The organism is Nostoc sp. (assembly GCF_036917635.1).
Classification (GTDB): Bacteria; Cyanobacteriota; Cyanobacteriia; order Cyanobacteriales; family Nostocaceae; genus Nostoc.
In genome coordinates, this window is record NZ_JBALCW010000038.1 from 1 (window position 1) to 57,671 (window position 57,671).

The 57,671-nt window shown below is 40.7% G+C and carries 46 protein-coding genes and 3 pseudogenes (1 of these 49 running past the window's edge); 20 read left to right on the top strand and 29 right to left on the bottom strand.

The features are described 5' to 3' along the window. Positions 1 to 90 precede the first annotated feature (90 nt). From cas2 to V7K32_RS10355, 5 genes and pseudogenes are all read right to left on the bottom strand, one after another. A pseudogene (gene cas2, locus V7K32_RS10335) lies at positions 91 to 225 on the bottom strand (CRISPR-associated endonuclease Cas2); the annotation flags it as partial. 25 nt (positions 226 to 250) lie between these two features. Further along, positions 251 to 1,255 (bottom strand): type I-D CRISPR-associated endonuclease Cas1d, encoded by a 1,005-nt coding sequence (cas1d, locus tag V7K32_RS10340; protein WP_334992779.1) that lies wholly within the window; start codon positions 1,253 to 1,255, stop codon positions 251 to 253. A gap of 227 nt (positions 1,256 to 1,482) precedes the next feature. Then, positions 1,483 to 2,076, bottom strand: coding sequence for a CRISPR-associated protein Cas4 (gene cas4 / locus V7K32_RS10345; RefSeq protein WP_334992781.1), 594 nt, complete (start codon positions 2,074 to 2,076; stop codon positions 1,483 to 1,485). Between the two features lie 31 nt (positions 2,077 to 2,107). Next, on the bottom strand, positions 2,108 to 2,944 hold the full coding sequence (gene cas6, locus V7K32_RS10350; protein ID WP_334992783.1) for a CRISPR-associated endoribonuclease Cas6: 837 nt from the start codon (positions 2,942 to 2,944) through the stop codon (positions 2,108 to 2,110). Then, on the bottom strand, positions 2,934 to 3,554 hold the full coding sequence (locus V7K32_RS10355; protein WP_334992785.1) for a 2OG-Fe(II) oxygenase: 621 nt from the start codon (positions 3,552 to 3,554) through the stop codon (positions 2,934 to 2,936). Before V7K32_RS10355 ends, cas6 begins: the two co-directional genes overlap by 11 nt. A gap of 109 nt (positions 3,555 to 3,663) precedes the next feature. Here V7K32_RS10355 and V7K32_RS10360 point away from each other — a divergent pair, with 109 nt between their 5' ends. Further along, on the top strand, positions 3,664 to 4,074 hold the full coding sequence (locus V7K32_RS10360) for a hypothetical protein (RefSeq protein WP_334992787.1): 411 nt from the start codon (positions 3,664 to 3,666) through the stop codon (positions 4,072 to 4,074). On the opposite strand, the gene cas5d is transcribed toward V7K32_RS10360, so the two are convergent. The 9 genes from cas5d to V7K32_RS10405 form a co-directional block, all read right to left on the bottom strand. Further along, positions 4,075 to 4,782, bottom strand: coding sequence for a type I-D CRISPR-associated protein Cas5/Csc1 (gene cas5d, locus V7K32_RS10365; protein WP_334992789.1), 708 nt, complete (start codon positions 4,780 to 4,782; stop codon positions 4,075 to 4,077). Beyond that, positions 4,782 to 5,798, bottom strand: a complete 1,017-nt coding sequence (cas7d, locus tag V7K32_RS10370; RefSeq protein ID WP_334992791.1) for a type I-D CRISPR-associated protein Cas7/Csc2 — start codon at positions 5,796 to 5,798, stop codon at positions 4,782 to 4,784. Before cas7d ends, cas5d begins: the two co-directional genes overlap by 1 nt. A gap of 65 nt (positions 5,799 to 5,863) precedes the next feature. Further along, positions 5,864 to 9,331, bottom strand: a complete 3,468-nt coding sequence (cas10d, locus tag V7K32_RS10375; RefSeq protein ID WP_334992793.1) for a type I-D CRISPR-associated protein Cas10d/Csc3 — start codon at positions 9,329 to 9,331, stop codon at positions 5,864 to 5,866. Beyond that, a complete protein-coding gene (gene hepT / locus V7K32_RS10380) occupies positions 9,324 to 9,761 on the bottom strand; it encodes a type VII toxin-antitoxin system HepT family RNase toxin (protein WP_334992795.1) in 438 nt (145 codons plus the stop codon). Before hepT ends, cas10d begins: the two co-directional genes overlap by 8 nt. A 17-nt stretch (positions 9,762 to 9,778) precedes the next feature. Further along, complete coding sequence (locus V7K32_RS10385; RefSeq protein WP_334992797.1) at positions 9,779 to 10,798, bottom strand: PDDEXK nuclease domain-containing protein; 1,020 nt, start codon at positions 10,796 to 10,798, stop codon at positions 9,779 to 9,781. Between the two features lie 159 nt (positions 10,799 to 10,957). Beyond that, positions 10,958 to 11,278 carry a hypothetical protein gene (locus V7K32_RS10390; protein ID WP_334992799.1) on the bottom strand — a complete coding sequence of 107 codons (321 nt, stop codon included), beginning with the start codon at positions 11,276 to 11,278 and terminating at the stop codon, positions 10,958 to 10,960. A gap of 295 nt (positions 11,279 to 11,573) precedes the next feature. Further along, positions 11,574 to 13,790 carry a type I-D CRISPR-associated helicase Cas3' gene (gene cas3, locus V7K32_RS10395; RefSeq protein ID WP_334992801.1) on the bottom strand — a complete coding sequence of 739 codons (2,217 nt, stop codon included), beginning with the start codon at positions 13,788 to 13,790 and terminating at the stop codon, positions 11,574 to 11,576. Next, complete coding sequence (locus V7K32_RS10400; protein ID WP_334992803.1) at positions 13,787 to 14,173, bottom strand: DUF5615 family PIN-like protein; 387 nt, start codon at positions 14,171 to 14,173, stop codon at positions 13,787 to 13,789. The genes cas3 and V7K32_RS10400 overlap by 4 nt, the downstream gene beginning before the upstream one ends. Then, positions 14,170 to 14,430 (bottom strand): DUF433 domain-containing protein, encoded by a 261-nt coding sequence (locus V7K32_RS10405; RefSeq protein ID WP_334992805.1) that lies wholly within the window; start codon positions 14,428 to 14,430, stop codon positions 14,170 to 14,172. Before V7K32_RS10405 ends, V7K32_RS10400 begins: the two co-directional genes overlap by 4 nt. A 169-nt stretch (positions 14,431 to 14,599) precedes the next feature. Here V7K32_RS10405 and V7K32_RS10410 point away from each other — a divergent pair, with 169 nt between their 5' ends. From V7K32_RS10410 to V7K32_RS10420, 3 genes are all read left to right on the top strand, one after another. After that, positions 14,600 to 15,466 (top strand): WYL domain-containing protein, encoded by an 867-nt coding sequence (locus V7K32_RS10410; protein ID WP_334992807.1) that lies wholly within the window; start codon positions 14,600 to 14,602, stop codon positions 15,464 to 15,466. Between the two features lie 606 nt (positions 15,467 to 16,072). Continuing rightward, entirely contained in the window at positions 16,073 to 17,314 is a 1,242-nt protein-coding gene (locus tag V7K32_RS10415; RefSeq protein WP_334992809.1) for an aminoglycoside phosphotransferase family protein, read from the top strand. Positions 17,315 to 17,536: 222 nt separating this feature from the next. Next, positions 17,537 to 18,613: a T3SS effector HopA1 family protein gene (locus V7K32_RS10420; protein WP_334992811.1), complete on the top strand. Its 1,077-nt coding sequence runs from the start codon at positions 17,537 to 17,539 to the stop codon at positions 18,611 to 18,613. A gap of 258 nt (positions 18,614 to 18,871) precedes the next feature. On the opposite strand, the gene aroF is transcribed toward V7K32_RS10420, so the two are convergent. Then, positions 18,872 to 19,744 carry a 3-deoxy-7-phosphoheptulonate synthase gene (gene aroF / locus V7K32_RS10425; protein WP_334992813.1) on the bottom strand — a complete coding sequence of 291 codons (873 nt, stop codon included), beginning with the start codon at positions 19,742 to 19,744 and terminating at the stop codon, positions 18,872 to 18,874. Positions 19,745 to 20,481: 737 nt separating this feature from the next. Here aroF and V7K32_RS10430 point away from each other — a divergent pair. Further along, on the top strand, positions 20,482 to 20,976 hold the full coding sequence (locus V7K32_RS10430) for a hypothetical protein (protein WP_334876988.1): 495 nt from the start codon (positions 20,482 to 20,484) through the stop codon (positions 20,974 to 20,976). A 170-nt stretch (positions 20,977 to 21,146) separates the two neighbouring features. Then, the gene (locus V7K32_RS10435) at positions 21,147 to 21,794 is read left to right on the top strand and encodes a pentapeptide repeat-containing protein (protein WP_334992815.1); all 648 of its coding nucleotides are present in this window, start codon (positions 21,147 to 21,149) and stop codon (positions 21,792 to 21,794) included. An 894-nt stretch (positions 21,795 to 22,688) separates the two neighbouring features. Here the strand turns inward: V7K32_RS10435 and V7K32_RS10440 are convergent. Both V7K32_RS10440 and V7K32_RS10445 read right to left on the bottom strand, forming a co-directional pair. Further along, positions 22,689 to 23,981, bottom strand: a complete 1,293-nt coding sequence (locus V7K32_RS10440; RefSeq protein ID WP_334992817.1) for a hypothetical protein — start codon at positions 23,979 to 23,981, stop codon at positions 22,689 to 22,691. 346 nt (positions 23,982 to 24,327) lie between these two features. Then, positions 24,328 to 24,969, bottom strand: a complete 642-nt coding sequence (locus V7K32_RS10445) for a hypothetical protein (RefSeq protein ID WP_334992819.1) — start codon at positions 24,967 to 24,969, stop codon at positions 24,328 to 24,330. A gap of 1,197 nt (positions 24,970 to 26,166) precedes the next feature. Between V7K32_RS10445 and V7K32_RS28715 the strand changes: the two are divergent. From V7K32_RS28715 to V7K32_RS10465, 5 genes and pseudogenes are all read left to right on the top strand, one after another. Beyond that, positions 26,167 to 26,292 (top strand): annotated as a pseudogene (locus V7K32_RS28715) (SDR family NAD(P)-dependent oxidoreductase); the annotation flags it as partial. A gap of 17 nt (positions 26,293 to 26,309) precedes the next feature. Further along, positions 26,310 to 26,441, top strand: coding sequence for an SDR family oxidoreductase (locus V7K32_RS28720; RefSeq protein WP_442938721.1), 132 nt, complete (start codon positions 26,310 to 26,312; stop codon positions 26,439 to 26,441). A gap of 67 nt (positions 26,442 to 26,508) precedes the next feature. Continuing rightward, positions 26,509 to 27,915: a glycoside hydrolase 100 family protein gene (locus V7K32_RS10455; RefSeq protein ID WP_334992821.1), complete on the top strand. Its 1,407-nt coding sequence runs from the start codon at positions 26,509 to 26,511 to the stop codon at positions 27,913 to 27,915. 392 nt (positions 27,916 to 28,307) lie between these two features. Further along, positions 28,308 to 28,610 (top strand): hypothetical protein, encoded by a 303-nt coding sequence (locus V7K32_RS10460; protein WP_334992823.1) that lies wholly within the window; start codon positions 28,308 to 28,310, stop codon positions 28,608 to 28,610. Between the two features lie 108 nt (positions 28,611 to 28,718). After that, on the top strand, positions 28,719 to 29,192 hold the full coding sequence (locus V7K32_RS10465; RefSeq protein WP_334992825.1) for a hypothetical protein: 474 nt from the start codon (positions 28,719 to 28,721) through the stop codon (positions 29,190 to 29,192). A gap of 57 nt (positions 29,193 to 29,249) precedes the next feature. Here the strand turns inward: V7K32_RS10465 and V7K32_RS10470 are convergent, their stop codons facing one another. The 5 genes and pseudogenes from V7K32_RS10470 to V7K32_RS10490 all read right to left on the bottom strand — a co-directional run bounded on the left by V7K32_RS10470 (position 29,250) and on the right by V7K32_RS10490 (position 33,815). After that, positions 29,250 to 29,432 carry a hypothetical protein gene (locus tag V7K32_RS10470; RefSeq protein WP_190893081.1) on the bottom strand — a complete coding sequence of 61 codons (183 nt, stop codon included), beginning with the start codon at positions 29,430 to 29,432 and terminating at the stop codon, positions 29,250 to 29,252. A 287-nt stretch (positions 29,433 to 29,719) separates the two neighbouring features. Further along, positions 29,720 to 32,728: a UPF0182 family protein gene (locus tag V7K32_RS10475; protein ID WP_334992983.1), complete on the bottom strand. Its 3,009-nt coding sequence runs from the start codon at positions 32,726 to 32,728 to the stop codon at positions 29,720 to 29,722. A gap of 92 nt (positions 32,729 to 32,820) precedes the next feature. Then, positions 32,821 to 32,958 (bottom strand): annotated as a pseudogene (locus V7K32_RS10480) (DUF1902 domain-containing protein); the annotation flags it as partial. 281 nt (positions 32,959 to 33,239) lie between these two features. Further along, positions 33,240 to 33,584 (bottom strand): transposase, encoded by a 345-nt coding sequence (locus tag V7K32_RS10485; protein ID WP_442938719.1) that lies wholly within the window; start codon positions 33,582 to 33,584, stop codon positions 33,240 to 33,242. A 51-nt stretch (positions 33,585 to 33,635) separates the two neighbouring features. Continuing rightward, positions 33,636 to 33,815 carry a hypothetical protein gene (locus tag V7K32_RS10490; protein ID WP_334992827.1) on the bottom strand — a complete coding sequence of 60 codons (180 nt, stop codon included), beginning with the start codon at positions 33,813 to 33,815 and terminating at the stop codon, positions 33,636 to 33,638. Between the two features lie 167 nt (positions 33,816 to 33,982). Between V7K32_RS10490 and V7K32_RS10495 the strand changes: the two genes are divergently transcribed. Both V7K32_RS10495 and V7K32_RS10500 read left to right on the top strand, forming a co-directional pair. After that, on the top strand, positions 33,983 to 36,391 hold the full coding sequence (locus tag V7K32_RS10495) for a GH116 family glycosyl hydrolase (protein WP_334992828.1): 2,409 nt from the start codon (positions 33,983 to 33,985) through the stop codon (positions 36,389 to 36,391). A 2,690-nt stretch (positions 36,392 to 39,081) separates the two neighbouring features. Next, on the top strand, positions 39,082 to 39,495 hold the full coding sequence (locus V7K32_RS10500; RefSeq protein WP_334992987.1) for a HetP family heterocyst commitment protein: 414 nt from the start codon (positions 39,082 to 39,084) through the stop codon (positions 39,493 to 39,495). A gap of 786 nt (positions 39,496 to 40,281) precedes the next feature. Here the strand turns inward: V7K32_RS10500 and rpe are convergent. Then, the gene (gene rpe, locus V7K32_RS10505) at positions 40,282 to 40,989 is read right to left on the bottom strand and encodes a ribulose-phosphate 3-epimerase (protein ID WP_334992830.1); all 708 of its coding nucleotides are present in this window, start codon (positions 40,987 to 40,989) and stop codon (positions 40,282 to 40,284) included. A 212-nt stretch (positions 40,990 to 41,201) separates the two neighbouring features. Here rpe and V7K32_RS10510 point away from each other — a divergent pair, with 212 nt between their 5' ends. Then, a complete protein-coding gene (locus V7K32_RS10510) occupies positions 41,202 to 42,797 on the top strand; it encodes a S8 family serine peptidase (protein ID WP_334992989.1) in 1,596 nt (531 codons plus the stop codon). Between the two features lie 422 nt (positions 42,798 to 43,219). Then, positions 43,220 to 44,551, top strand: a complete 1,332-nt coding sequence (locus V7K32_RS10515) for a serpin family protein (RefSeq protein WP_334992832.1) — start codon at positions 43,220 to 43,222, stop codon at positions 44,549 to 44,551. A 46-nt stretch (positions 44,552 to 44,597) separates the two neighbouring features. On the opposite strand, the gene V7K32_RS10520 is transcribed toward V7K32_RS10515, so the two are convergent. Beyond that, entirely contained in the window at positions 44,598 to 45,770 is a 1,173-nt protein-coding gene (locus V7K32_RS10520; RefSeq protein ID WP_334992834.1) for an AI-2E family transporter, read from the bottom strand. 400 nt (positions 45,771 to 46,170) lie between these two features. Between V7K32_RS10520 and V7K32_RS10525 the strand changes: the two genes are divergently transcribed. The 3 genes from V7K32_RS10525 to V7K32_RS10535 all read left to right on the top strand — a co-directional run bounded on the left by V7K32_RS10525 (position 46,171) and on the right by V7K32_RS10535 (position 50,025). Continuing rightward, complete coding sequence (locus tag V7K32_RS10525) at positions 46,171 to 46,533, top strand: hypothetical protein (RefSeq protein WP_334992991.1); 363 nt, start codon at positions 46,171 to 46,173, stop codon at positions 46,531 to 46,533. Positions 46,534 to 46,819: 286 nt separating this feature from the next. After that, positions 46,820 to 48,238: an LCP family protein gene (locus tag V7K32_RS10530; protein ID WP_334992836.1), complete on the top strand. Its 1,419-nt coding sequence runs from the start codon at positions 46,820 to 46,822 to the stop codon at positions 48,236 to 48,238. 191 nt (positions 48,239 to 48,429) lie between these two features. Beyond that, positions 48,430 to 50,025, top strand: a complete 1,596-nt coding sequence (locus V7K32_RS10535; RefSeq protein ID WP_334992838.1) for an MHYT domain-containing protein — start codon at positions 48,430 to 48,432, stop codon at positions 50,023 to 50,025. A 54-nt stretch (positions 50,026 to 50,079) separates the two neighbouring features. Here the strand turns inward: V7K32_RS10535 and V7K32_RS10540 are convergent, their stop codons facing one another. From V7K32_RS10540 to V7K32_RS10560, 5 genes are all read right to left on the bottom strand, one after another. Continuing rightward, entirely contained in the window at positions 50,080 to 51,138 is a 1,059-nt protein-coding gene (locus V7K32_RS10540) for an anthranilate phosphoribosyltransferase family protein (protein ID WP_334992840.1), read from the bottom strand. Between the two features lie 81 nt (positions 51,139 to 51,219). Further along, positions 51,220 to 52,167, bottom strand: a complete 948-nt coding sequence (locus tag V7K32_RS10545; RefSeq protein WP_334992842.1) for a LysR family transcriptional regulator — start codon at positions 52,165 to 52,167, stop codon at positions 51,220 to 51,222. Positions 52,168 to 52,348: 181 nt separating this feature from the next. Continuing rightward, entirely contained in the window at positions 52,349 to 52,558 is a 210-nt protein-coding gene (locus tag V7K32_RS10550) for a type II toxin-antitoxin system HicB family antitoxin (RefSeq protein WP_334992844.1), read from the bottom strand. An 88-nt stretch (positions 52,559 to 52,646) separates the two neighbouring features. Next, on the bottom strand, positions 52,647 to 53,963 hold the full coding sequence (locus tag V7K32_RS10555; RefSeq protein WP_442938720.1) for a HEAT repeat domain-containing protein: 1,317 nt from the start codon (positions 53,961 to 53,963) through the stop codon (positions 52,647 to 52,649). 288 nt (positions 53,964 to 54,251) lie between these two features. Further along, positions 54,252 to 54,665, bottom strand: a complete 414-nt coding sequence (locus V7K32_RS10560) for a QcrA and Rieske domain-containing protein (RefSeq protein WP_334992846.1) — start codon at positions 54,663 to 54,665, stop codon at positions 54,252 to 54,254. A gap of 595 nt (positions 54,666 to 55,260) precedes the next feature. On the opposite strand from V7K32_RS10560, the gene V7K32_RS10565 reads away from it, so the two are divergent. Both V7K32_RS10565 and V7K32_RS10570 read left to right on the top strand, forming a co-directional pair. Continuing rightward, complete coding sequence (locus V7K32_RS10565; protein WP_334992848.1) at positions 55,261 to 56,865, top strand: ferredoxin--nitrite reductase; 1,605 nt, start codon at positions 55,261 to 55,263, stop codon at positions 56,863 to 56,865. A 119-nt stretch (positions 56,866 to 56,984) separates the two neighbouring features. Next, positions 56,985 to 57,671, top strand: partial view of a NarK family nitrate/nitrite MFS transporter gene (locus V7K32_RS10570; RefSeq protein ID WP_334992850.1) — the 5' end (the start) only. Its footprint extends 810 nt past the window's final position; only the first 687 of its 1,497 coding nucleotides appear in the window; the start codon lies at positions 56,985 to 56,987; the stop codon falls past the right edge of the window.

Here is a 57,671-nt window from a genome sequence, read left to right on the forward strand (position 1 = left end):
GGTCATACTTCAAACTGCTGGAATTCTTTTGCAATATACATTTTGGCAGTTTTTGACCCCTATTTCTTCAAGCTTTGTGAGAAATCCGGGTTTAGCATACTGAGTGGGAGTAATATCGCACTCAAACAGACTCAGTTGCATCCATTGTCCATAAGACTTGAGAACAGAATGGATTTTAGTCCGACGTTTATCTTCTGGAATGTCGTAGCTGACAACAATATACATGAGGGAGATGAGGGAGAATGACTAATTACTTGAGAATTAAAGGGGGATATTTATCGATTTGGTTCATGAGGTATTTACTTAATAACCTCGCCTGAATTTCAAAGGATTCTTGGTAGGTACATTTGTTTCCCATGACTGGATGTTTGAAATTCGATTGTTTCTTTTGTTCGTAGGCGCGAAGAAATGTATGCAGTCCTTCTTTGGTTAAAGACACAGCACCACTGAGCGGTTCGGTGGTAAAGTCAGTTAAGGTGAGCGATCGCTTGTTAATAAGTGACAACACTACAGCATCGACTATTAAAGGGCGAAATTCTTCCATTAAGTCCAAGGCTAGGGAAGGTCTACCATAACGCTCGACGTGTAAGTATCCTAAATAAGGGTCGAAACCAACAATATTTAAAGCACTTTGCACGTCATGGCGTAGTAAGGAATAGCCAAAACTCAGTAGAGCGTTAACTGGGTCAGTTGGTGGGCGGCGGCGTCTGGCTTCAAATTTAAATTCTGGGGTTTTGATTAGCTGTTGAAAACAACCGAAATAGGCTGCACTACCAGCACCTTCTAAGCCTCTGAGGGAATCAATATTGTTAGTTTTTTCAATTGGTGCGATCGCGTGTTCCAATCGAGTTATATTATTATTTAGATCAACATCAGGATGTTCTCGCTGAGTGCGAAGTAAGCTATGGCGGTAATTTTTCAATTTACCCCGCACAAATCCTTTAACTAAATGTATTGCTGGTTGTGATTCTCCCACAGCTTGCCATTGGGCTTTACGAACAAAGATATTTTTGGTAACTTCTGGTTCTAAACGCCCTAAATATCGTCCGTTTTGTGTGAGAAATGTTAAACAAATGTGACGTTCTAAAAGTTCACTAACGACGGCGGGAGAAATAGTCGCCCGTCCTAGTACTACAATTCCTTCTATTTTAATTAAAGGGATATCCAATATTGTTTTTTGTTCAGCTTTGACGGTGAGACGTTCGTCAATTTTGCCAATAAAAGCATCGGCTTGTGTTACGTAAACTGTTCCCATTTTTGATAATTCCTAGTAATAATTGGGGCTTGGGCGAATAGAATTCGTATCTACACAGACAAAATCCTTCTACACGGGTTTAAAACTTGTAAGTCCACGCAGGTGGACGAAAGTTCCACAAATAAAAATTGCATAAGCTGGGCGGGCAGGATGCCCACCCCACAAGAGTTATATTTTATTCGATTATGCAAATTAGATGTTTTTTAGCTTACGAATTACGAATTATTTTAATTGACTTCTTGATAACTTTTGACTTTATCGGTTGCTTTGGGTAAACATTGCGAATAAAGACTGCATCCTTGGCAACGTTTGCTGTAAACTGGTTTTGGCATTATTCCTGTTTCTAGGATATTTGTGACAGATTCAATAGTAGCGATCGCACTTTGCCGTAACTCTTGATTAATCTCTACTAATTGCCGTTGATGGGAGTGGGCATAATAGATATATCCAGTGTTAACAGGTTGTCCTGTCATTTCTTCTAAACATAAGGCTTGGGCGCAAACTTGCAACTCATCATTATCCCATTCGCCTTTGCGTCCTCGTTTGTATTCCACTGGATAAACTTGACCAGATTCGGCTTCAATTAAATCAGATTTTCCAATGAGTTTGTATTGCTCCGACTTTAACCAAATTGCTCGAATCTGCCAAGTTTCTCCTCGCTGTACATCGCTTGTAGTGTGGACGCGATCGTGTAAAGTTGTGCCTTCAATTGTATATTGATTATCGGTAAATTCCCCTGCACAAAACATCCGCCAACAACGATGCGGACAATAGGCATATTGATTCAATGCCGCAATGGAAATATATTCGGTTTGATTCATAACTTAGGTGGTTCTTAAATGATTATTGAAATTATGGAGAATATAGCCGCCGCATCATCCCCATACCCATAGTTGTTTTTCTGCCAACACCACTATACAAAGCAAAGTCAGCTAAAGCGTTAATTTGCTTAATTTGTATTGGTTCAACTGTCCCTAGAATCTTATAGGTAACTTCGCCAACAATACCAATAAATTTGCTACGAGAGTCAGCTAATATTTCTGTGTGAATATTGACAAATGAGGGAAATATTGACTCGATCGCAATGTAATTAAATTCTATGCCACTGTATTTATTCCACCGCGAAAGTAGAGAATTAAAAACAGATTCTCTAGTAGGAAGGGTAGTATCATACTGTCCTTGACGGAAGGCGGTAGGCGTGGAAAAGGTAAGATTAATGGAAGAATTGCCATCGCTAGCTTCTTCGTATAATTGAGCATAAGTACTGGCATTTGCCCAAGGTTGAATAGATTGGGGTGTGCCTTGAATGCTGGTAATATACAAGTTAGCCGGGCCAAGATGCCAAGGACGATTGGGATTAAGATTTAGCCAAAGTTGAGTAAGTTTGCCAAATAAAGTGTCATCTAATAAAGAGATGCGCCACCAACAAGGCGTCCCGGCGGGAATGGGTTGTTGATGTGAGTATTGCAATTTAGATCCCCCCTTACCACCCTTCAAAAGGGGGGAATTAATTTGTAAGGGAGAGAGGGTGAAGGCTTTATCGGCGGTGGAATCGTGCAAGCGATCGCCTAATATGGTATCTACAGAACTAACGAGGGTTAAAAATAGGGCGTGGAGATGTCTACCTGTTAAGAATTGTGGGGGAATGGGCGATTGAGGTAGCAAATTCAACACTAAACTATGAGGCATATTTTCTCTTTTTGGTTGTAGACTGAGTGATTCTTGACTCTACAGTAAATTCAGGGATTTCCTCGAGTTCAGTTTCACTCAAACTATACTGTTCACAAACTAAACTTAGACGATTCCCAGGGGTTTTGACAGCGTTAACCGAATGGGTTAAATCACCTTGAAAATAAACTAAAGTATTGAATTGGGGCTTAATTTGCCCAAGTTGGCGTTTGTGCGATCGCAATACCAGTTCTCCCCCTTCCAGATCCGCAGGGACTCGCACATAAAGCACACTCACAATCGCAGGTGGTTCAATGGTTTTGGAGTAAGAACGTAAGGAGCGATCGATATGCGGATCGACGCGGGAGCCTTCTTTTAGCTGTAAAGGATTGAGGTAAAAAGCGTTACAATTCGGCTGGAGAGCTAAATCTAGATAAGGTTTGAAGTAGGGGAACTGCTGCTCTACTTGTGGTAATCCAGAACGCTGAAATACTACAGAAAATCCTTTAGTGGCGACAAAATCGCGGTTGAGGTTGTTGATAGCAAAGTAAGGACAAGCTTGGATTTCTCCCCACAAGTTATTTAGATAATCGCTGGGGAAGGCGTTGGTTTGTTGTTGATAGTGTTTCACTGGGGATAGAGAAGCGATCGCTAAATGTGGTATCTAAAATTTTAAAGACTGTCGAGTGATGATAGTAGTATTCTTTTAAGTTAGAAAAACTACATAAGGAGAAAGACCAATGAGAATTGATGATTACAATGCAGCAAAGGCACTAACTGAAAAACTTAAAGAGAACTTACCCATTAAAGCACGAGCCGGGAAGCAGTTTTTGAAGACATTAAAACAAAAAGGAGTAAACGCCGATCCAGACAGAGAATTTGAAATTGATTTCGTTGGCTATTCAGGAGATGAAGGTGGGATTATGTGCGGACTAAAAGAGCCAAATAATCCCGAAACTGAAGAAAAATATGTTTCTTCTATTACTCACCTAAAAATTGATCCTAATCATCCTCTAGCTGCTGAAGTGCAAGCTTATCAACGCCAGCGAATTCGTAAGTTAATGTTGCAAGATTCCAGAGGTTTTAAAGCAGAGTTAATGACGATAGAGCCTCGAAACAAGAAAAATCCTAGCAAAGGTTTTGGGAAGTAATTAACCCCGAAAGCGATATTCTATCAGAACTGGAATTTTCAAGTTGTGAATGGCATCAAATTGATAGTATTGACCTTGCATTTGGACATTTTGAATTAAGCTAACTGGAGGCATATTCACAACATCGTAGCTAATCACTTGATTAGTGAACATAACATCTAAAGGATTTAATGGATGTGTACAAGTGAATATACCTTCACAAATTTTATGTTTCGGTAATTGTTCTACCGTAACTTCAGCCTTGCTCATCCATTTACCCAAGCGAATCCATTTAGGTAGTTGAAGTTGTTTTTGAGATATGATAAAAAACTCAAATCTACTCTCTGCTGCTATTTCTTTCGCTCTCCCAAAACTAGGGATATTTTTCTGTGTTTTCTCCATTTCAACGTGGTAGTTGTTGTTAGCATATTTCCAGGTGTTAAGGATAGAAGAATGATTAAGCGATCGCGCCGGAGTTACGTAAATTCCCTGTTGATTGAGTGGCGTTAGATGTTCCTCGTATTTTGGCACTTGTTCAGGACAAAAGTAGCGATAGGAATGTTCTTCCGCAACGGTAGTTGAGTAGATTTGGCTATCAACTAAACCCAGTGCATAACAGAGGGCGTAATTATGAATTAGGGCTTCTGTTTCATACAATCGCCCGATTTCACGAGTTGCAAAATAGAGACTATCGTGTAGTTCTATTTGACCACGGTAAATAAACACCATTACTCTTTCCCCGCTTTAGCAGCAGTTTTCTTCTTGCTGATATGCTTCTTGGCATAATTTTTAGCTTCTGCATCAGCTTTTTGCAAAATTGTCTGAATTCCTTTCTCGCTTCCTGTTAAAGTCTTGACTTCATTAATTAGGGATACAAAAGCATCACCAATAAAATCTGTATGAACAATAAACTCATCAGCCATTAACCCCTCAATCGCATTTTTAGCAGCAGTAATTACATCATCTTCATCTAGCGGTTCGGGAGCATTCAGAGTATTATTAGATTTCATTTGATCATATATTGCCTGAGTCCAACGCAGGTTACTAGTAATTTCTCCATCAGCAAAGATAACACCAATTAACTCATTTCTAACGCGACCTGTACGGGTTGTTTGCGCTCCATAATGACGAGTTCGCAGAATATTATTAAAAACGTAAAGGAAGCTAGCCTCAGTAGGATCTTTCAAGGTGACAATACTAGGAAAGAAAACTTGCGGTTTAATATGGTCTTGTTGATTAATTCGACTGGTAACTTCACCAGGTTTAGAACCATTTTCACCCTTAGAAGCCATCGTGCCATTTTCATAAGGAGCGTTAAGGGTGAATGTTTCGTGTGATTCATCAAAAGCTGTAATTGAAAATGCCGTATCTACCACAACTTTCGATTTCTCTGAGCCAGAGTCACCAATAGCAAAACCATAAATGATGCAATCAGGATTATCCATTGCAAAATTCACGTTGTATTCGCATTCGTCAGCCGTCATCAAGCCATAATTACGTAGCAATTCCCGACCGACTAAACGCTCTGGTGTAGACTGTTTGCGCTTGAACATTGACAAACGGCTAATTGTAGTTTTGTCTTTAACTCCTGCTCTTACCCGTGCTTTATTCAGTTCTGCATCTGTCTGGAATAGAGGATAAGATTCAGTAATCCGAATGGTTAAGAAATGAACATATTTCCCCATTGGTTTGTAAGGAATCTCAGTTTGAAAGAATTTAGGTTCAACAGTTTTTAAAAGTGGCATGATTGATCTCCAAAGAATTATTCACTACTTGTTTACGTTTCCAGCAAAAATAGTAAGGTAAATCCCTACTCATTGTCGTTATCTATTTCCGCAACTTTTTCATCTTTTACCGCATTTTCTTTATCATCTTCTAAGCGATAAAGAAATTCGCAAGTATCCCTAATTAAGTTGAGTTGACGACCTGCCAAACGAGCGCGATCGCCCGCAAATGAGTTATCAAATACCTCCACTACAAAATACTTGGCAAAATCTAGAACAGCTTGCCGTTCTTCCTCTCGTTTGCTCATAATCCAGCGTCCTTCAGCAGTAGAAGAATGAACGCGATCCATGAGTTTAAAAACTTCTGCTGCAACAGCCGCAACTAATGTTTCCCCCTGAAACACACTTGACTCAGCTTTGAGTATAGTTTCAGCCGCAATATCAACTGGTTTCAACACAGCATTAGACTTAGGATTATAACGTTTATTAGCTCGGTAAAATCTGCGATATAAATCTGTTAATTTCTTAGGATGATTCAGACTTGATACTTCTCCCACAATTAATTGCTCCATATTAGTGTCATATTTCACATAAGGATCAAAACAAGGATAAAAATGATAGGCATAAAGCCGGATTTTTTCAATTCGCGCTGTTTCCGATCCCTGGTTACGAACCCAGCGATTGAGATAAGAAAAGACGTACAAAGGACTGGTTTCAAAATCTTTAGCCAGTTCTGTAAATCTCCCCCAGTTGGCATCGTAACCAGACTTACCTTGTCGCGCATTCACATCTAAATGAATGGCATAAGCGGCGGTAAGCACATTTAAAGGTGCTGGGTATTGGATGCCGTTTTCGTTCCAACCTTCGAGGATGTAGTCAAGACGGAAGCGATCGCGCCCTACTAAAGCCCGAAAAGCATGAGGCGCACTATCAAGAAAAACGCTTTCCTCAAATTCAGCCCCATCATTAAAGGGTGGAATCGGTGACTCTGAAACCACAGTTTTAACATCTAAAATCATCGGGAAAGCAAACGCTAACCAAGTTGGCATTACCCAAGATTCTGTATCGGTGCTGTCTCTTCCTGGCGGCAGCGCCATGAAGTAAAATGTTAAAGGCTGGTCTTCAGGATAGGAAAGCTTAAAGGTGCGATCCTTGTCACGCTGGAGGTTTTCATCTATTAAGAAACTATCTACACTTTGATAGCGATCGCGCCCCAAATCCGCCTGTAAATCCTTACTGATAAAATGGTTACGAATGCTCGTATCAAAGCGAGTTTGAGCAATACCGTTGTAAGCTTTCTGCAAAAACTTGTTAGTCTCTGGAGTAAAGTAATAAGTAGGATAAAAGTAGAGATAACGATATTTCCCATCTTCAAATCGCTTCCCTACAGCTTGAGTTTGATTCATCAATATTTGTCTTAGCATCATCTCCACACCTGCAATACTGGAGATATTGCGTTTAGCGTTAGAACCTCCTAACATTTGCTTATTTGTATAAACTTGAGGTGTAAATAAAACTGCTGATTCCATTTGCTCAGTAACCGTGTAAGCAGAATGAGAAATTGAGCAGATTAATTGTTTCCCTCGCCCTGTTTTTTTCGCAGCATTGTAATTACCTAACTCATCTAGGAATGTTTGAACTTGAGTTTTAACAGATGACTCTTGATTAATGCCTGGTAGCATCACAACTCGTTTTACCCAGAGCCTTAAATCATCCCAACCATCAGGTAATTCATACTGAGAAATTATCGGAGAAATTAAGGTTGTCAAATAGTTAATGACTTGCTGACAAGTTTCGCGCACATCTTCAATTCCTGGATGATGTTCTAAATATTTAGCCGCCAGATAATACCATTCATAAGGTACTCCTCCAGTATTCCCCTTTAACTTGTTTTCTTTGAGACTTTCATTAATGCGTTGAATTTCTTTAATTTGGGGTAAACACTCTGCTAAATTCCAAAATTCTGCAACTTTGTGAGTTAAATCAAAATCGGGAACTGCTGGCAGCTTTTTATCTTTCTTCCGAGCAGAAGCAACGCGATTAACTGTCTCTTCCCAAATCTTACGGCTAACTAAATCACCAAATTCTGCTATTTGGTCAATACGGATATCGTCTTCAAATTTGAAGTTATAATCAGCAGATAAAACATTTTGTTGCTGAAACTTATTCAGATTTTCGCTGCGACTTTTAGCAACAGAGCCTTTATTAGGGTTTAAGATGCGTAATGTAGCATCTAAAGCTACTTTCATCAAGCCTATATCATCAAAAAATAAGTTGTAATATTCGGCATATTTCATGCCTTTACCATCTCTACCAAATCCTGTTTGTCTGAGGCGTAATTGTCCAGCACAAAGTGATTTAATACTGTTAACTACACGGTCTGTTAAATCTTCCGGCGAGATAGCTGGAGCATTGCGCGAAGCCAAGTAAATCACGCCTGTTGGCAGATATAACAAAGGTTTATAGTAGGTATTATCATCGGTATTCAAACTGATATGAGCGTCAACTAAAGCATTATTCACTACATTAGTTAAAACACCACGATTTTCAGCAATGCTGTGATAGGTAAATTTCAATTGTCCATCACTGAGGCTGTGGAGAATTCCATTTAATCCCTGGTGTTCTGCATCTTGAGGATGCTTGATAACTGAGGAAAGTAAATCAGCTAAACAAGTTAAATCAGCAAGACATATCAGGATATAATCATCAATTATTGGCTGTAAACCATACTCAGAAACATTGAGATTTGTATCATTTCGACGCTGGGCATTGTAGGCAATAAATAACAAATCATCTCGATATTCTTGCCATGCTGTTGGCTCATCAGGACTAACAAATTTATCAAGACCTAATTCACAAACTATAACATCTATAATTTCGCGGTGGGCATCTACAGATAACTTGCGAATGTCTTGTTCTTTATCTTGGCTAATTGCTTTATAATTGTCTGGCATTTTAGAAAATAGCCGATAATCAAACTTTTCAAAATCATGTAAAATAAATCCAGCAATTAATAACCGTCTTTCTTGTTCTTGAATTACCCTTTTTGCAGTGGTATCAAGGTTATTTAGACAACGTTCTATTAAATTAGCTGGTAGTAACCCATTGAGTAAATGAGTATTTAAAGATTGATCACCTGCATTTCTTCGATCAAGTTTTTTAGGCTCTTTTATTTTGTGACTTTTTCCTAAGTTATTTTTTTGAAAATTCTCTATCTCTTTTTCTCTCTTTTCATCGAAATAATCAAAAAATTTCCCACCTTTGGCTGTAACTCCAACCGCTACCCGTAAAAGATTGGGTAAAACGTAATCACTAAATTCCTGCATAATTAAATCATCGTCATTTTCTGATTTAATTGCATCTTGCAGTAATTTGAGGGTTAAGAGTTCTGCTGATTGTGTTTCGACTTTTAGATTAGATGTTTCTTGAAAGTCAGAATCATCTCCAGACATCCAATCATCATCTGATAGTTCAGAGATTGAATCATTTTCTGTTTCTCCTTCTAAGAGTGATAGTTGTTGATATTCATCTGACTTTTTACTTTTTTTAGCCATCTTCTTTATTAAATGAAATTAAATAAGAGTTGATTTGTCTGACGTAAAGTGGATATTGCTCTAAAGCAAAATTAATTTCTCTGAACACTTGATTTGGATCTATGTCATCATATTCATAAACGAGGTGTTTTATTAGTCCTTCTGATGGTGCTAACTTTTTTGCTAATTCTGGTGTGATTACTTCATGTTTAGCGAGTTTTATGAAAGATCCAAAATTAGTATTATAATTTCCAGGATTTAGTTTTGATAAGATATGATGATTGATATCTATTGCGGTTTGAGTTATTAGATGTAAAAGTCTTTCTGCAAGAAGCTGTTGACAATAATTAGCCAAGAAATCATCAAGGCTAATAGAACTAAACTTTTCTAGAGTTTGGTAATATTTGCTGATTAATTTTATCTTGGCTAAAGTTAGTTCATCTATATTCATTTTTGAATTCCAAATGTTTATTCAAATCCTTCTAGCAATTTAGCAACTTGTTCTGGATCTGGAAGTTGATTTTTTAGTTCTTGCGGTAGTTTAGAAACTATTTGGTAGGTTGCAACACCAATTGGTTTATTAGATTCCTTTAGTGCATATTCCACAATAGTTCTCTGTTTTGATTTACAAAGAATAATGCCAATAGAAGGATTTTCATCTGGTAGCTTTACCGTGTTATCTAAAACAGCTAAATAAAACTGCATTTTGCCAACATATTCAGGTAAAAACTTACCAATTTTTAATTCTATTGCCACCAAACACTTTAAACGACGATGATATAATAGGATATCTATAAAATATTCTTCATCATCAACTTCTAAACGGTATTGGCTACCAATAAAGGCAAATATTCCACCCATTTCTTGTAAGAACGGTTGAACTTTTGTTAAAATTGACTCTTCTAGCTGTCGTTCGCTGTGTTCATCTGCTAATTCTAAAAAATCAAAAGTATATTCATCTTTAACTGCTAGCTTTAATTGGTTACGTATCTCTGCTGAAATACTTTGATCAAAATTAGTTTGATTCAGCAGAGTTTTTTCATAAGTTTGATTTTCAATTTGGTGGATTAAAACGTTTTTTGTCCAGCCAAACTTCCGAGTCATTCTAATGTAAAACTCTCGTTCTAAGTCATCTTTGCATTTTTCTAAAATGACCAAATTGTGAGTCCATCCAATTTCTGCAACCAATGGTTGCAGTTTTTCCTTTTGGCTATATGTGACGTAAAAGTTCCGCATATTCCAGATATTTCGAGCAGAAAACCCACTAATACCAGGAAACTCTGCTTGTAAGTCTTTTGCTAGCTGTTCTACTACTGATTTACCCCAACTAGCATCCTGTTGTTTGATAACAATCATCTGCCCAATATCCCAATACAAGTTAATCATTTCCCGATTAACTGCCTTTAATGCTTCGTACTGGGCTGAACGAATCCGTTGTTGTACTTCCATAAGTAGATGTGTGTAATCATCAGAAATGTAATTACTCATAATGAAAATAATTTATTTCTTCATGGTTTAGGCATTTAGTTTTTTATTTCAGCGCGTTACGCTATCGCTAATGGACTTTCACTAGCTATAGTTCTTGTTCATTCATATTGAGTTTTTCTGAAATTGTAAAAATTAATACTAACCTTAGGCAAGTATTATTTACGAGTTACAGTTGGCATCTCCATTTGGAGAATAAGGGTTTTGAAGATGTTCTAAATCCTCTTTTCTAGAAAAACGATACTCCAACTCACGCACTTTTCTGACCAACCAATCAATTGATTCGGCATTTTCCAAATCTTGTATCTTTATTTCTTGATTTTGTTGTTCCACAGCACTAATACGGTAATGATGCTTAGAAATCTCGTTTAGTACAAGTGTATTTAATAAGTGCTGATTGTTGTTGATTAATTGCTGGATCTCGTTTATACCGGCAGTCGATCTCATATTGGTGAGGTAGGAGTCAGTATTCCGGTCTAGCATTTTACATTTTCCTTTATACATAGGGTTGCTCCCAGTATATCTTTTTTGTTTTTACTAGACTAGGGAATTTTTAACTTCATGCCAATTAATTGAATAGTCTAATGTCATAGTAGTGATTGTGTGACCATCGGTGTTTATGTTTGACAATTAGCCTCTATTATGATAATTTCGTATTCTCAGGGTAATTCACCCCCTATTAGGGATTGAAACACACAGTCACTTCTAGCTGATAGCTTGTTTTCTACCCTGTAGCTTAAATAATTTAAGCAATTTAAATAAATCCCTATTAGGGATCTCAACATTGCGCTATCCATATCTCATCCCCTTTACTCTTAAACCAATGTGTCAAAGTATCTAGCAATAGTGCAGACTGACCGAAGGCAATGCAGTATGGTGGTTTATTCTCTAAAACACTATATTGGTCACTAATTGGGTAAATCTGAAAGTGCATTGGCAATCTTCCTTGCTGACGTACTCTCTCTAAGGGAAAAGGCAGCAGATAACTAACTAATGCCTGTTTTTTCAATCCCTTGTTAATTTCACTAATCCAATAGTTTGCAGGTTGCCAAACCTGAATACCTAACAACACCTGTACATCCCAAGTATCAGCAAAGGGTTTCAAGTCCCCAGGATAAGTAAATTTCCAATCTAGTCTTTCTTCTCGATAGCGAAGTAATTTCATAAATCCTAAACAGTTTTTAAATCTGCCTTTGGGAATAGTTGTATCTGTGCGTTCTGCTGTCGCTTGTCGCAGTCGTTCAAATTCTGTTCCCTTCATCGGTTCAATTTCCAAGTTGCTAAGAATTCCTGGTAAATCGTAGGTTTTGAACTTATCCGCCTCATTTTGCTCTTTATCATCGTAAATTCCGCACAGTAAAGGACTCTTACCCCGAAAACTCACAGCCTCCTCTAAAATAGGATTTCCCTTATCTGTTCCTGAAAGTTCGTGCCATTTTTCTTCCCATTTTCTGCTACGGTCAAATACATCTTTAAGATTCACTGGTTTCTTGTCAGTACTAAAAACTATCTCACAATCTTTCTTTAGTGCTTCCTGACTACCTGCTGCATATTGCTGTTTAATATTAGGATGTCCCAACTGTCGAACCAGTCGCATAGATTGAACAACACCCCATTTATAGTAATAGCCTGTAAAATCATTAATTTTGCGGTATTTATCCCTAATTTGATCGTGAAAAAATGGACGTTCATAAACTTCGCCTGACTTCAATAGTGGTGCTTTATCCTTCTGATCTTTTTCAAAAAGCCTTTTCACCAAAAATTTAGGGACAAGTGCATAAGCAGTAAAGTTAGTAAAATCAATCTGCTGTCCGTCACGTTCATAACGATCATGTCGTCCCAATCTGCCTAAACGCTGGATAAAATTACCCGCGTCTGCTGATTCAAAAAACAAGAAATTGATTTTGAAATCAACACCCACATCAATAGTGCTAGTTCCTAAAACTAAATCAGCATCTAGGGATTCTTCTTTAGTTTTTTTCCCAGATAAACCAGTATTTTCTTCAACTGTGAAATTATACGGCTGGAGAAAAGGTGTAAAAAAATCCTTTAATCGTTTCACAGCAGCAATAGAATTAAGAATAATCGCGCCTTTGCTACCTGGATGCTTTTGTAAATGATCTAAAATCAACGCTGCATTATCTTTTAACCAAGTTTCAGAAGCTTTAGATGTAGATTCTAAACTGATAAACTGCAATGATATTTTCCCTACAACTTTTCGCCAATATTGGGTTTTTAGATGTTCAGATTCAGTAAGAGTTTCAGGAAATTGATATTTATTCTCTTCAAGTGGGTTAATTTCATGACAGCGAAAACCTGCTAGTTTAAGTCTCTCAATTAATTGGCTATTTGGGGTAGCAGAAAGAAATAAAAATTTTTTACGCCTGTTAGTGCGACGAATCAAAAGCATTGTGTTAATTACGCTGGCAATTTGTGGCGCTTGAAACACATGAAATTCATCAAAAAGAATGACGTTAAAACGCTTATCTATTCTATTCCAGAGTTTATCAGGATTATCTTTATAAAGTAAATATGCCCCATAATGTAGATAGTGAAAAATATCAGGATTTGTAAGCAAAATTTCAGATTGCCCAGCGCGAGTTTCTAAAGCTACTCCTTTTTTCAACTTTTCTTCTTCAGCATAAATTTCTAACTCTTGTCCACTTAATCGATTAACACGCGGTTTATGTTCAGGCTGAAATTGCTCAATATATCCTTTAATTTGCTTTTCTTGATCTCTAGCGAGTTCGTTAGTGGGATATAGCCCTAAAACAGGGGAATGTTTTTGCAAAATATCCAGGTATCCAGCGAGACTTTTACCATCGCCAGTCATTGCAGTGTTGAACACGACATCAATATTTGGATCGCGCAACGCTTTTAAAGTTTCTGCTTGATGCCAAGAAAGCGACCAATCTTTAGGTAATTTCACTCCGTCAGGTGTGGGGACGGTTTGCGAGTAAACAGGCTTAAGAGTAATTTTGTATGCTTCCGTCATTTGTCTTTTCTATCTACCTCAATATCCTGATATTCTTGAATACTTCCTTGTCGAATTATCCATAATTTACCAGTCACATCTGCTGCTTCAATTCCAGCAATTAGAGTTTCTGCAACTATACGGTAATCTTCAAAAGTAGGACGGGGTGGTAAACGAATGACTATAATTCCTGTATAGTTAGAAGGCTGATATTTAAGACGATTACCAAATCCTCTATCTATCGTTACGAAACATCTATTTTCACTGCGACAAATATCAATTAATTCCTCATCATGAGTTGAAATTAAACCTTGTTCTCGGACAGTGGCAACATCATGTCCTGCAAGACGCAATAATATAGCTACTCGCAGACTACCAAGATTTTCATCAAGTTTAATATTCACTTTTTTGATTCCTTTTGCAATCCTAAAGGAATTTCCACATAACTATCTCTTGTCATTTCCGCAGCGTATGCAATACAGGCCAGGATATCTTCTTGTTCCAAACCTGGATATTCTTCCAAAATTGCCTCTATTTTTTCTCCACTTGCAAGAAGGTCGAGAATTAAAGTAACCCATATACGATGACCTTTAATGCAAGGTTTACCGAAACAAATATTTGGATCAATAGAAATTCTAGATAGTAAATCGTTCTTAGTCATTGAAGCTTCTCCAAATTTGTCGTAATTCTTCTCAATGAATCCTCTTATCCTAATTCTATATTCGGATATACACTTAAATAGTGTCCGTAACTGGTTGTTAAAAACTATATTGGCACGCAAAATAGAAGTTAGCAAGAGAGTATACATATAAAGTACACGGACGTTTTTAATGAGTCGAAAAGGTCAATCTATTACACTGTCGATATCAGAACGTGATAAAGCCGAGCTAGAAGCGATCGCTGGTGAATTCGGTATGATGTGGGGAGAGGAACCTAACATCTCGAAGTTAATTAAAGCGATCGCTCAACGTAAGTTACTCATCGGTAACAATAACGATTGGAAAGAACCACGCATCAAAGCATTACATAGATGTATCAATGCTTTGACAGACATCGGGCAAATTGAACAAGCCCAAATCATTGCACATTTACTTCTCGAACGCAGCGAACTATCATTACCGTTGCGAGGCGAAATCGAACGTTTTCTAGAGAATTTGCCCCCGGCTTGGCGCTTAGAAATAGACCGCTATATCTTGCGTGAACAGCCCTTTCAGCTTTCCTATCAAGATGCAGCAGAGCGTGTATTTAATTTTACCGTTCGCTATGCCAAAGTTACACCCCACGAAAAGCGGCAATATCTTGATTGCTGGTGCGAAGAGACAGAAGGAAACTTTGATATCCCAGAACTGCTTCACAACTGGAGTTTACGTTTAGACAGGATTACAGAAGCTGCTGTCATGCCAATTTCTGGTGAGTGGCGTACTAACTTGGATGAAATTGAAGTGGAAATGCATCTATTTGCTGGCTTGGCTTTTGCCTATCAAGCTAAACAAGAAGACAATATTAATGAGTGGCTACCAGATAAAGCGCGAGTCCGGCGAGTTGTCAGGCGAGTATCTAGTACATTTTGGTTTAGCCGCGAAGTGATGCAGTATGCGCCAGATTGTGTAGTTATATTACCTGAAAATGTGCGCGATCGCCTCAAACAAAAACTCCTCACCCTCTGCAATTTATACGATATCGAAACCAGGTCTTAACTCTTTCCCTCTCCGACTCGGAGAGGGACGGTTTTACGTGTAAAACCAGGGAGAGGTTTTTATAAAACTACATTTCCATAAGATGCACTCATGTAGCCGTTGTCTGCGATCGCCTATAGTAATCTACAATACGTAAGTAAGACAAATGACGCAATAACAAGCCTTACAGACATCAATTCGGAAAATTAAAGAAAAAAATAATTCCTAATTGCTTAAAAATTCCGGTTTATTTAGCTTTGGGGTGATAAATAAAAATAATAGCGTTGAATCCCATGCTTCCTACCACGAAGGATTACTGAAATTCTTCGCTGCTTTCAGGATGACTACTGAACATCAAACAACATCTGCCCCCTGCCTCTTATCAAAAGGCTCTACCACAAAACTTGCTCTAGATGTATCTAAGTAACTATGCCGATCAAGTGTAAAGATGCCACGCTATCTAGGAGCGAATTTTAAAGCAATTGTAAAAGACTTGGTGCCATTTTGGCAGGTTTTTCTCCCAAATATGGGATATTAGTAGATTGTACCAATCTCTATTGTTATTCACTATCTACCAACAACTGCTAAGTACAAGTTTAAGTAATTTAATGAAGTAGGAAATAATACATGGTATTATCACTGTCTTCTCATAACGTTATCCAGTATCTGCAAGAAGCGGGGCTGTGTAGCTCAGAAGATGACGCATCAGATAAATCTGAGTTGCCAGGAAGTAGTAAGAACAATTTCGATTTACTAGTGACTCTAGCAGATAATCGTAAACTGCTCGTTAAACAAGAACGTAACGTTAAAAACAATGACGGCGCTCCTCATGAATTGTTTCAGGAGTGGCTATTTCATCAGTTGCTCCAGCAGTTTCCTGTTCTTGGCAATATTTCGGCCATCGCACCATTGGTAGTTCATTTTGACGAAGAAAATTCTATCCTTGTCCGCAACTACTTAAGTGAATATCGGGAACTTGCGACATTCTACCACAACAATGAGATTTGTCCACAAGAAATTGCCACTGCGATCGGCACTACTTTAGCAGGACTCCATCGCGCAACCTATAACCGCCGAGAATATAAGGATTTTATGGCAACTGCTCCCCAAGGAGAGTTTCGCTATGGCTTTTACAATCCGGCGCAAGGGTTAGAGTCAATTGGGCCGGAGATTTTTGGAACGGTTCCCACGGATGCGCTGAAATTCTATCTACTATACCAGCAGTCAGAGAGTTTGGAATCAGCGATCGCAGATTTGGCATACGACTGGAATCCTTGCTGCTTGACTCACAACGACCTGAAATTGAACAACATTTTGGTTCATTCCAAATGGGATAAACTAGACAATTGCCTAGTACGACTAATTGATTGGGAAGCTTGTTCTTGGGGAGATCCCGCTTTTGATTTAGGTACTTTACTAGCAAGCTATTTAGGAATTTGGCTCAAGAGTCTCGTAGTAGATCCTACCATTGAGTTAGAAGAATCTCTACATCTAGCATTGACACCTTTGGAGAGTTTACAACCTTCAATTGTTGCCCTAATCAGGGCTTATCTAAATGCTTTCCCAATGATTTTGGAATACCGCAATGATTTTATTGTGCGAGTTATCCAGTTTGCGGGGCTAGCACTGATTCATCAAATTCAGGATATGATTACCTACCAAAAATCTTTTAATAATGCTGACATTTGTATGCTCCAAGTGGCTAAAAGTTTACTCACTATGCCGCAGCAAGCTATACTGACAATTTTTGGGATATCAGAGTCAGAAATTCTGAATCCTGTAGCAAAAATTCATAAACTTCCTCAACCTGTAAAAGAGGCACAGTTACTTCGCATTTATTACGAAAAAACTCGGCTTCGCGGTTGTTAATGGCAGGGAGCAGAACAATTTAAATAAGAATTTAGGAGTCAGAATAGTTAAAAAATCAGTATAAAATTTCATAAATGAATATACTAAACTCTTTCTTTATCCTGAATTTTTGCGAAGTTTTAAATTGTTCTGCGTATTGCCCTATTCTAAATTTTTCCAGGATTTTTCCCCAAAAGGGGTTTCCTAATTTTTGATTTTAAACTTTAAATTTTAAATTGATTAATGATAAATTCCTCTATCAATCAACCGCTAAATTCTCTATTCGACATTGCTAAAAATATCCACATTGAGTCAAATTTTTGTATTTATCATCCTAATTATCAACCCTTTGCTCTGCCGACAAAAATAGCCGAAAGATTTCAGCACAATTCTGTAGATTTACAACATAAATATCTCACTCTATTGCTGCGAAAGTTTCTCTATGGAATCTATTACAATGGCTCTCTAAAAAGTACTTTAGCAGTCAATATTGATACACCAAAGCAGAACTTAGCAGATAATTCCATTTTGGAAATTGATTGGAATTTTTACGAGCAATTGCACGCCAGTAATCACGGCATAGGTTACTTTGACCCCCGATGGCAGGTGTTGCGTAAAGAACCTGATGGTACTATGGCGGTGACTAAAGGCGGTTTAACACTTTATGTTGAGCCAGACTGCCATCTAAAATCCAGCAAGAAATCTACCAAAGTGGGTGATATGGTAGCAATCTGGATGCCCAAAAATCGACTGCAAAATGGCTGTTATTTGGCAGTTAGCAATGTCGGACAGGAACGGCAAAGTAACCCCGATGCTGATTTAGGAGCAGGGCGAATTTACTTTAACTTTACGGCATCTGGTGCGATCGCTCTCATGTATTGCCTGACACTGCAATTGAATGCAGCCTCGATTCCCTTTAGCTTTCAGGTTCTTCACAATCCTAGTGGATATGGACGCTATGATTCGGGGCTACTCTACTTTGAACTCCCCGACTATCCAGCAATTCGCACAATCCTTCAGGCTGTTTATTTAGAAAATCAATCCCATTTCCAGCCAGAAATTCCCTTGTTTACAAAATTTTTAGCACCAGGGTTAGGTTTAGCCGAAGAACCAACCCAAAAATTTGCAGCACAAGAAAGTTTTGGGATGAACCGTTGCCAAATTGTCGCTAATGCTTTATTTGAAGCTTGGCAAAAAGGTAAAAATGTGATGGAAGAACGGATGAAGACAATTGACGAACACTTCGCCCGCCATACAATCGATTTGCAGCGTCCATACCTTAATCCTAATTCTCAAGATATTTATGTCCCTCTAAATTAAGTAGCATTTAAGTAGCAGTTTGAGTGACGTACCTACACTTCCTGAGTACAGGCGGCACTTTTTGGGGTGAAGCTTCACCCCAAAAGCTGCCTTGTAAGTCTAGGCGCACAAATAGACATCTCCAGAAATTAAATATGCGTAACCTGAAACCCTTGTAGAGACGCGAAATGGCACTTCTCTACGAGACGCTCCGCGAACGTGCCGCTACGAAGAAAGCGTCTCTACATTCATTGTCACCAGATGTCTAATGACTAAAATTTAAGCAACACAAAAAATCGGGGCAGATTTCAAACCCGCCCCGCTCGCTTCTGATATATTGCGCCCAACGGCTGTTGCTACAGGCTTTAAACTATCAACTAAATGCACCATATCTTCTAAAGAAAGTGCTTGACGGGCATCAGAAACAGATTTTTCTGGTTCTGGGTGACATTCAATAATTAATCCATCAGCACCGCAAGCGATCGCAGCCCTAGCCACAGGTGCAACTAACTCTCGTTTCCCAACAGCATGGGAAGGATCTACAATCACAGGCAGGTGAGTTATTTGCTTGAGTGCTGCCACTGCCCCTAAATCTAAAACGTTGCGGGTGTAATCATCGAAACTGCGGATACCTCTTTCGCACAACACCACATCAGGATTCCCGTGGCTGAGGATATATTCAGCAGCCATGACGAATTCTTCAATTGTCGCTGCTAACCCACGCTTAAGTAGTATTGGTTTACCAGCTTGTCCCAAAGCTTTGAGCAAGTCAAAGTTTTGCATATTGCGGCTACCAACTTGAAGCATATCAGCGTGGGCGGCGACTACTTCAATTTGAGAAATTGACATAACTTCGGTGACAACTGGCATATTGTAATGCGATCGCACCCTTGCCAAAATTTCCAATCCATCTTCACCCATACCCTGGAAAGCGTAGGGAGATGTGCGGGGTTTGTAGACACCGCCACGCAACCCCTGAACGGATGCAGTAGATAGCTTTTGGGCGACTATCTCCATTTGTTCTAAACTTTCAACAGTGCAAGGCCCGCCGATAATTACTAGTTCTTTGCCCCCGAAAGCGACTTTTTCAGAAATTTTAACGATTGTTTGGTGGTTTGGATGAGATTGTGCGGCAAGTTTGGCGTTAATCATGATTCTATTCTCCTAAAAATTAAGTATTGGACTTTATTTTGCGATAACAAAAAAGCCCGGAACCTTTGAAGAGTTCCGGGCGCGTTCTGAATCATCGACATGACGCTATTTACCCGGAATTTAGTCTGGGCCAAAAGTAAAAGCCATAAAACCAGCTACTGAAATAAGTCATGACGATGAAATTCTCCTTAAAACAACAAAAACCGCAGAGTTCGCTCTGCGGTTCACCGGGCGGTTTCCGTTAGGAAACTCAATTCACCCCCGGTGAACCACCCTATACCAAAAATAAAAGTAGGAATTTGTGTGAAGCATTTGTGGGGCTTTTGCTGGAAAACTTAATAAATACGCCTATGTAAAGTAACATTAACAGGAAGAGTAAGCTGTGTCAAGACCCCCCACAAACCACTAAAAAAGCGATAGACTCAGTACAAATGTGGGAGTAAAGACCAAAAGGCATAAATAAATTTAGTTGCTCTCAAACCCCAGTGGCAAGCGGAACCTAGAATCTTTTCCCTTGAAAGCTGCTCCCTGCTCCTCTGCCAATAAAGGTCATTTCCCCAAAGCTTTTAGCCCTCTTCAAGAACCGCCTCTTCGTTGAGAAGTTAAAATATATAATTCTCCTGAGTTGTTATCTCACCTTGCGAAAGCTTATTGCAGACAATTGACGATCGCCATCCATTATTCTTACCTAAGTTCTCATTGACCAGATCAACTTTTTAGGATCATTCAGTTTCATTATGCCCAGTTCCAAAATCTTAGCCCAATCTTTCGACTACTATGGAGTTTACCCCTGCCCAGTCTGTCGGATAGGTAAGATTTCTCACATGCCATTGATGGAAGCTATGGCTTGTGAGTTTTGCCAAGAGATTTTTACAGTCAACTTAGAACTAGAGCAAATCAAGATGCCTTCTAGACAACCCCCCTTAATTTGGCGTTGGAATGGGTTTAGTTGGACAGAAGGCCAGTTGGAAGGTGTGGAATTAGGTTGGGGTTATGGACTAGCAGCAGCAGTTTTTGTAATTCTTCCCACTACTCTAATTGGCATAGTAGCTTACTATTTTCCTGCTAATCTCAAAGAACCCATTACCTGGACGCCATATATTTGGACGATATTAACTTTCCTATCACATTTATCAATTATTGTTTGGATTGTGATTGAAATTTATCAGATTCCAGTTACAGCATATTTGAGAGCGATCGCTCGATGGAGAAATGGGGAGATGGGGAGGTAAGGGAGTGGGGACTGGGGAAGATCACGCAGTGAGCAGAGGGGCAAAAGAGTAGGAAAAGAATAACAATACCCAATCCCCAATCCCCAATTCTCCATAACCCATAACAAATGATGCAGCCAATAGATTGCTCCATCACTCATAATTAAGTTGATTGTCCACCAAAATATCGTATGAGCGATCTGGAGCACTACTATAGAGTTTTGGAATTAGAGCCTGGGGCTACACTTGAGGAAGTGAACCAGGCTTACAAAGATTTAGTCTTTGTTTGGCATCCCGATCGCATTCCCAAAGACAATCTCCGTTTACAGCAAAAAGCACAAGACAAGCTGAAAGCCATAAATGAAGCTCGTGAAAAATTGCGCTCTCTAAAAACCAAACATCAAACTATACATCACTCACCGCCACCTCAAGAGGAAAAACCATCTCAAACAATCCAGAAACCACCAAAGCAAAACTCAGACTTGAGTGGCAAAGATTACAGTCGGGCAAATTTGAGCAATAAAGACTTATCTGGCAGAAATTTGAGTTATGCGAATTTGAGCGGTGCTAATCTCAGCGATACTTTTATGCACAAAGTCAACCTCAGAGGGGCGAATTTATCTGAAGCAAATTTATTTCGAGCAAACCTACTTTTAGCGGATCTCAGAGAGGCGAATTTACGCGCTACTAATTTGATTGGAGCGGATCTCAGTGGGGCCGACTTACGAGGAGCCGACTTAACTGGAGCGCGGATTCGCTCTGGTGAGCGCCTTCTGGTTAAATTAGTTGGTACTAACTTAGCAGGGGCAATTATGCCTGATGGTTCAATTTATCAATAGCTGAGGCTTGCCTAAAACTTCTTCTTAAGGATCTGCAACCTCCAACGCCAGGAACACGCCATTGAGGTATTACCAAAATTGGTTGCTGATTCTCGGTTTGACCATTACAGCACAGTTTTTGAAAAGTTTGGGTTTGGCGATCGCCTCCGATCGGCGATCATCTTAATAATTATTATTTCTAGCCAAAGGGATTTTTGGAGGAAGAATCTTTCTTGCTGGGTGAGTATTCAGAGCAATTCATCGCTTCTTTGCTGAGAACAATAGAAGGGTTAACTGTACATTTGAGATAATGATTATTGGAATAAAAGCTACAGTTGTTACAAGGTAGTTTGTGTAAACCTTTGGCGCAAAACACCATTTTATAATCTAAAATCGCCCGAATTTTTCGCAATAGAATTAAATAAAAAACCTCACTCTCAATCCGGCTTCCCTCTCCAAAGCATCGGAGAGCGATTGAGGGTGAGGTTTTTTATTATGTTTAATTACGTCTACCTATTTAACAAATCACTACATAACATTTGTCAGTAGCTCTTTTAATGTTTACAAGGGTTTAATTATAGGTTTAGCAAAATAAAACTTCAGCTATATCTGTCAAGAGTTTTGCTTATATTTCTAAGTTATATACCCAAGGGGAGAATTAGATTAGGGACTTATAACTAGAGATTTTTATGTTAATATTTATAAAAAAATACTTTTAGGACTTACGCATTAGGTACGAAATGTAGGGGCAATTCATGAATTGCCCCTACGGTAAATCAGGGCTTTCACTGCCTTGAAAGCGTAAGTCCTGATGTCTTGTCTTTAATTTTGAATTTTGAATTTTGAATTTTGAATTTTGAATTTTGAATTTTGAATTGTTAAGACGGGGTTTTAGACCCATCTCTCTAATAAGAATTATGAATTACGGATTTTTAAAGAGCGGTGTTTGTAACGCACTATGCCTAGTAAAACAATTAGTAATATAAGCGCTTTGATCATTGATGGCTCCACTACCTTTTTCACTTCCATAGGGCTTTTAGGAGTAACATTACACGGTATCTCAATGATCTGTGTGTGATCGGAACCATTACCACTGGGAGTCAGATCGCATTCGCCTGCGCTGGTGAGAGACAAAGGTGCATTTCCTGAAGAAACAGATGAAACAGATGCTTGAGCTGAAGAACTATCGCCATTCAGTAGTAGAAGCAGAATTAAAGCAAGACCCCCAATTCCGAATATTGGCCACAGTGGAAAGGAATCAGGACTGTCTTGTACTAAAACATCTCCTATAGAGGCAGGGGAAGTATCAAAGCCCATTACTTCTCCATCCAACGCTAGTGGATTATCACTCAGCAATATATCTCCTGGGATATCTTCTCCCAATATCTGACTAAATTCCTGTGGAATCGCGTTATTGGGACGTCCGAGTTCCCCACCATCTTCGGAGTATGGAAAAGATAGTACTTCAAAAATCCTCTGTTGGAGTTGGTTTGGATTTCCAGAACTCAACGCATTCAAGCCTGTAGAGATTTTATTGAAGTAGAAATTCGTCATCTCTGGCGACAGACCTAAAGACTGAATCTGCTCCTTAATGTTGGGAATTTTTGAGGCTTCCTCAAAGAGTAGTCGTCCGTATGATAACTTCAAGTCTAGTAATCCATTACGGAGACTAAGCGAGTTATTGGTTCCTGAGTATGGTGACCAGTAAAACTGCTTGGTTACAAGTCCGAGTCCTTCTACTGGATTGCGACTAACAGGTTCTCCAAGAAGATATTGAGAACTATCCATGATTGCGGGGGATTGGTTTCTCCAAAATGAGGCGTAAGGCACCGCAGAGAGATTGGGATTGTTATCGTAAAAGCTAGCGAAATTCTGGAAGTTTTTTTCCCCACCAGCTGCTCGGATTAGCAGGTCTTGATAGCTAGTCCCGTCGTTTAAATCCAGTAATCGCTGGATTACCGATCCAGTTTTATTGCAGGTCAGGCCAAATCCCACATCACATCCAGGAATGACTCGCATCTGGCTCAGATTCTGGTTATTGATTTGGTACTGGAGATACTCATGCTCCAGTCCTTGTTGGATACCATAGCGGCCAATATTGAGCTGTGCAAAAGCCGACTGATATGTAGTAAGTACTACTGCAACAGATGAGAATCCGATAGTCGCAAACCGAACCGCTTTCTCTACGAGACCCTTTGGGAATGGCATTGCAATTCTTTGAACGATTGATTTAGGCAAGATGCACCTCCACTAAATGACAGCAATTTCATTGGTTGTTCACGTCCCTCTTTAGGTCCGTAGAGTCGATATTAATAGCTTTAGAAATTCAATAGGACTTACCCAAAAAGCAGTGAAAGCCTTGATTTCCCGTAGGGGCAATTCATGAATTGCCCCTACATTTCGTACTTAATGTCTAAGTCCTATACAAGTTGAGTGAGGTTTGAATCCCGTCTATACTCATTTCACTCCCCACTACTTCCTACTTCGGCTTACCTCGGCTCCGCTCGGCACAAGTCGCTCAGTACAAGTCCCCACTCCCTACTCCCCAGTTCATTCAACTCTTAGCTAAAGAAATGTTGATCGTGATTCCGGTACCTTTGAGATTTCCTGATGAGAGTGTGTGATATAAGACCAATGCCCGGTTTGGTTGGTCGAAAAGAAACCCACGAGGTGTAGGTTTGATCTTCCCTTCTTTTACTAACGAGACAAAGGCTTCTAAATACCTACGTATACCTTGACGGTTCTCTGGACTAGTATTTGTATGATGCTTAATCAGCATCATAAAGAAGTCCACACTACGATTTTCCTGTCCCTGAATCAGACTGCCATCATCTAGGAAAGAACTTGCTATGAGCCTGTCATCAACTTGTTTAACCTTAAATAGGGTAAAGTAACGCCCTTGTTTTTTAGGATCGTTCGCATAACAGACCCAAGAACCCTCTTGATTCTGTATAAAACCCTGTTCAGCAAGGTAAGAAAGCAAAGAATTACTTGCCTTTGTTTGTACTGGAGGCAATAAATCCTCAATGGGATCTAAAGAGCAAATCTTTTGCGTTGTTTTCTGTTGAGAAGCAGCAGGAGTCTCTTGGGTATAGACAGGCAAGGGTTTGTCATTAGACATTGCCATAGTAGACATCGCAGCGAGAGCAGATATTTGGAGAGCGATCGCTCCAAAAAAACGAACAATGATATTCATGTTTTTCCTGTTACTCTTGCTAAAGTTGTTAATAATCGAGTCGTTACTAAATCAAGATTGATCTAGCAGTCCTAAATCATTTGTAAATTTAAGTGTTTGCCTGATTTGGTCGAGGTAGCTTAAGTTTTCAGCAATGAAATAGGGCTTTTATATAGGTAACTAACCACAAAGAGAAATCAATATCTAAATAAAACACACAATGTTAATCTCTTATTGACAAGACAAATTGGGCTTTTCGATATTTTTAGATACACGAAAAACAACTGACTTACTGTCAAAAACTTTCTATTTATTCTTGTCTAATTTTTTGCCATTTTAAGAGGGTTTTATCCCTTCTTAGCTAGCTTTAATGATTCCTAAAAGAGGACTTTGTGAGCTATTTAGTACCTTATATAAGCAGAATCTTAAAAGCTCTGTGCCTTGCCGCTTGCCGCTTTTGGGGATTTACTTGGTGGATTGAATAATTTTTGTTTTTTGGAGGTAGCGCACCTAATTAGCTGTTATAGCATCTTGACAACTTGATGTATAAAATAATATCTCCTAACAGTAAAATAATATTACCATGAGCTTGAGACATGCAACACTATTGTGGACAGTTGTCAAAGTTGTACACTGTGAATTGTAACTACCCTTGATGAAATTTCATGGCAAATAGCTGAGAATCAAAATCAATTTACTTATATATCGCTAGTAGCGCAAGATGGAAGTCACGCATTCACGCATAATTCTATTCCGAGCTTCTTACGCCATTTGAAATGGTATGTTTATTTGGGCGCCAGATGTACTAGATTCATTTTGGCTTTTAACAGTCATAGCAATATTAGGTTTGCTGATAGACGAATTGATAGATATTTTACTTTTTCCCAGTAGCAGGTACTAAAAGAGTAAGGGTAAAAAAAATTTATTATTTATTAAGGTGTACAGATGTGCGCCCTTACTTAATTTGAAGTTTTAGGCGATCGCTGTCTCTAGCTATTTGATAAAACAAAGCACGATTACCTACTATTAGTCAATCATTCTTTAGATTACTAGAAATCCCACTCACGGAAGACGTTTTATTTATTGAGTCAGATTTTCTAATTTATTACCTCCATTGGGGGTTGACAGTAATAGCTTTAGATGAGTTAGAGAATAATCTAAAATCCAAAATAGTTTAACTGAGTGCAAATTCAAGCAAGGGCAGCTTAGGCAAGAAATATGATAGGGTTAAAAGGAAAGAATGCTTTAATTACAGGTGCAACTTGAGGTATTGGTCAAGCGATCGCTATCAGACTCGCTCAAGAAGGGTGCAACATCGCCATCAATTACCGCTCATCCCCTGAAAGCGGCAGTATTTAGATATTCTAGTTAACAATGCTGGCACAGTAGCTTTTTTAGCTTCGGATAAAGCCGCCTACCTGACCGCACAAACCCTATTCGTAGATGGTGGATTGACTCTGTATGCTGACTTCAAAGAAAGCTGGTCAGCTTGAAAAGAGGTAAGACTTGCGTACTTTCCACAATTGAGCCGATACATACCATTAGTGGAATTAAACGCCCATGACTAGCGCGATCGATAAAAACAGTCTGCTGGAAGCAGAAGCCTGGGAATTGTTGGAAGAGTCGGTAATTTATTACCAGGGAAAACCCATTGGTACTGTGGCCGCCCACGATCCGCAGTCAGATGCACTCAATTATGACCAGTGCTTCCTCCGCGATTTTGTCCCTTCTGCCTTGGTGTTTCTCATGCACGGCAAAGCAGAGATTGTGCGTAACTTCTTAGTAGAAACACTGAAATTACAAAGTCACGAAAAGCAGATAGACTGCTTTGAACCGGGAGCAGGATTAATGCCTGCAAGTTTCAAAGTACATTCTAATGGGAATGAGGAATTTTTGGTTGCTGATTTTGGTGAACTGGCGATCGCTCGTGTTCCTCCAATTGATTCTTGTATGTGGTGGATTCTCCTGCTACGCGCTTATGAAAAAGCTACAGGCGATTTAACCCTAGCGCGTCAGCCAGATTTTCAAGCAGGAATCAAATTAATTTTGGATCTTTGCTTGGTACATCGATTTTCCATGTACCCAACAATGTTAGTTCCCGATGGCGCGTTTATGATTGACCGTCGCATGGGAGTCTACGAACATCCTCTAGAAATTCAGGTTTTATTCTATGCGTCCCTCAGGGCTGCTAGTGAATTGCTTATACCAGATGGGGATGGCGGCGATACTTACCTCGGCAAAGTTAACAGGCGATTGGGATCTTTGAAATATCATATCCGCAACTATTACTGGCTAGACCTGAAGCGATTGGGGGAAATCTATCGTTACAAGGATAACGAATTTGGTAAAGAAATTGTTAATAAATTCAACATCAACTCAGAATCAATCCCCACTTGGTTGACCGAGTGGTTGCCCGAAACTGGAGGATATTTAGCGGGAAATCTGGGGCCGGGACGGATAGATTTTCGCTTTTTTGCTTTGGGAAATCTGATGGCAATCTTAGCTTCCTTAGCAAGCGAAAAAGAATCTCAAAGCATTATGAATTTATTTGCCCAACGTTGGCAAGACTTGATCGGCTATATGCCTGTTAAAATCTGCTTTCCAGCAATGGATGGTTTAGAGTGGAGAATTGTTACAGGATGTGATGCTAAAAACAGGGCTTGGTCTTATCACAACGGCGGTAACTGGCCTGTTTTACTGTGGTTATTTACCGCCGCCGCACTCAAAGCAGGTCGAACAGAACTTGCCCAAGCAGCTGTAGCCATTGCCGAAAGGCGTTTATTTAAGGATAAATTCCCAGAATACTACGATGGCAACAATGGCCGTTTGATTGGCAAAGAAGCCAGAATTTATCAAACTTGGAGCATTGCTGGATTGCTAGCAGCCAAAAAGTTGCTGGAAAATCCAGAGTACTTAGAATTAATCAGCTTTGCAGAGGGTCTTGAAGTCCCAGGCTGTAGCCTGTAGGTACTGAATTATCGCCAGGGCTTCTACCCCGAAGATGATTTATTGGTGTAATTATACAGGGTGTCTCTGCTAAGTAGTAGTCTGTCCGATTAATTTTGCGGGGCTAGCGAGATCCCCGACTTCGCAGAAGTTGTCGGGGATGTGAACACCACGAACCTCTGAAAACTTTTGGGACAGACCATTAGTTAGACTGACCCAACATCACAAGCGATACCTGATGGCAAGCCTCTTCTCTTCTTAGGCTGCGCCAACAAGTTCCCCTGCGCTGAAATCCCCTGCTCAAATACCGGATAACTGATACACTATATTGTAAGAGGTATCTGAAGTGTCATACATTAGTAATATCAGCAGATAGTCTTTGCATAATTAACACGTTTTAACGTGGATAAAACATGAAAACTACTTCAGATTTAATTCCAGAATTTGAAAAACTATTCAGACAAAAATTGCAACTAAATAATTGTAAGCTCAGAAAGAAAAGACAAGAGAATAATTATGAAATTATTACTCCAGCTAAAGACGTTTTTTTGATGTATTGGTCTGAATTTCCAGAAGTTAACTTAATATATCAAGCTATAGGGGTACGCACTCAGCAGACTAGTGTTTATGAACGAGCTATCCGCTCCCACATTAGTTCTAGTCTGAGTAGTATCCAAGAAAATCCTAGCTCTGAATCACCATTATTGGTGAAATAACTAATACTTAGATAAATAACACAAAGAATATTTACTAAGCTCTCGCCAGTTTTGGTTATATAACTGACGAGAGTTTTTCACAGAAAATCTGTTGATCGAGAGATAAAAATGCAGTCCGAAAAAAATCAAGATCAAGATCAGCTAGATTATAAAGCCTTGTTAGCCAATGCAAAGCAAGCCTTAAAACTTGAATATCACAAATCAGCCGCTTTAGCATCCCAACTGCAAGCCATAAAAACTCAGCTAGAGCAAGTTGAGGCTGAAAACAAAACTCTAAAAGAGAGTGCTTACGAAGATGTAATTAAGCACTTTGAGGCGCGAACTCAAGCAGCAGAAGCACTAGCACTAAAAACAGAAGTACACCAAAGATTCCTTGAAGCCAATGGTTGCAAGGATGATCAAAGCTTCGATACTCTCTGGGATAGTATTAAAAATAAAATTCAGATCCAAGATGGTGAAGTGAGAATCGTTGCTCAGAATGGCACTCCTAAATTCACTTTAACAGGCAATATGATGAGTTTGAGGGATTTTATTCAATCCCTCAAACAAGACCCAATTTCGAGAAAATTTTTCTACAACTAAAGAGCCAAATTAACGAAAGCCTCTGGCTCAAAGCGGACTAAGGATGGTAGCAAAAAGCTATTCATCTTCGTCTCCTGGCGGCCGTTCGCTCTCGCTTTGTTGGGCGTTCCACTCCAAAACAATGCGCTCTAACATCTCAGGTTGCGTACAGTTATTAACATCGGCGTACATTTGAATCAACTGCCTCACTTTAGGACTAATGTGGCGGATCTCTAGTTGGTTACTTTGCACCATGTTCATTAACTTTTAGTGTCTATTACATTATGTTGAACTATTAAACTATGTCTGTTGCAATAAATTTTGTTAATGGCAATCGCTCACTCTCAGCTGCGATGTAATTACCAAAAACCTTGATAGACCTCATCCCCTAACCCCGAATCCCATGTTTGGGAGAGGGGGAACTAGAATTATGTCTCCCCTCTCCCATAATATGGGAGAGGGGCTGGGGGTGAGGGAAAAGATTTAAGCCAAAATTGGGATGCTCCCGCGAATTGCGAATGGGCGAATGGGCGAAAAAGCGAATTGTTTTAACCTCGTGGGGCTAGTTCTTCAAAGGGACGGATAATCGCTGGGGCTGGTGTAACTTCTGGTTTAAAAATTCCCTGCAAAGCTTGTTCTAATGTTTGTGCCATAATAATGCGGTTTTCGTAAGCCACGACTACCCGCACCAAAGTTGGCAAGCTATTCTGTGTGGCTTCTAGATAGATTGGCTCGACATACAGCAGCGATTGCTCAATGGGAATGACTAATAAATTGCCTTGAATGGCTCTCGAACCCTGGCGATTCCACAGGGAAATTTGCTGAGAAATTACTGGGTCTTGGTTGATCCGCGCTTCGATTTGCTCTGGGCCGTAGATCAGCCTTTCTTTGGGAAAAGTATATAACAATAACTTACCGTAGTTTTCGCCATCCGATCGCGCCGCTAACCAAGCGATTAAATTAGTCCGTTGTTTAGGAGTATAGGGTAAAAGCAGGATAAATTCTTCAAAAGGTACGGTGGGTAGACTAGTAATCAAATAGTACGGCTCTACTGGACGGGGTTCACTGCCATAGATTTCGTTGGGGATTTGCCACTGGTCTTCCCGATTGTAAAATACCTGGGGATCGGTCATGTGGTAGGTCATCAACCGCTCAGATTGAATTTTGAAAAAGTCCACCGGATACCGCGTATGACTGCGGAGATTAACTGGCATTGTACTGAGCGGTTTGAACATGTTGGGAAATATCGCTGACCAAGTGGCAATTATCGGATCGCTTGGATCGGCAATATAAAAGTTAACAGTACCGTGATAGGCATCAATTACGACCTTGATAGAATTGCGAATGTAATTGATCCCATCCCTACCAGTGTCTGAGTAGGGATAGCGATCGCTCGTCGTATAAGCATCAACAATCCAGTAAAGATAACTGGGATTACTGGGGAAATCTTGATAAGCAGTAGCAGCCACTAAATAAGGGTCGCTGTCAAATTTTAGGAAGGGTGCGATCGCTTGAATTCTTTGCTTGACATTTCGCCGCAGTAGCACCTTTGTATCTGGTAAAAAGTCCCGCGTCAGCATCATCTGCCAATCTTTCAAATAGATCGCAAACAGCCCGCGTCGCCATGCTGAAGCGATTTTAATGCCGCCCAGACCATCGTAAGAGTTGTAAACATTATCGCTACCACTGGGGTAGTCTAGCTCTCTAACTCTTGTGTCAGTCATTACGTAAGTATTGGTTATTTCTCCGTAATAAATCCGGGGTTGCCCAATGGGAATACTGTCACGGATGACTTCCTTGGAAGTTGTGAGGGCGCTACTATTACCGCTAATATCTTTGACAAAATATTCTGGTAGCCCACCAGGCCCAACTATATTAACTGGGCTAACAGTAAACCCGAAACCGTGGGTATAAATTAAATGGCGGTTAACCCATGTTTGAGCTTCCTGTGGTACAGCACTGTAGTCTAATTCTCGTGCAGCAATCAGTACCTGTCGCCGTTCTGTTGACTCAACTGGTGGCTGCTTAGATTCTGGTGGTTTTTCCGGGGTAGCCGGTTGGCGTGAACTTACATCTGTTACTAGAGTATATCGATCAATATCAGCATTGGGGAACCGATAATACGGTCGAATTTGTTGCAATTGACGGTTAGTTTCTAACAGTGGGCGCTCATCCCACAGGCGAATATTGCGAATTGTCAAGTCATTTTTTTGAATATCAGCTTCAGTTAGTGTTCCTTGCGGGTTAAAGGTTCTAGTATCGATCGCATCTAAATCAAATGCTTGGCGAGTCAAGGCAATAGTACGCTGAATGTAGGGTTGCTCTCGTTGCAACTCATTAGGTTGAACAATTAAATATTGCACCACCGTAGGTAGAACAACGTCAGCAGCTACAACTAATACTAAATAAATCCCTAACCCATAAAACACCAAGTGACGATACTGAGATTTGGGTTTCCAAAAAAACGTTCGCCAAAGTAGGTAAAAGGCGATCGCTACTGCCAAAATGCACAAGACAGTGTAAGCTGGCAACTGGGCTGTCACATCGGTATAGCTGGCACCATAACTTACTCCCCGGCTAGAATACACCAGTTCATAGCGACTTTGCCAGTAACTCAGAGCTACTACCAGCATCAACAAGCCACCCATACCGAATAAATGACGCTGTTGCTGGGGCGAAAAACCAGGGAAAATTCCCTGACTCAAACTGTCACCTGACAGGAGATAAGTGAGAGTAACGGCGACGAAGCCATACAAACATAATCCCATCAGCCAGAGTTCTAGTAGTTCCCAAACGGGTAAAGAAAATATGTAAAAGCTGATATCTCGACCAAATAAAGGATCAGTGCTGTTGAAAAGGGTGGGGTGGAAATATTGCAGCACCTTTGGCCAGTGTTGGAATATGATCAATGCAAAAATGGGACTGAAGAGAATTGCGATCGCAGTTAGTAAAAATTGGGGATAGATTAAGATTGCGATCGCTACTCCCACAATTAAACCGAGATACCAGACTTGAGAGAAAATCTGCCTCAAAAATTGCCAGATTGTCTCCGGTCGCAATAAGGCGGGAATTGGTAGAATACCTTGGTTAACTGGAGAATGCCAGTAAGAAACAGCAATTTGACCATAGTGAGCCAGCATTAACCCGATCAACAAACTCAGTACTAGAGTTAGGGGTAATAACCCGCGCAATCTCATTTTTTTTAAGCGTTGCGACGCAAGTATCTGGGTTTCGTTGCGTCTTGGATAATGAGGACTGAGAAAATTTGTTAATTCCCTAGTGAGTTCTGCTTCCTCACGCCTGACTTCCTCAATTTTCAAAGACTGGGAATATTTTAGCCGTTGTGCTAGAGCCAGATTTAGCAGTAGATAGGCAGCACTTACCCCAGCTACCACTACCCACAAAATACCACGAGTCACTAGCCTCAACAAAAATACTTGGAGATAGCCGACTTCCTGAAACCAAAAAATCTCTGCTCCCACGCTAGAACCCAAATCTAGGAGTAGCCACAGCCCAAAGAATACAATTAATAGTCTAAAGCCCCATTTCCAATACATTTGATTCACCATCATTCATCCTTAGAACTCGGATATTGCAGTTCAAAACACGAAGTTCCGAGTTCCCAGCCTCAAGCTTGCTGATTAAAAGTCTATTTTCCTGTTCTACCGTTCTTACTTATTTTGTTGATAATGATCAGTTCTGGAATTATTTCTCGGAGCTTTTGCGTCAAAACCTCAATCGTAGAAGCTTCTGTTACCAATCCAGGTACATCATTACTAGTTGCTACCCAAACTTCTGCGTCTCAATCCCAAAATGCTTCAACCTTAAATTTGATTTGTGCCATCATTTAGTGCTTACAACGTAGTTTCAGTTTAGAACATCCGAGTTCTCAGGGTAAGCGTAGATGCAACATTAGATAACAAGCCCTAGCCCGCCCTTAGACATCGCCGAGCTATTTTCTCCAACGCTGCTGCTTGAGGCTTGGATTTCCGATACAACAAAATTACCAAATTCAAAGCTTCAACAACACGACGGAGGGACACGGCAATGCCGTGTCCCTACAATGAATTAGAAAGGTATATCGAGGAATTCGCAATCATCAGGATTATGCTGTAGATTTTCTGGATCATCTGCCCACCTCTGAGGATTGTCTAGGATATATTGTCGGATGTGATCTAAAGATTTTTGATCTCGACAAATATGTTCGTAAAAATTGCCTTGCCAGATTGATTGCCCTTTGGTGCGCCAAATAATATTAATGCTTTTGCTGACAGCACTTTTATAGCTGCCAATTACAGTTGCGATAGAACCGCGCACAGGTTTGCCAAATTGTTCTCTTGTAGGGGCATGGCATTGCCATGCCCTTACAGACGTGTCAGTAATTACCAATATCCCATGTACATGATTAGGCATCACCACAAAAGTATCTAATTCAATGTGCGGAAAATGATCGGGAATTGCCTCCTAGCAGTTGAAGGCAATATGACCTAAATAATTTAATTGCATTTTGCCCTTGACCACATCGCCAAATAAACATTGCCGCCCCTGCGTACAAAGCGTAATAAAATAGGCTCCTGGTTGGGTGTAGTCATGTCCTTTTAGGCGAATAGAACGACGGTGATGTATTCGCGGGTCGTAAGGCATTAATTTTTAAGTACAGTTATTTGTAAATTGTGTTTATATTAACCTGAAGATTTCTATCTAACGTAGGGGCATGGCAATGCCATGCCCCTACATCGTTGTTTCCCTTGAGAAAAATCACACATCGCGCTAGTCTTCATTGACGTAACCGCACAATGTAACATTAGGCGATGACAAATCAACTCTCTTTGAAAATTCCCTCTTGCACTTGGAGCCGTCCCATCGGCTTAGGCTGGGATAAACCTTATACGGTCCGCTACGCAAGTAATATCGATGATGGCCCTTGGCATGGTATGCCTTTGGGCGGCTTTGGTGCAGGTTGCATCGGTCGTTCTTCACGCGGAGACTTTAACCTGTGGCACATCGATGGCGGTGAACATACCTTCAAAAATGTTCCCGCTTGTCAATTCAGTGTGTTTGAATCCAATAGCACATCTTCCCAAGCCTACGCTTTATCTACCCAAGCGCCCGATGATGGCACTCTCAAAGCTTGGCAATGGTATCCAACAACTCCCGGTACAGAGGGAACGGGCAATTATCACGCGCTATACCCACGTAGCTGGTTTGTGTATGAAAATGTATTTCAAGCACAGTTGACTTGTGAGCAGTTTTCCCCAGTTTGGGCAGGTAATTACCAAGAAACTAGCTACCCTGTGGCAATATTCCTCTGGAATGCCCACAACCCAACAGATGCACCGATTACTCTGGGCATTATGCTCACTTGGCAAAATATGGTGGGCTGGTTTACAAACGCTCTAAAATCTCCCGAAGTGCGGGTGCGTGATGATGGTAGTCCGGTTTACGAATACCAACCGCGCTGGGGCGAAAGTCAAGGAAACTATAACAAAATAGTTGAAAATACACAAGAGTTTGGCTGTGTTTTAGGTCGGGTTGGTAGTGATGCTTTGCAAGAAGGTGACGGAACTTGGTGTATTGCGACGCCCAAATATCCCCAGGTGGAAGTATTTCACCACACGCGATGGAATCCTGAAGGTACGGGTAATGAGGTGTGGCAAAGCTTTGCTAAAGATGGTTCTTTGCCTAATTATCTAGATACCACAGCAACAGAGAATACACAATTAGGGGCTGCGATGGCACTCCGTTTCACTCTCCAACCAGGCGAAACTCTCGAAATCCCCTTTGTCCTCGCTTGGGATTTGCCGATCACAGAATTTGCCGCCAGGGTTAATTATTACCGCAGATATACAGACTTTTTTGGTAAAAGCGGAAACAATGCTTGGGCGATCGCATCGACTGCACTACAAGAATACCAAAGCTGGCGATCGCAAATTCAAGCTTGGCAAAAACCCATTCTCGACCGGGAAGATTTACCCAACTGGTTTAAAATGGCTCTATTTAATGAGCTTTACGACCTCACTAGCGGCGGTACTCTCTGGAGTGCAGCATCAGAACTTGACCCCATCGGTCAGTTTGCAGTGCTAGAGTGCCTAGATTACCGTTGGTATGAAAGTCTAGATGTGCGATTATACGGCTCTTTTGCCCTGCTAATGCTGTTTCCAGAATTAGAAAAGTCGGTAATGAAGGCATTTGCCAGGGCGATTCCTGAAGGTGATGATACACCCCGAATCATTGGCTATTACATGACAATTAAGGCAGAAAGCCCGATTGCAGTTCGCAAAGTCGCAGGTGCAACACCCCACGATTTAGGCGCACCAAATGAACACGTTTGGCAGAAAACCAACTACACCAGCTATCAAGACTGCAACTTGTGGAAAGATTTGGGTAGTGATTTTGTCTTGCAAGTATACCGTGATTTTCTGCTCACGGGTGCTGACGATGTAGAATTCTTAGCAGATTGCTGGCCTGCGATCGTTCAAACCCTCGACTACCTGAAAACTTTTGACCTTGATGGCGATGGGATTCCTGAAAATTCCGGTGCGCCTGACCAAACCTTTGATGATTGGCGGTTACAGGGTGTAAGCGCCTATTGTGGTGGGTTGTGGTTGGCGGCGTTGGAGGCTGCGATCGCAATTAGCGATATTTTATTAACTTACCAGACAGGTAACACAGCATTGGCGGTTCAAAAATCCACTTATGAAACTTGGTTACACCAATCTCTTCCTATCTACCAAGAAAAACTTTGGAATGGGCAATATTACAAACTTGATAGTGAAAGTGGTTCTGATGTGGTAATGGCAGATCAATTGTGCGGACAGTTTTATGCTCGTCTGCTGGACTTACCAGATATTGTACCAAGCGATCGCGCTCTCTCTGCCCTAAAAACTGTTTATGATGCGTGCTTTTTGAAATTCTGCAATGGTGAGTTTGGTGCTGCGAATGGTGTTCGTCCTGACGGTTCACCAGAAAACCCCAAAGCTACTCATCCCCTAGAAGTCTGGACAGGGATAAACTTTGGGCTGGCGGCTTTTCTTGTGCAAATGGGAATGAAAGATGAAGCGTTTAAGTTGACGCAAGCTGTAGTCCAGCAAATTTATGACAATGGTCTGCAATTTCGTACCCCTGAAGCTATCACCGCAGCTGGTACTTTCCGCGCTAGCACATACTTACGAGCAATGGCAATTTGGGGAATTTATTTAGTTAAACCGCGTCTATCTTGAAACCTGTAGTTCTTCGGTGATGAAAAGGATTTGCCCTCATCCCCCAACCCCGAATCCCAAAGAGAGGGATTCGGGGATTCGGGGAGCCAGAATTTCAAAGTCCCTCTCCCATATCTGGGAGAGGGATTTAGGGTGAGGGCAAAAACTACGGTTCTCAACTTAGATGAGGTTTATTAATTAATTTACTATCAAAGCGGTTCTCATTTTGATGCAACAAACGTAGGGGCGCACAGCTATCATGCGTGTCAACTCAACGTGAAAGCGAATCTAGAACAAGCTTTTAAGTAAGTCGGTCAAATTAAATATAAAACCTTACCCTGCCTCCCCCGACAATAATAAGGAGAGAGATTGAGGGTGAGGTTTTATCTTAGAGGATGTTTTAAAAGTCCTCTCGTTGGTAGCAAAACATTTCAGATCCCCCTAAATCCCCCGATAAATTGGGGGACTTTGATTCCGGTTCCCTCCTTTTTAAGGGGGGCTAGGGGGATCAACAAGTGCCTAGAATCACATCCAAATACTTTTAAAACCCACATTCCGCACTTCAAAATGTATTATCTATCTTTTCAATAAAAATTCCTAATAATGTTCAAATTATTAAGTATTAATATTGAATACCATTGGCGATTTATGTTGTTGATTTAACCATTTTTTTCCACCTATGGGAAATCTACGCATATTACACGATGAAGTGCGGAAAGTCGGTTAAAACATCCTCTTAGAGACTTCCAACAAATAAATTACCCAATAGACATCTCCGAAAAAGAATGTCTTGACGTAGCAGTGCTACGTCAAGACAAGCAATACTGCTCGGATAAGACGAAAAGCCTTGTGTAGAGACGCGAAATTTCGCGTCTCTACAGGTCTAACAACACTATCGAAAAATCCAAAAACCTAGCAGTATTGTCTCTACAAGGGTTCTGGGTAAGGCATATTTAATTTCGGGAGATGTCTAATATTGTGGGGTATTTTTTTATTTGGAAGTCCCTTGTATTTAATTACGCTTACCTACTTATCGTAATACGCTTAGGTTAAGCATTCTCTCATTCTCTCTGTGTCCTCTGCGCCTAGAAAGGTTCGTTAAAAAAATTGACTTTGACAAACAGTTTTAACCTTAACCCAAGCGGATTAATCTTTATCTGAGAAAGCAGAGTTTAGATTTGTGATTGTATTTTTCCAGTGTTTCCGGAAGCGAAGGAAAATTTCAGTAATGGTAAGAGTTGAAGCATTGAGAATTCAAGACTACTCTATGCCGACTTATATCTTTGTTTTAAACCGAGGTATTCTTGTTTAGCAAGGTACTGATTGCCAACTCATAAAAATTGGTAGTTTTTACTAGCATTTAGCCCAACTGCCACAGTATTCCTAATCTCAATTTTATAAAGATTTTAAAGATTAAGACACATATAAAACTCCGATTTTATTGTTAAAATCCACGTAGAGTGTGTTAGCGTGCAACGCACCAAAATATAATGGTGCGTTACGCTTCGTTAACACAGCCTACAAGACTTTTTTTCAAAAACAATTAATTCACGATTTATTTACAGTAATTTTATTTAGATAAGCTGAAGCATTATTTCTTGTTAATCAAGAAATATAAGGATAATAAATATAATTCTCTAATTTAACTTATTAAGAAAATATGTTCAATGCTATGGCAGCGAACGTTTGTTATTATTTAAATTTTACTATTTTTAGAAGTTGTTTTACATCATAGTTAATGGTAGTATTTTCTAGTGACTCGACAATAATAAAGGCTTTAAATTGAGATTGTATGGGGGGTCAGACCCCTCATGAATTAGCAAACGAGGACAAAATTCAAAGTTGCACAATCCGCAAGTACTTATCGAAATACATTCAGTAAATTTAGCTTAAAAATCTACTAACTTAGTAGATGACATTAACGACAAAAAATAGTATAAATACGAATGGCGTTGTTAAAGCTCAAAGATAAATAAATTTTTCCTACTACTCAAAAAAATATGGAAATTTGCCGGAAAATGCTTAATTAAGCAGTAGTAAGAAATACAGGCGTTTTAACAGACAAAGTTTATTGAATTAGGAGTTGAGAAAGTTTCAGAGGACAAAACTGCATCTACCAAGTGCTACGCCGAGACTTTTGTCTTACCAGTAAGATGAGAAGACAAAAGATAAATTTTTACCTTTGACTTACTAACAAGCTATAAGCACAATTTCCTCAATTCATCGGAGGGAATCTGGATAGTTAGAACTGAGCAGCCAACAAACTTGATTAAAAACTTGATTGTTTTTAATCAAACGTTAGTTCATGAAAAAAATCATCAGGTCAAATGCAGTCGAAACCTCAAGCCAAGGGGATAGTTCAGAAATGAATCTATATAATTTGTATCCCTACTACGACCTAGTTGCCACAACTAGTTTAGTAGGGGAGTTATCAGCCAAAATTACTAAAATGCTTGAGGGGGCGCCAAGGTAAAGCTTAAACAGCAGAGAAGTTCAGCCTGTATCTTTACCATTCAAAGCTACGAGAGACAATCAGAGTTTGGGAAAATTATGTACGCGTCTGTTGATTGATAGATTTTTATCCCTCGTCAACATCCAACACCACCAAATTGCTGATAATCACCTGAAAGCGATTTGTAACCCTCAATTGAAACATCAACCATCGCAGAAATTGAACTAGTTTACTTCATCCAAGATAACTAAACACTATGATGAATCAAGACATTGCTGGTATTAGTAGTAACTTAGATACAACAGTCAAGGCTCAACAATTTGACAAAGTAGTTGAAGCAATTATTGCTGGAAAGTACTCCTGGGCATGTGTTTTAATGCTACGTTTTGCTGGTTATAATCCTCTCCATTACATTCCGTACCGTACCTACAATCGATTGCTCAAAGAAAATCAAACCAACAGAACAAAACAACAGCAAAGTGAAAATCTAAAAATGCTGAAAGATTCAAGACCTGCTTATCTTGAAGTGGTTGGAAAGCAAAAAACAGAAATTCGTGGTGGTAGTTTAGACCAGAGATTGGGACAGCCAATTAACGAACATCAATCAAGAAAAGCGCCATTAAAACCAGAAGGCAGCCAAGATATTTCCTTGAAACGCTGTGGAGTGAATTAAAAACAATTTGGAATCCACAGATTCTGCCCTAGAGTTGATTGAGTGTTTGAGAGCCTACTATGCTAATTGAAAATTTTTAGCATGGTAGGTTTTCTATAGCAGTGATTAATTTGATATTTTTTTACAAAAATCTGCCAAAATGGCAAATATATACTGACGCTATTGATAAACTAATAACAACTACAACTTCAACCAAAATAGAGGTGATTGGCGGCAAACAGGTTAATTTTAATAAATAAAATCAATGATTAGTTCTGACTATGAAATCAATCAAACTGATTACAAAAATAGTCAGCATTTCATCGAGTAAATAACTCCTATACCAAGACCAACGATACAACCATTGCTACTGGTGGTTCTTTTTCTGAGGAAGTTTCAGCAAAGAGAATTTGGGCAGGTGGATTCCCCCAATTCAAATTTTACACAGCTTTCATCGACTACAGACGATGGGAGTAATGCTAATAAAACTTTCTATCCTGTGGTTGGTGTTGCATTAGTTAAATATTGCAAACGCTTAACACCAATAACAAGAACAGAAACAGAAAAGTTACGGTAAAATCGTTGTCGTGGCTGGTAGAACTAATAGGTCATACGCTTCTATTTCGACTATTGTAATCCTAGTCCTCCCAACCTGGATTATCTCTGCTTTCTAAATTTTCAATTTATATAGCAACAACTGGAAGTTCCAAATTTGAATAGCTTCCAGTTTTTTTATATGTAAATAAAAATAGGGTGGACAATTTGCCCACCCTACTTTTTGTAGAGAATAATTAATCCAAAAATGAATTAAACCTTAGCTAATTCTGGAGTAGCACGCTTGCTGTTGCGAATTGATGTAATAGCCTCAGCATAATCCTTAGCATTAAATACAGCTGAACCGGCGACAATTGCATTAGCTCCCGCTTCTAAAACTTGCCAGGTATTATTTGCCTTGAGTCCTCCATCGACTTCAATCCAAGGGTCAAGACCGCGTTCATCACACATTTGACGCAGCTTGCGGATTTTAGGTAATACACCAGGGATAAAGCTTTGACCACCAAAACCAGGGTTGACGCTCATAATTAGTACTAAATCGCACAAATCTAGAACGTATTCAATTAGCTCTAGAGGGCTACCAGGATTAAGTACAACTCCAGCTTTCTTACCAAGCTCTTTAATTTGCCCCAAGGTGCGGTGCAGGTGTGGGGAAGCATTATGCTCGCAGTGTACAGAAATAATATCAGCACCGGCCTTAGCAAATCCCTCTACATATTTTTCTGGTTCCACAATCATCAAGTGGACATCCAGTGGCTTGGTCGTAATCGGACGAATCGCCTCCACAATCAGAGGGCCTATTGTAATATTAGGTACAAAACGACCGTCCATGACATCAACATGAATCCAATCGGCTCCAGCCGCGTCTACGGCGCGAATTTCATCACCCAGACGACTAAAATCGGCTGATAGGATAGATGGAGAAATGACAATGGGTTTTTGAGATAGGTTTTGGGTCATGGCTAGTGGGTTTTTAAGCGTCCTCGTCTGTAAGCATTGTAACAAAACATTGAGCAAGACTCATAATTTTGATCCCGGCTTTTTTGGGAATGGGGAAGTGGGGAGTGGGGGAGATGAGGGAGATGAGGGAGAATAATAACTCCAAACTCCTAACTCCTAACTCCAAACTCCTAACTCTTGACAAATGACAAATGACAAATGACAAACAACAAATGACTAAAAAACTAACCTGGATAATTTGGGGATTAAGTGCTTCTTGTCTTAGTGTGCCAGTAATTGCTTCGGTATTAGAATCTCCTCTAGGAACTAATGGTATTGATGCTCTGAGGCTACACAAAGCTCCTTATAATTTAATCGGTCGCAAGATTGCTATTGGTCAAGTGGAAATTGGCAGGCCGGGAATGTTTGGGTGGGATAAGGCGGTGTCTAAAAATCGCGCGATATCTTTAGCTGGGGTCTTCTTACGCAATGGGCCAGCTAAATCAAATAGTGGTGTTGACCCCCACGCTTACAATGTCGCTGGGATGATGGTGAGTCAAGACAAAGCTTTGCCGGGAGTTGCTCCGGGAGCGCGACTGTATTCGTCTGCGGTGGGTTCTACTAAAAATATGGGTCAGTCAGAAGAGTGCTTATCTGCCCAGCACATAGCCCTACAAAATGGTGGGGATGTCCGGGCTATTAACTTTAGCTTTGGTGAACCTTTGACCCGCGATCCTAGACCAGACGCTACTTTAGACGGCAATGCTTTGCTAACTTTATGTGTTGACTGGTCTAGTCGCGTTCATGAAGTTTTGTATACGATCGCAGGTAATCAAGGTAAGGGGGGTATTCCTATTCCTACAGATAATTTTAACGGAATAAATGTGGCTTTTTCATCCCGCCGAGGGGGAGTTTTTAACAAAGTAGATGTGGCTAATCTGGCGGGTGCTAACCAAGGAGTGAGCGGAAGGCTAGCTGGAAAGGAATTTAATCTTGGTGAGCGTCGTGCTATCGGTTTAGTTGCTCCTGGAAATAATATTCCTTTGCTCAATCCAGATGGCATCGTGAGCAAGGTTACGGGTACCAGTTTTGCAGCGCCTCAAGTTACTGCTAGTGTTGCTCTGTTGCAAGAATTTGCTGACCGACAGATACGGACAAAACAACCACACTGGAGCATTGATGCTCGTCATCATCAAGTAATGAAAGCTGTATTGCTGAATTCAGCAGACAAAATCCAAGATAGGGGTGATGGCTTGCTGTTGGGAATGAGCCGGACATTAATTGATAAACAAAATCAAAGCTGGCTAGATTCTGATGCTTATAAAGATCCAAAAATTCCCTTGGATGCCCAAATGGGAGCGGGTCATTTAAATGTATTTCGCGCTTATCAGCAATTTAGTAATGGTCAATGGCAGCCATCAACGGCTGTACCTGCTATTGGTTGGGATTATCGCACAGTCAATGCTGGAGCTTATGTTGATTATATATTAGCAAAACCCTTAAAGCAGGGGAGTTTTGTTGCTATTACTCTGAGTTGGGATCGATTGGTAGAACTCAACGATAAAAATAAAAATCAGCAATATGACGTTGGCGAAAGCTTCCGCGATCGCGGTTTGAATAATCTCGACCTATACTTAGTAAAAGCTAATGCTCAAAATTCAGATGCTGGTGCTGTTTGCTCCTCAATCAGCCAAATCGATAGTGTACAACATATTTTCTGCCCCGTTGCGGCTGCTGGCAATTACAAAATCCGCGTCCAGTTTCGTCAAAAGTTAAATGAAATGACTCAACCCTATAGTTTAGCTTGGTGGACTGTACCTATCAATTAAAATAGGGTAACAACTGTTATCTGTGTTAACTTACAGCGTTTTTCATCACCACACTCCCCTGTAAGGTAGCACAGCCGTGTGTCCCTACAAAAGCTTGGTATTTCGTCAACTAAAAAGCGTGATTTTATCTTTAAAAACTAAGAGCGCTGGTTATTTTATGATTAGGTAGTTTACAATACTTTTATAGATAAATAGTAAAATTCCTAAAGAGATTTTTTATAATTCGTCTGTATCGCCGCCTTAATTAGGAATTAGCAACTCTAATAAGTTATGTTTAATTCCTCTGAGCTACTAAGTTGCTGTTACAGTTTCTGTAACAGTCCCCTTTTTCTATTGGAGCAAATGCAATAGTTAATTATTGACACAGTGTCTGCGTCAACCATAATCACAGTTCGGGAATCTTTGGCAACTGAGGTGGTAAGATGAATCCGCAGAAATATAGTAGTATGAGAGAAAATTTCATGCAAAGACGTTACGGTGTTAGTCTGGGCAGACGCTATGCTATGGCAGCCGCAAGTGTTGTTCTATGCAGTGTATTAGGCTATTCTCAAGTCGATAGTAATAAAAGCGCTCTTGCCCAATCTGGTTTACCTCAGCCAGAAACTCCATTGCAAAAAAAAACACTCAAGACTGATACCAAAATTGTTGAGTCTAGCAATAAGTTTGGCTTCAAACTGTTTTCAGAAGTTCTGAAAAACGATAATGGTCAGAAGAATGTTTTTATCTCACCTTCGAGTGTGGCGATCGCTTTAGCTATGACCTACAACGGCGCTAGCGGCACGACTCAACTAGCGATCGCAAAAACTCTGGAATTACAAGGGCTGACTTTACCAGAAATTAACTCCTCTTACAAGGCGGCATTAAAGCAGCTTTTAGACAATTCCGATCCTAAAGTACAACTGAAGATTGCTAACTCACTTTGGGCAGATCAAAATTTTACCTTTAAGCCAGACTTTATCCAGAGAACGCAGGATTTCTATCAAGCTAAGGTCAGCAATTTAAACTTTCAAGATCCCGCAGCGCCTAGTATTATCAATAACTGGGTAAAAAATAATACTAATGGCAAAATTGATCAGATAATTGGAAACATTGAGCCAAGTCAGGTGTTGTTTTTAATTAATGCCATATATTTCAAAGGAAAATGGAGCAAAGAATTTGATAAAAGTCAAACTGCTCAATACCCTTTTTATACTACACCTGGCAAGCCAAAACAACACCTGATGATGTCACAAAATGGTGACTATAGATATTATGAAAGCAAACAGTTTCAGGCAGTTAGTTTACCTTACGGCAAAGATGGTAAATTCAGCTTTTATATTTTCCTGCCAAAACAGAACTCTAACCTGAAAGCCTTCTATCAAAACTTGAATCTTGAGAACTGGGATAAATGGATGACTCAGTTCAGCAAACAAAAAGGGTTTATTCGTTTACCTCGCTTTAAAAGTGAGTATGATGTTACTCTCAATGATGCTTTAAAAACTTTAGGCATGGAAGAGGCTTTCAGCAGCAAAGCCAATTTTTCTGGCATGGGTAAAAATCTTAGCATCAGCGAAGTTAAGCATAAAACTTTTGTTGAAGTAAACGAAGAAGGAACCGAAGCGGCTGCGGTTACTTCAGTGGGAATAGTCGCAACAGCTTTGAGAGAAGAACCAGAACCATTCCAAATGATTGTTGATCGTCCCTTCTTCTGTGCCATTAGGGATAATCAGACGGGAAGGGTTTTGTTTATGGGTTCGATCATTGACCCACAATAAAAAATCGAAATTTCTTCATTTTGAATTTTGAATTTTGAATTGAATTCTAGGGTAATGTCGCTTCAGAAATACTCAGACTGCTTTTAGGATCAGCTTTCAAAGAATCGTTTGCTGCAATCTGCTGTATTTCCCCAGTGGCGCACTCGTCTGTCTCGCTGTTTAGGCTCGCAGGACGCAAGGCGCTTAAAGCAGTCTTAATTACAACAGCTGTAGGTACTGCTACTATTACACCCAACAGTCCGCCAATTCTTGCCCCTGTTAAGACTGAAATTAAAATCCAAACTGGATTTAAACCAGTAAAGCTGCCTAAAATTCGGGGGGCAATTAAGTTTTCGAGAATTTGCTGTACAATTACTGCTGCTATCAAGACTCTCACACCCATTGAAAAATCTTGCAGCGCTACCAATAGTGTAGTCAGGGCGATACCTACAGAACCGCCAAAGGGGACGAGAGCCATCAAACCAATAGTTAGGCCAAATAGTAGACCAAATGGCACTTTCAGCCACAAAAAGGTAGGAATCAGGGCTGATGCCATACAGGTAGATAAAATTAGCTGGGTGATGAAGAAATTTTGGAAACTCAGGCGGACTGTTTTAGAAAAAGGATCGCGAAATTTAGACGGTAACCATTCTACTAAACTTTCCCAGAGTTCACCTCCATGCTGTAAAAGGTAGAAAGTCAAAACCATCGTCAAGAGAATATCTAGCAGACTAGTGACTGTAACTACCGCCAGATTTAAAACTTGTCCAGCGATCGCTTGCAATTGTCCCTTGACGCGATCGTTGATTTGCACTACCAGAGCATCAAGGTTAATCGGTAAACCATAAATCTCAGCTTTTTCGTTTAATATCATTAACTGAGAGCGTCCAGAGTCAATCAACTCTGGTAAACGAGCCACCAGTTGTTGAGCTTGGGTAAGGGCCAAGGGAAAAAGTGTCACACCCAAGGCTAATAAAATCGATAAAGCCAAGAGAAATACTAAAATAGCGACTTGCTCTCGCCTAGCACCATGATCCTGCATCCAACTCACGGGGTAGTTGAGCAGAAATGCTAGCACTGAGGCTCCGACTAAAATGACTATGAGAGAATGGAAATAATTAAAAAATACCGAAAGAGCCCAACCATTAAGAACTAGTAGCGGAAGGAATAACGCGATCGCGCCGATTCGCGCTATTGGTGTAAATGTTTGCCACCAGTCGAGTAGCTTGCGTGTCTGCATTTTAAGCTGATTGCTGGATAGAACTAAATAAAATCTTTCTTTACAGATTATTATCTCTAACTATATGAGTCTTATTCATCCTTCTAGTTTAGGAGTTAGGCTAACCAAAATGGAAAATTTTGAACCGAAAGAGAATGGGGAGTGGGGAGTGGGGGAAGTTGGGGGAGCAGGGGGAGTAGGGGAAGCAGGGGGAGCAGGGGGAGCAGGGGAAGTGGGGGGAGTAGGGGAAGCAGGGGGAGCAGGGGGAGCAGGGGGAGCAGGGGGAGCAGGGGGAGCAGGGGGAGCAGGGGGAGCAGGGGGAGCAGGGGGAGCAGGGGGAGCAGGGGGAGAAGAACTATTTATTGCCCAATCCCCACTTGCCCTGAGCGTTCGCGTAGCGTCTCTAAGAGTTGCCGAAGGGATGCCCAATGCCCCATGCCCAATACCCAAAACACAGTTGCTTTTACATTTAATTCCAATCATCGGCTTTTTTCCGTCTTTGTGGACTCTCTATCGGGGTCAAGGGAGTCGGGAACAACTTGCAATTAGTCGTCTGTCTGTTACTTTGGCGCTTACTTGGCTGTTGGGATATCTATTATTATCTACTGGGGCAGCAACTTCAGATTTTTTTTGGCTACGTCTTTTTATCTTGAATAGTTTTCTCACGTCGGGTTACTTTTTAGTAAGTGTCTGGTTGATTTTGCGTCTAATACAGGGCAAATCTGGGCGTTTGCCAGGGTTTACTACCTTAGCCGAACGAGTAGTAGGAAAGTACTTATCTTAATTTTTTCAGGTGAGAATTTTTCAGTATTTTTACCTATTTGCTAAAAAATTACTGTTGATTTATCTATATATCTAGTCAAATCCAGTTTATTATTGCCATACTTCAGTAAAACATCTCCAGATTGGCCCAAAAGAAGAAAAAATGCTGCTATAAGTGTTGTGGTTGACACTACATTAAAAAAATTAGCACTGATAATTAAGAGTTAGTTATTATGGGTTGATTTGTTTGGATATTTTTAGTTTGCAAATTTATCGAATTTGATTATTGAGTAAGTGTGAGGAAGTCTGTGACCATTCAAAGAAGTTCGGCGGAAGAAAACCAGTCGGGAAAAGCCTCAAAGTCCAGTAAAAAAATTCCCCTCTCCCATAACTCGAAATCCGGGCGTTGGCTATGGTTTTGGGTAGGGATGAGTGGGATTGCAATGGTGTCAGCAACAGCAGGGGCGCTTTTGGCGGTGTCTTTAACCAGTACGCCTTTGCAACAAGCCCAGCTAAGTCCACAGGATGAGGCGGCGTTTGATGGCGATCGCATTTCTGGAGGTGTGCTACGATTTTCCGAATTAACCCGCCCAGTGAATCTTTTAGTTTTGGGGATGAGCGTACTTCCCCCGGATATCCAAAACCCTCCCCCAGAAACGAAAAACCTCAAATACCAGCCCCAGCTAAACTCCTTTGAAGGTCTCTCGGATGTGATGCTCTTGCTCAAATTTGATCCAGAGACGAAAAAAATAATTATGCTCTCCATTCCCAGAGATACCCGCACAGAAATAGAGGGGTATGGGGTGAAAAAAATTAATGCCGCCAATGTTGACGGTGGGCCAGCTTTAACTGCCAGAACCGTCAGTAATCTCTTAGGTGGCGCGGGAATTGATCGCTATATCCGAATTAACGTTTTGGGAGTTGCCAAGCTAATCGATGCTTTGGGTGGCGTGAGTGTTTATGTCCCCAAAAATATGAAGTATCAAGATGATTCTCAGCATTTATACATCAATTTGAAGGCAGGTAAGCAGCATCTCAATGGCGATCAGGCACTACAATTGCTGCGTTTTCGCCATGACGAACTCGGAGATATTGGTCGGATTCAACGGCAGCAAATGGTCATTCGTGCCTTAATGGATCAAACACTCAACCCAGGTACTGTAACTCAATTACCTAAAGTTCTGGATGTAGTTAAAGACCACATTGATACCAACTTGACGGTTGAAGAGTTAGTGGCGCTAATGGGTTTTGGGGTGCGAACAAATCGCTCTAATATGCAAATGTTAATGCTGCCAGGTCGCTTTAGCGAGAAGAATGAGTTTGATGCTAGCTATTGGTTGCCCAACAAAGATGGTATTGCCAAACTGATGGCTCAACACTTTGGTTTGGACTCAGAACAGCAACACCAGGCGAGTGCGACTGACCCGCACGCTTTGCGTGTAGCAATTCAAGATAGTACAGGTGGCGATCGCTCTAACCTCCGACCATTGATTAGAGCCTTAGAAAAATCTGGATATCGCAACATCTATGTAGCCAAGGCATGGGGTGAACCTCTAGAGGTGACTCATATTGTCGCCCAGCAAGGAGATGGTGACAGTGCCGAATCAATTCGTAACACTTTGGGTTTTGGCGAAGTGCGTGTGGAAAGTACTGGAAACCTTGGCTCAGATATCAGTATCCAAGTAGGTCAGGATTGGTTACAACAAAAATCTATTTTGGAGAAGTAGCTGACCAAATAATTCGTAATTCGTAATGACGCTCTCTACGAGACGCTACGCCAACGAAGCTTATATTCTGAAAATAAGGATACGTAAGAGCCTGTCTCGATCTAAACCTGTACCTGTAGTCAAAGATTTGACAATGACGAACAAAGAATAGAGATCACCTGAACCTACCAGCAAATGTAGATTGATCAATTATGCCTGTTTCCTACGATATAAATCTAGTAGCCCTTTCGGTTATAATCGCTATTCTCTCCGCTTATACAGCTGTGGATCTAACAGAACGAATCGCAACGGCTAAAGGGTGGTCTTGGATTGGTTGGTTGATTGGTGGTGCAAGTTCCTTTGGAATTGGTATCTGGTCGATGCATTTTGTTGGTATGTTGGCGTTTCATCTAACCGTAGCAATCAGTTATGACTTTTTGATTGTTTTAGTTTCTGTGTTACCTGCAATTTTGTCGTCAGGGTTTGCCCTATGGATTGCTAGCCGCAAAATGCTTCAGATTCCTAGCCTGCTAGGTGCAAGCCTGGGAATGGGGATGGGCATCACTACGATGCACTATACAGGCATGGCTGCAATGCAACTACCAGCGATCGCTCACTACGATTTCCGATTGGTAATACTTTCTGCTGCGATTGGAGTGATGGTATCACTAGTTGCTCTGTGGTTAACGAACTATTTGCATAATCAAGCAGCAGTCATTTGGTGGCAGAAAATTGGTGCAGCAGTATTAATGGGGATAGCCGTACCGATAATGCACTATACAGGCATGGCTGCGGTTTGTTTTAGTCAAATTGAATCATTTTCTGGGGGGTTAACTGCACCCAACACGACTTGGCTCTCGTCCCTGATTAGTGCTGTGACATTTTCTATTTTAGGTTTGGCACTGGTGACTTCTTCTGAAACAAAAGTTATTGATCGGACAAAAGAGCTTTCCTTGGCTTTGAAGCAGCTTCAGCAATCCCAACTGCAACTCATTCAAACTGAGAAAATGTCAAGTCTAGGTCAACTTGTCGCCGGAGTTGCTCATGAGATCAATAATCCAGTCAACTTTATTTATGGCAATTTGCACTATGTGCAAGAAAATAGCCAAAATTTGCTGGAACTTGTGCAGCTTTACCAAAATTACCATCCTGACTCAGGATCTCAAATTGAAGCGAGGGTGAACGAAATCGACTTGGAGTTTATGCAAAAAGATTTACCCAAAGTACTGGACTCCATGAAGCTCGGAACCGATCGCATTGTTGAGATTGTGCGATCGCTTCGCAATTTCTCACGATTGAATGAAGCCGAAGACAAGGCGGTAGATATTCACGATGGAATTGACAGTACGTTGTTGATTTTGCAACACCGCCTCAAGGGTAATGGGGATAGTCCCTCTATTGAAGTTATTAAGAATTATGGAGTATTGCCAGAAGTAAACTGTTATCTAGGTCATTTGAATCAAGTATTTATGAACATTTTGGCAAACGCAATTGATGCCCTTGATGAAGCCATAACAGAAGGCAAAATCAGCAATCAAATTCCTCAAATTAAAATTGCAACAGAAATAAATTCTAAACATTGGGTTATAATTCGGATTGCTGACAATGGAATTGGTATTCCTGATCGGCTCAAACGACGGCTATTTGAGCCTTTGTTTACCACAAAAACCGTTGGCAAAGGCACTGGGCTTGGCTTGTCAATAGCCCATGAAATTGTGGTAAAAAAACACAATGGTACATTAGAAGTGAATTCTCAAGAAGGTATCGGAACGGAGTTTAAGATAGCAATTCCAATCAAAAGGAAGTAAGTCGGCGGGAAAATTTATAAGTGTGTAACGAAAATTTAACTAAACTGATTAGAGTTAAATTTCAAGTGAATTTAGTACCTGGCTGAGTTCTTGGAGTTTAGCTGCTACTGCACCATTGGTTAATAATTCTTCTGCCTTAGCTAAACCCTCTGGCATATCTGGACAAATACCACTCCGCCATAGGTAAAATCCGCCATTCCACAAGGCTGTTTGCATTAGTTCGCCTGGTTCACCTGCCAAAACCTTCTGCATATCCGCCACCAGTTCTTCAGTAGTTCCAAGGGGTACATTCTTGGTAGTAAAACCGTAATCACGCGGTACGAGGTGCAATCGTTCGACCTCTTGGGATGCTATGGATGGAGAGAAGCTGATGATTGCAGTGCGATCGCGCGGTAAATCACAACTACCTTCTAATCCTTTTACGAATGTAAATTTTGTTACTCCCCGCAGCCCCAAAGCTATCTGAAACATCCCTTCTGTCGGCGGATGCACAAACCCAGCAATTACGTGAGCATCACCAGCATAAGGACACCAGATTAGCTCCATTGTTGCCAATGGCGGACGCTTGCCAAGTTGGTCGCGGTACTCCCAAATACTTGTAGCTAAGGGAAAATGCTGAGGTAAATAAATAAAGCCGATTCCCGTTTGCTCAAACACTTGCTGAGTTTTTGCTAGTGGTAGGACAGTCCAATCGACTCCTAAACCCTGCCAAATATCTATTAAAGGTAATCCATACTTAGTTGTCAGGCGATCGCCTCCGTGCATTACCACTGGCTGTCCAACTGCGGCGAGTAGTAAAGCTGTCACCGGACTAATTGGTGCTGTGCGCGTTCTGCCATCATAAGGGATGCCAAAAGCGATCGCTGGTCGCCCTGAGACGATTGGTTGCAGTTTTGGCCCCAGTTCATCATAAGCATCCAACATTCCCGCTAACTCTTCCCCTGTGGGGCGCTTGATTCGATGAGCAATCAAAAACGCTCCGATTTGGGCTGGTGTAGCTTCACCCAGCAGCATCATTTTAGTAGCGGTGGCTGCTTGGGCGCGAGTTAAATTCTCGCTTGTGTGGTTTCCGCTACCTACTTTTTGCACGAATTCCCTAAATACATTGCTCATTTGTCCAAAGTCCTTTCTGAAAATGACTAATGACCAATACTTCGACTACCCTCAGTACAAGTGACTAATAACTAATGACGTTTAAGAAGCGGATCGCTGCTGGTCAATTTGTAATGGGATCTTTTCGCGCACGAGTTGCCAAAAGTGTTTAATGGGGGGAATTTGGAGCCGGTCTTGAGTTGTTACCATTACTACCCGACGAGTCAAACTCGAACCATCTGCTAAACCACTAGTACTATTGCTAGCTAAGGAACGAATCGCTAGGGTAGGGTCAAGACGTGCTTCTAATAATGCTGATTGAGGTAGCAAAGCTATCAGTTCTCCTTGACGGACTACTCCCCGGAAGGCATCTAGGGTATTTACCTCTAAAGCCGCTTGGAGTGTGGCTTGCATTCGCTCAAATTTATCTTGTATTAAGCGTTGCATCCCATAACCATCTTTAAAAACCACTTGGGGATAACGAATTAGCTCCGACCAAGGGACGAATTGATATTGGGCTAGGGGATGATTGGCTGCGGTTAAAATTTCTATCGGTTCATCATAAAGTACTTCTACCACCATTTCTCTAGCAGTGGTTAAAAAGCGATTATTCATCACAATTGCTAAATCCACTAATCCATCTTTGAGGACTTTCAGGGCGCGATCGCTTCCCAATGAAGTCACCCGCAATTGCACATCTGGATAATCATGACAAAATTTTTGCAACACTGGTGGTAAGTAAGATCCACACACGGAGTGAATCGCGGCAATGCAAAGTTCTGGCTGCTTACCGGCGATTAAATCAGTTAATTCTTGTGTAGCTATCTGCCATTCTTGGCAAATTTTGCGGACACGGGGTAGTAAAGATTCACCTGCGACTGTCAATTTTGCCTGACTAGTTCGGTGAAACAGTTCTACACCCAAATCTGCTTCTAACGCCTGGATTTGGCGACTAATCGTCGATTGGGTAACACCAGATGTTCGCGCTGCTTGTTGAAAGCTGCCGGTTTGTGCGATCGCTAGAAAGGCTTGCAACTGCTCTAGGCGCATTTTTATGTAGCCTGAATTACATTTATCGGTTTCATTAAATTAACGGTTTTTTATCTGTAGTTTAGTATATTTTGTTACATTATTTTTCTCTGATTTACATTTGTCTAAATCAGTTTTTATTACCTTTGTCATCAATTATCGCTTTGTATCGATGTCCTAAGAAAAAAATATTGCTCATGTCTTACTGAACCACGATCTGCTGTGTACCTATAAATTCCGTCTTAAATGTCGCGTCTTCATCTTCTAGAAGCATCTCAATTACTTCGCGTAGATTTTCCTGTAACTCATCTAAGGTTTCTCCTTGAGAATGCGCTCCGGGAAATCCAGGTACATAGCCAACGTAGAGATTAGTATCAAAATCTCGCTCAATTATGGCAGTAAAGGTTTTCATAAAGTTGGTCAGTGGCAATATGCTTTAGATCATAGCCGGACAATCACCTGTTCATCGTAGAGGAATCAGACCTCCAGTTTAAGAAAATTTACCACTCAGCCAAAGCGATCGCTATTCCTTGTTGCAAATCTGGTGTGAGTGTGGCGTTATTTGCTAATTGCTGCAATTGTTGATGTGCGGCTTCCCTATCCAAATTTTTTAGGGACGCGATCGCGTGTAGTCTCACCGATGCATTTTTGTCAGCTAGCAACGAAATCAATGGTTCAATAGCTTGCATTTTGCCTAACTGCCCTAAAGATAAAGCGATCGCACAATTGATGCTGGTAATTTCTATGGCTGGATGTTGCGTTAGCGAAGCTCGCGGAAGGCATTGCAGTATTTGCAATAATATTTCTACGGCTAGTGTAGTTTGCGGTTTTTGCACTCGCCCCAAAACTGTAACAATTTCTTGCCAAAGTGTCTCTGAAGTGCTTTGATTAAATACTGTTTGCAAATATTCCAAACTGGATGCTGTCCCCAGCCAACTTAAAGCGCGGATGCTTTCTAATTGCAGTGGTAGTGGTGTATGGGGTGATATTAGCAGCTTAAATAATTGTTGGGCTGCCTCATCGCAACCCATCCGAGAAAGGGAAACTGCGGCTGCACAACAAACATCAAGATTAAAGTCGTAAAGCTTGGGTTGCAGTCTCGTCACCAAATCTAAGGCTTCGCGTAAGTCGGGGCGAAAACCTAAACCAAGCACTGCTGCACGCCTAACGGTGGCGGCGATATCATTTAAAGCGTTTAACAAGGCTGCTGGTACACGTTCGTCATGAAAGCTGCTGAGGGCTTCAATTGCAGCCGTGCGGATTGCTGCTTGTGGATCTTGCACTACACTCAATAGCGGTGTGATGGTTTCTGGTTGCCGAATATAGTCAAGCGATCGCACGGCTTTTAGCCGTGTATCTTCATCTGCTAAAAGTTCAGTTAGTGAAGTAATCGCAACAGTACCCATTTGCCCCAGTGCTGTAACTGCGATCGCTTTGAGTTCTTCATCCTCATCGGTTTTCAACAATTCAACTAAGGGTGCGATCGCTTCTGGGTGCTGAAATTCGCCTAAAGTCCGCGCTGCATACCAGCGTAATTCTTCCTCTGCATCTTCGTCTTCTAATATCTCAATCAGTGGTAGAATGGCAATATTTCCCAAGCGAGTAAACACCTTGGTGATTTCCCAGCGTTGCTGAAAATCCCCCATCTCTAACATTGAAAGTGTTAATTTCAGCAGATATTCTCGATTTTTAATTATCTCTGGATGTTCCGAATCTGTTTCTAAGATTAATTGTTGTAAATATTGAATTAGTGATGACCAATCAGTTGCATCGTATGCTCTTTGAGCTTGTACCAAAAGCTGGTTGATATTACTCACGATAGCCTGAATTCTGAATTAGTATGAATACAACGAAAGCACAAAATTGGAAATAAATCGCTGTTTTTTTGCCCTTATACCATTTCACTTTAATAATAATACAAATACACTCTTTTGGGGCTTGTCTTTGCCATGCCCTTACGATAGATATATATCAGGATTTTAGGGAATTGGTATTACTCTAATTTTTAGTACATTATTACATCAATTTTATCAGATCGTAGTGAGGGTTTTAGCTTTGATTTAAGCACTAAAGTGCATATTACGAATTAGGAATTACGAATTATTTTAACTTGACTTGACTACAACTGAATTACCCTCAATTTTGACGGCATAAGTTTTAAGCGCTTCTGTCGCTGGGCCTTTTTGCACTTTACCGTCAATGCCAAATTCTGAATTATGACAAGGACAGACGAATTTTTTTGTCTGTGCTTTCCATCCTACGGTGCAACCTGCGTGAGTACAGGTAGGGTTAACAGCTGTCAGATTTGCGCCTTTAGATGTGCCGACTACCAACACAGGCCCAGCAGGTGAGTTTTTCGCCAGCAATTGACCAGTTTTATCTAATTCTGCCGATGTACCTATTGTTTCCCAATTCTTAGATACTGGAGTTGTTTGAGAAGAACAAGCTGCGATCGCTACAGGTAGAGAACTCGCTATCCCACTCAAACCTACCCAATTAATAAAATCACGACGTTTCATAGCTGCTGAAATAATATCTAAGTTTTAGCTAACATCTGCCGCTCAATTTTGGATTCAGAATTGATTTATGGCAATCTAAAATCCCTTCGAGCATTTCAAATACTGATCGTTGAGGAGTTTGCGTAAGACATTGGCTGGCTTTTATGCAAAAAATGCATATTATTTATCCGTTTTAAGCAATTTTACCAAAAAACCGTAGCTATTTATACGATTTTAACAAAAATCTGGCTTTAAGTTATAAGTATCCAAATTGTTACATGAACATTATCTAAACCTGCTTGACAAATTTCCAAGATGTAAATGGCGACAAGTTTTCCTTAACTAATCACGGATTTGGGGTTTCGCTTTGAATGCTCTCAAGTAAGAATAATCGACTGTAAGCAAATATAGGACTTACGCAAAATGACCAAAAAACGAACCGCAGAGGACGCAGAGAACACAGAGGAATAAGAGTTTGAGAGAGTTTTTGCGTAAGTCTTGAAATATTAAGTTTTTATTTCCTAATCCTCGTAGATACAACACCTGATGGAACTACGGGTTGATTGATATTAGGCAATTATCAACATATTCAGTAATTTAAACGAGAGTCAGCCTGATGACAGACACAGCAACTACCACTACTAGCCTCAACAAGTTCGAGAAATTCAAGGCACAAAAAGATGGACTCGCCATCAGGGATGAGATAGAGAAATTTGCTGCCTTGGGGTGGGAAGCGATGGACGAAATCGATCGCGATCATCGGCTTAAATGGGTGGGTGTGTTTTTCCGCCCAGTCACCCCAGGTAAGTTTATGATGCGGTTGCGGATGCCTAACGGTATTCTCAGCAGCAGTCAGATGCGTGTTTTAGCCCAAGTGGTGCAGCGTTACGGAGATGATGGTTGCGCTGATATTACTACGAGACAGAATATCCAATTACGGGGGATTAGAATTGAAGATTTACCAGATATATTTAATAGATTTCACGAAGTTGGTTTAACCACTATCCAGTCAGGGATGGATAACGTCCGCAACATCACAGGCGATGCTGTGGCGGGGTTAGATGCGGATGAGTTGTATGACACACGAGAGTTGGTACAGCAAATTCAAGATATGCTCACCAACAAAGGCGAAGGGAACCCAGAGTTTAGCAACTTACCACGCAAGTTTAATATTGCGATCGCAGGTGGAAGAGACAATTCAGTTCATGCTGAAATTAACGATTTAGCTTTTGTTCCAGCATTTAAAGAAGCAGGGGAGCAGGGGAGCAGGGGAGCAGGGGAGCAAAATTTCCCCTCTAAAATTTTCGGCTTTAACGTTTTAGTCGGTGGCTTTTTCTCAGCTAAACGTTGTGAAGCGGCGATTCCTCTGAATGCTTGGGTACTTCCTGAAGATGTGGTAGCTGTATGTAGAGCGGTTTTAGAAGTCTTTCGTGATCATGGGCCGCGTGCTAATCGGCAAAAATCCCGGCTGATGTGGCTAATTGATGAATGGGGTGTAGAAAAGTTTCGAGCAGAAGTAGAAAGCCGTTTGGGTAAATCATTATTACCCGCAGCAGCAAAAGACGAAATCGACTGGGAAAAACGCGACCATATCGGGGTATATAAACAAAAGCAACCAGGATTAAATTACGTAGGCTTAAATATTCCCGTCGGGCGGTTGTATGCCGAAGATATGTTTGAAATCGCCCGGATGGCAGAAGTTTACGGCAGTGGCGAAATCCGCTTTACAGTTGAGCAAAACATCGTTATCCCCAACATTTCTGACTCGCGTTTAGCAACATTTTTAACAGAGCCTTTGCTAGAAAGGTTTTCTATTGATCCAGGTTTGCTGACGCGATCGCTAGTATCTTGCACAGGCGCACAATTTTGCAACTTTGCCCTCATCGAAACCAAAAACCGCGCCCTGGCAATGATTAAAGCCTTAGAAGAAGATTTAACCTTCACCAATCCAGTCCGAATTCACTGGACAGGTTGTCCCAACTCTTGCGGACAGCCTCAAGTTGCAGACATCGGCTTGATGGGAACTAAAACTCGCAAAAATGGCAAAACCTTGGAAGGCGTTGACATATATATGGGTGGGAAAGTTGGCAAAGACGCTCATTTAGGAACTTGCGTCACCAAAGGCATACCATGCGAAGACTTGCAGCCAGTATTACAAGATTTACTGATTAAACATTTTGGGGCAAAACCCAAGCAAGAAGCCCTACTAGTTACGAACTGATTGGCCAAACAGGGCATTGGGCAAAACTCATACTTCAACCTTAAAGGCTCAACTTTCGAGTTCAAAGCCTCATCTTGCTCTACCTCTTCTGCGTATTTTATTCAATTAGAAAGATTGGAATGCTTAAAAACTTATTTTCATTTAGCGATCGCTACCGCATCTTACATCAGACTTGGTTTGCCTTCTTTCTCACCTTTGTTTGTTGGTTTAACTTTGCTCCCTTTGCTACAACCATTGGCAGAGAACTACATTTAGCGCCTGAGCAAATTAAAACTTTAGGCATCTGTAACCTTGCTCTGACAATTCCCGCCCGGTTAATTATTGGGATGCTTCTGGATCGTTTTGGTCCCAGAATCACCTACTCAATGCTGCTGATGTTTGCAGTAGTTCCTTGTTTAGCAACAGCGCTAGCGCAAGATTTTAATCAATTAGTCATCAGTCGTTTACTGATGGGAATTGTCGGCTCTGGGTTTGTTGTCGGTATCCGCATGGTGGCTGAGTGGTTCCAGCCCAAAGAGATGGGCGTTGCTCAAGGCATTTATGGCGGTTGGGGCAACTTTGGGGCATTTGGTGCAGAATTTGCCTTACCGATGATTGCAGTTTCTACTAGCTTTTTTGCTGGTGGTGCTTCTAACTGGCGATTTGCGATCGCACTTACAGGGATCATTACAGCTATTTACGGCGTAATTTATTACAACAACGTCCAAGATACGCCCCCAGGCAAAGTTTACAAGAAACCTAAGAAAAATGGTTCTCTAGAAGTCACCAGTATTAAAAGCTTCTGGGCGATGATTGTCTCAAATTTT

Coding starts and splice junctions, on each gene's coding strand:
- cas1d (WP_334992779.1), bottom strand. CDS start 1,255: ATGGGAACAGTTTACGTAACACAAGCCGATGCTTTTATTGGCAAAATT.
- cas4 (WP_334992781.1), bottom strand. CDS start 2,076: ATGAATCAAACCGAATATATTTCCATTGCGGCATTGAATCAATATGCC.
- cas6 (WP_334992783.1), bottom strand. CDS start 2,944: ATGCCTCATAGTTTAGTGTTGAATTTGCTACCTCAATCGCCCATTCCC.
- V7K32_RS10360 (WP_334992787.1), top strand. CDS start 3,664: ATGAGAATTGATGATTACAATGCAGCAAAGGCACTAACTGAAAAACTT.
- cas5d (WP_334992789.1), bottom strand. CDS start 4,782: ATGGTGTTTATTTACCGTGGTCAAATAGAACTACACGATAGTCTCTAT.
- cas7d (WP_334992791.1), bottom strand. CDS start 5,798: ATGCCACTTTTAAAAACTGTTGAACCTAAATTCTTTCAAACTGAGATT.
- cas10d (WP_334992793.1), bottom strand. CDS start 9,331: ATGGCTAAAAAAAGTAAAAAGTCAGATGAATATCAACAACTATCACTC.
- hepT (WP_334992795.1), bottom strand. CDS start 9,761: ATGAATATAGATGAACTAACTTTAGCCAAGATAAAATTAATCAGCAAA.
- V7K32_RS10385 (WP_334992797.1), bottom strand. CDS start 10,798: ATGAGTAATTACATTTCTGATGATTACACACATCTACTTATGGAAGTA.
- V7K32_RS10390 (WP_334992799.1), bottom strand. CDS start 11,278: ATGCTAGACCGGAATACTGACTCCTACCTCACCAATATGAGATCGACT.
- cas3 (WP_334992801.1), bottom strand. CDS start 13,790: ATGACGGAAGCATACAAAATTACTCTTAAGCCTGTTTACTCGCAAACC.
- V7K32_RS10405 (WP_334992805.1), bottom strand. CDS start 14,430: ATGACTAAGAACGATTTACTATCTAGAATTTCTATTGATCCAAATATT.
- V7K32_RS10410 (WP_334992807.1), top strand. CDS start 14,600: ATGAGTCGAAAAGGTCAATCTATTACACTGTCGATATCAGAACGTGAT.
- V7K32_RS10415 (WP_334992809.1), top strand. CDS start 16,073: ATGGTATTATCACTGTCTTCTCATAACGTTATCCAGTATCTGCAAGAA.
- V7K32_RS10420 (WP_334992811.1), top strand. CDS start 17,537: ATGATAAATTCCTCTATCAATCAACCGCTAAATTCTCTATTCGACATT.
- aroF (WP_334992813.1), bottom strand. CDS start 19,744: ATGATTAACGCCAAACTTGCCGCACAATCTCATCCAAACCACCAAACA.
- V7K32_RS10430 (WP_334876988.1), top strand. CDS start 20,482: ATGCCCAGTTCCAAAATCTTAGCCCAATCTTTCGACTACTATGGAGTT.
- V7K32_RS10435 (WP_334992815.1), top strand. CDS start 21,147: ATGAGCGATCTGGAGCACTACTATAGAGTTTTGGAATTAGAGCCTGGG.
- V7K32_RS10440 (WP_334992817.1), bottom strand. CDS start 23,981: ATGCCATTCCCAAAGGGTCTCGTAGAGAAAGCGGTTCGGTTTGCGACT.
- V7K32_RS10445 (WP_334992819.1), bottom strand. CDS start 24,969: ATGAATATCATTGTTCGTTTTTTTGGAGCGATCGCTCTCCAAATATCT.
- V7K32_RS10455 (WP_334992821.1), top strand. CDS start 26,509: ATGACTAGCGCGATCGATAAAAACAGTCTGCTGGAAGCAGAAGCCTGG.
- V7K32_RS10460 (WP_334992823.1), top strand. CDS start 28,308: ATGAAAACTACTTCAGATTTAATTCCAGAATTTGAAAAACTATTCAGA.
- V7K32_RS10465 (WP_334992825.1), top strand. CDS start 28,719: ATGCAGTCCGAAAAAAATCAAGATCAAGATCAGCTAGATTATAAAGCC.
- V7K32_RS10470 (WP_190893081.1), bottom strand. CDS start 29,432: ATGAACATGGTGCAAAGTAACCAACTAGAGATCCGCCACATTAGTCCT.
- V7K32_RS10475 (WP_334992983.1), bottom strand. CDS start 32,728: ATGTATTGGAAATGGGGCTTTAGACTATTAATTGTATTCTTTGGGCTG.
- V7K32_RS10485 (WP_442938719.1), bottom strand. CDS start 33,584: ATGCCTAATCATGTACATGGGATATTGGTAATTACTGACACGTCTGTA.
- V7K32_RS10490 (WP_334992827.1), bottom strand. CDS start 33,815: ATGCCTTACGACCCGCGAATACATCACCGTCGTTCTATTCGCCTAAAA.
- V7K32_RS10495 (WP_334992828.1), top strand. CDS start 33,983: ATGACAAATCAACTCTCTTTGAAAATTCCCTCTTGCACTTGGAGCCGT.
- V7K32_RS10500 (WP_334992987.1), top strand. CDS start 39,082: ATGAATCAAGACATTGCTGGTATTAGTAGTAACTTAGATACAACAGTC.
- rpe (WP_334992830.1), bottom strand. CDS start 40,989: ATGACCCAAAACCTATCTCAAAAACCCATTGTCATTTCTCCATCTATC.
- V7K32_RS10510 (WP_334992989.1), top strand. CDS start 41,202: ATGACTAAAAAACTAACCTGGATAATTTGGGGATTAAGTGCTTCTTGT.
- V7K32_RS10515 (WP_334992832.1), top strand. CDS start 43,220: ATGAATCCGCAGAAATATAGTAGTATGAGAGAAAATTTCATGCAAAGA.
- V7K32_RS10520 (WP_334992834.1), bottom strand. CDS start 45,770: ATGCAGACACGCAAGCTACTCGACTGGTGGCAAACATTTACACCAATA.
- V7K32_RS10525 (WP_334992991.1), top strand. CDS start 46,171: ATGCCCAATGCCCCATGCCCAATACCCAAAACACAGTTGCTTTTACAT.
- V7K32_RS10535 (WP_334992838.1), top strand. CDS start 48,430: ATGCCTGTTTCCTACGATATAAATCTAGTAGCCCTTTCGGTTATAATC.
- V7K32_RS10540 (WP_334992840.1), bottom strand. CDS start 51,138: ATGAGCAATGTATTTAGGGAATTCGTGCAAAAAGTAGGTAGCGGAAAC.
- V7K32_RS10545 (WP_334992842.1), bottom strand. CDS start 52,167: ATGCGCCTAGAGCAGTTGCAAGCCTTTCTAGCGATCGCACAAACCGGC.
- V7K32_RS10550 (WP_334992844.1), bottom strand. CDS start 52,558: ATGAAAACCTTTACTGCCATAATTGAGCGAGATTTTGATACTAATCTC.
- V7K32_RS10560 (WP_334992846.1), bottom strand. CDS start 54,665: ATGAAACGTCGTGATTTTATTAATTGGGTAGGTTTGAGTGGGATAGCG.
- V7K32_RS10565 (WP_334992848.1), top strand. CDS start 55,261: ATGACAGACACAGCAACTACCACTACTAGCCTCAACAAGTTCGAGAAA.